Source organism: Nocardia sp. NPDC050717 (genome assembly GCF_040654275.1).
GTDB lineage: Bacteria > Actinomycetota > Actinomycetes > Mycobacteriales > Mycobacteriaceae > Nocardia.
Window position 1 is genome coordinate 1 of record NZ_JBFAHR010000017.1, and the last position, 56,297, is coordinate 56,297.

57 protein-coding genes and 1 rRNA gene (1 of these 58 running past the window's edge) are annotated in these 56,297 nt (G+C 70.9%); 35 read left to right on the forward strand and 23 right to left on the reverse strand.

Going from position 1 to position 56,297, the window contains the following annotated elements; translation table 11 throughout:
* From rrf to recN, 7 genes are all read left to right on the forward strand, one after another.
* Positions 1-88: ribosomal RNA gene (gene rrf / locus AB0H56_RS27005) — 5S ribosomal RNA — on the forward strand; the annotation flags it as partial.
* Between the two features lie 1,963 nt (positions 89-2,051).
* The gene (locus AB0H56_RS27010) at positions 2,052-2,945 is read left to right on the forward strand and encodes a hypothetical protein (RefSeq protein ID WP_357168502.1); all 894 of its coding nucleotides are present in this window, start codon (positions 2,052-2,054) and stop codon (positions 2,943-2,945) included.
* A 291-nt stretch (positions 2,946-3,236) separates the two neighbouring features.
* Positions 3,237-4,130: an HAD-IIA family hydrolase gene (locus AB0H56_RS27015; RefSeq protein WP_357168313.1), complete on the forward strand. Its 894-nt coding sequence runs from the start codon at positions 3,237-3,239 to the stop codon at positions 4,128-4,130.
* A gap of 13 nt (positions 4,131-4,143) precedes the next feature.
* Positions 4,144-4,428, forward strand: a complete 285-nt coding sequence (locus AB0H56_RS27020) for a hypothetical protein (protein WP_357168315.1) — start codon at positions 4,144-4,146, stop codon at positions 4,426-4,428.
* A gap of 1 nt (position 4,429) precedes the next feature.
* Positions 4,430-5,251 carry a TlyA family RNA methyltransferase gene (locus AB0H56_RS27025; protein ID WP_357168317.1) on the forward strand — a complete coding sequence of 274 codons (822 nt, stop codon included), beginning with the start codon at positions 4,430-4,432 and terminating at the stop codon, positions 5,249-5,251.
* Positions 5,248-6,192, forward strand: a complete 945-nt coding sequence (locus tag AB0H56_RS27030; protein WP_357168319.1) for an NAD kinase — start codon at positions 5,248-5,250, stop codon at positions 6,190-6,192. Before AB0H56_RS27025 ends, AB0H56_RS27030 begins: the two co-directional genes overlap by 4 nt.
* A complete protein-coding gene (recN, locus tag AB0H56_RS27035) occupies positions 6,182-7,951 on the forward strand; it encodes a DNA repair protein RecN (protein ID WP_357168321.1) in 1,770 nt (589 codons plus the stop codon). Before AB0H56_RS27030 ends, recN begins: the two co-directional genes overlap by 11 nt.
* Before the next feature lie 56 nt (positions 7,952-8,007).
* Here recN and AB0H56_RS27040 read toward each other — a convergent pair whose 3' ends face one another.
* Positions 8,008-8,427, reverse strand: a complete 420-nt coding sequence (locus AB0H56_RS27040; protein WP_357168323.1) for an SRPBCC family protein — start codon at positions 8,425-8,427, stop codon at positions 8,008-8,010.
* A gap of 198 nt (positions 8,428-8,625) precedes the next feature.
* On the opposite strand from AB0H56_RS27040, the gene AB0H56_RS27045 reads away from it, so the two are divergent.
* The 14 genes from AB0H56_RS27045 to AB0H56_RS27110 all read left to right on the forward strand — a co-directional run bounded on the left by AB0H56_RS27045 (position 8,626) and on the right by AB0H56_RS27110 (position 21,773).
* A complete protein-coding gene (locus tag AB0H56_RS27045; protein WP_357168325.1) occupies positions 8,626-9,102 on the forward strand; it encodes a hypothetical protein in 477 nt (158 codons plus the stop codon).
* 162 nt (positions 9,103-9,264) lie between these two features.
* Positions 9,265-10,464 carry a putative cytokinetic ring protein SteA gene (gene steA, locus AB0H56_RS27050; RefSeq protein WP_357168327.1) on the forward strand — a complete coding sequence of 400 codons (1,200 nt, stop codon included), beginning with the start codon at positions 9,265-9,267 and terminating at the stop codon, positions 10,462-10,464.
* A complete protein-coding gene (locus tag AB0H56_RS27055) occupies positions 10,461-11,402 on the forward strand; it encodes a copper transporter (protein WP_357168329.1) in 942 nt (313 codons plus the stop codon). The genes steA and AB0H56_RS27055 overlap by 4 nt, the downstream gene beginning before the upstream one ends.
* 78 nt (positions 11,403-11,480) lie before the next feature.
* The gene (locus AB0H56_RS27060; protein WP_357168331.1) at positions 11,481-13,202 is read left to right on the forward strand and encodes a CTP synthase; all 1,722 of its coding nucleotides are present in this window, start codon (positions 11,481-11,483) and stop codon (positions 13,200-13,202) included.
* Positions 13,203-13,219: 17 nt separating this feature from the next.
* Positions 13,220-13,873, forward strand: coding sequence for an NUDIX hydrolase (locus AB0H56_RS27065; RefSeq protein WP_357168333.1), 654 nt, complete (start codon positions 13,220-13,222; stop codon positions 13,871-13,873).
* 122 nt (positions 13,874-13,995) lie between these two features.
* On the forward strand, positions 13,996-14,928 hold the full coding sequence (gene xerD / locus AB0H56_RS27070) for a site-specific tyrosine recombinase XerD (RefSeq protein ID WP_357168335.1): 933 nt from the start codon (positions 13,996-13,998) through the stop codon (positions 14,926-14,928).
* A 249-nt stretch (positions 14,929-15,177) separates the two neighbouring features.
* Positions 15,178-16,011 carry a ParA family protein gene (locus AB0H56_RS27075; RefSeq protein WP_280220420.1) on the forward strand — a complete coding sequence of 278 codons (834 nt, stop codon included), beginning with the start codon at positions 15,178-15,180 and terminating at the stop codon, positions 16,009-16,011.
* Between the two features lie 17 nt (positions 16,012-16,028).
* A complete protein-coding gene (locus tag AB0H56_RS27080; protein WP_357168504.1) occupies positions 16,029-16,892 on the forward strand; it encodes a segregation/condensation protein A in 864 nt (287 codons plus the stop codon).
* A 35-nt stretch (positions 16,893-16,927) separates the two neighbouring features.
* Positions 16,928-17,584, forward strand: coding sequence for an SMC-Scp complex subunit ScpB (gene scpB, locus AB0H56_RS27085; RefSeq protein ID WP_357168337.1), 657 nt, complete (start codon positions 16,928-16,930; stop codon positions 17,582-17,584).
* Between the two features lie 8 nt (positions 17,585-17,592).
* Positions 17,593-18,891 carry a pseudouridine synthase gene (locus tag AB0H56_RS27090; protein WP_357168339.1) on the forward strand — a complete coding sequence of 433 codons (1,299 nt, stop codon included), beginning with the start codon at positions 17,593-17,595 and terminating at the stop codon, positions 18,889-18,891.
* A 38-nt stretch (positions 18,892-18,929) separates the two neighbouring features.
* Positions 18,930-19,634: a (d)CMP kinase gene (gene cmk, locus AB0H56_RS27095; protein ID WP_357168506.1), complete on the forward strand. Its 705-nt coding sequence runs from the start codon at positions 18,930-18,932 to the stop codon at positions 19,632-19,634.
* A complete protein-coding gene (gene der, locus AB0H56_RS27100; RefSeq protein WP_357168341.1) occupies positions 19,631-21,049 on the forward strand; it encodes a ribosome biogenesis GTPase Der in 1,419 nt (472 codons plus the stop codon). Before cmk ends, der begins: the two co-directional genes overlap by 4 nt.
* A 202-nt stretch (positions 21,050-21,251) precedes the next feature.
* Positions 21,252-21,527: a YggT family protein gene (locus AB0H56_RS27105; protein WP_357168343.1), complete on the forward strand. Its 276-nt coding sequence runs from the start codon at positions 21,252-21,254 to the stop codon at positions 21,525-21,527.
* Positions 21,528-21,560: 33 nt separating this feature from the next.
* The gene (locus AB0H56_RS27110; RefSeq protein WP_357168345.1) at positions 21,561-21,773 is read left to right on the forward strand and encodes a hypothetical protein; all 213 of its coding nucleotides are present in this window, start codon (positions 21,561-21,563) and stop codon (positions 21,771-21,773) included.
* A gap of 114 nt (positions 21,774-21,887) precedes the next feature.
* Here the strand turns inward: AB0H56_RS27110 and AB0H56_RS27115 are convergent, their stop codons facing one another.
* A complete protein-coding gene (locus tag AB0H56_RS27115; RefSeq protein WP_357168347.1) occupies positions 21,888-22,379 on the reverse strand; it encodes a nuclear transport factor 2 family protein in 492 nt (163 codons plus the stop codon).
* 117 nt (positions 22,380-22,496) lie between these two features.
* Positions 22,497-23,633 (reverse strand): ACT domain-containing protein, encoded by a 1,137-nt coding sequence (locus tag AB0H56_RS27120; protein ID WP_357168349.1) that lies wholly within the window; start codon positions 23,631-23,633, stop codon positions 22,497-22,499.
* A gap of 202 nt (positions 23,634-23,835) precedes the next feature.
* Between AB0H56_RS27120 and AB0H56_RS27125 the strand changes: the two genes are divergently transcribed.
* Entirely contained in the window at positions 23,836-25,092 is a 1,257-nt protein-coding gene (locus AB0H56_RS27125) for an aspartate kinase (protein ID WP_110040924.1), read from the forward strand.
* A gap of 55 nt (positions 25,093-25,147) precedes the next feature.
* A complete protein-coding gene (locus AB0H56_RS27130; protein ID WP_357168352.1) occupies positions 25,148-26,002 on the forward strand; it encodes an alpha/beta fold hydrolase in 855 nt (284 codons plus the stop codon).
* Here the strand turns inward: AB0H56_RS27130 and AB0H56_RS27135 are convergent.
* Positions 25,995-26,705, reverse strand: coding sequence for a GNAT family protein (locus tag AB0H56_RS27135; protein ID WP_357168354.1), 711 nt, complete (start codon positions 26,703-26,705; stop codon positions 25,995-25,997). The two genes, AB0H56_RS27130 and AB0H56_RS27135, sit on opposite strands and share 8 nt — an antisense overlap.
* 184 nt (positions 26,706-26,889) lie before the next feature.
* Positions 26,890-27,711, reverse strand: coding sequence for an SAM-dependent methyltransferase (locus AB0H56_RS27140; RefSeq protein ID WP_357168356.1), 822 nt, complete (start codon positions 27,709-27,711; stop codon positions 26,890-26,892).
* Between the two features lie 585 nt (positions 27,712-28,296).
* Here AB0H56_RS27140 and AB0H56_RS27145 point away from each other — a divergent pair.
* On the forward strand, positions 28,297-28,587 hold the full coding sequence (locus AB0H56_RS27145) for a hypothetical protein (protein WP_357168358.1): 291 nt from the start codon (positions 28,297-28,299) through the stop codon (positions 28,585-28,587).
* A gap of 59 nt (positions 28,588-28,646) precedes the next feature.
* On the opposite strand, the gene AB0H56_RS27150 is transcribed toward AB0H56_RS27145, so the two are convergent.
* Positions 28,647-29,486 (reverse strand): NAD(P)-dependent oxidoreductase, encoded by an 840-nt coding sequence (locus AB0H56_RS27150; RefSeq protein WP_357168360.1) that lies wholly within the window; start codon positions 29,484-29,486, stop codon positions 28,647-28,649.
* A gap of 104 nt (positions 29,487-29,590) precedes the next feature.
* Here AB0H56_RS27150 and AB0H56_RS27155 point away from each other — a divergent pair, with 104 nt between their 5' ends.
* A complete protein-coding gene (locus AB0H56_RS27155; protein ID WP_357168362.1) occupies positions 29,591-30,328 on the forward strand; it encodes a PaaX domain-containing protein, C- domain protein in 738 nt (245 codons plus the stop codon).
* Between the two features lie 224 nt (positions 30,329-30,552).
* Here AB0H56_RS27155 and AB0H56_RS27160 read toward each other — a convergent pair whose 3' ends face one another.
* Positions 30,553-31,818 carry an NADH:flavin oxidoreductase/NADH oxidase family protein gene (locus AB0H56_RS27160; protein ID WP_357168364.1) on the reverse strand — a complete coding sequence of 422 codons (1,266 nt, stop codon included), beginning with the start codon at positions 31,816-31,818 and terminating at the stop codon, positions 30,553-30,555.
* 102 nt (positions 31,819-31,920) lie between these two features.
* Positions 31,921-32,772, reverse strand: coding sequence for a TetR family transcriptional regulator (locus AB0H56_RS27165; protein WP_357168366.1), 852 nt, complete (start codon positions 32,770-32,772; stop codon positions 31,921-31,923).
* 124 nt (positions 32,773-32,896) lie between these two features.
* Here AB0H56_RS27165 and AB0H56_RS27170 point away from each other — a divergent pair, with 124 nt between their 5' ends.
* From AB0H56_RS27170 to AB0H56_RS27180, 3 genes are read left to right on the forward strand one after another with little or no spacing between them, the layout of a single operon-like run.
* The gene (locus AB0H56_RS27170; RefSeq protein ID WP_357168368.1) at positions 32,897-34,105 is read left to right on the forward strand and encodes an acyl-CoA dehydrogenase family protein; all 1,209 of its coding nucleotides are present in this window, start codon (positions 32,897-32,899) and stop codon (positions 34,103-34,105) included.
* A gap of 11 nt (positions 34,106-34,116) precedes the next feature.
* Complete coding sequence (locus tag AB0H56_RS27175; RefSeq protein ID WP_357168370.1) at positions 34,117-35,118, forward strand: phosphotransferase family protein; 1,002 nt, start codon at positions 34,117-34,119, stop codon at positions 35,116-35,118.
* Positions 35,115-35,858 (forward strand): SDR family oxidoreductase, encoded by a 744-nt coding sequence (locus AB0H56_RS27180; protein ID WP_357168372.1) that lies wholly within the window; start codon positions 35,115-35,117, stop codon positions 35,856-35,858. The genes AB0H56_RS27175 and AB0H56_RS27180 overlap by 4 nt, the downstream gene beginning before the upstream one ends.
* A gap of 7 nt (positions 35,859-35,865) precedes the next feature.
* On the opposite strand, the gene AB0H56_RS27185 is transcribed toward AB0H56_RS27180, so the two are convergent.
* Positions 35,866-36,846: a diiron oxygenase gene (locus AB0H56_RS27185; RefSeq protein WP_357168374.1), complete on the reverse strand. Its 981-nt coding sequence runs from the start codon at positions 36,844-36,846 to the stop codon at positions 35,866-35,868.
* A 110-nt stretch (positions 36,847-36,956) separates the two neighbouring features.
* Complete coding sequence (locus tag AB0H56_RS27190) at positions 36,957-37,805, reverse strand: SDR family NAD(P)-dependent oxidoreductase (protein WP_357168376.1); 849 nt, start codon at positions 37,803-37,805, stop codon at positions 36,957-36,959.
* A 55-nt stretch (positions 37,806-37,860) separates the two neighbouring features.
* Here AB0H56_RS27190 and AB0H56_RS27195 point away from each other — a divergent pair, with 55 nt between their 5' ends.
* Positions 37,861-38,844 carry an alpha/beta hydrolase gene (locus AB0H56_RS27195; protein WP_357168378.1) on the forward strand — a complete coding sequence of 328 codons (984 nt, stop codon included), beginning with the start codon at positions 37,861-37,863 and terminating at the stop codon, positions 38,842-38,844.
* Here AB0H56_RS27195 and AB0H56_RS27200 read toward each other — a convergent pair.
* Positions 38,826-39,416 carry a dihydrofolate reductase family protein gene (locus AB0H56_RS27200; protein WP_357168380.1) on the reverse strand — a complete coding sequence of 197 codons (591 nt, stop codon included), beginning with the start codon at positions 39,414-39,416 and terminating at the stop codon, positions 38,826-38,828. The two genes, AB0H56_RS27195 and AB0H56_RS27200, sit on opposite strands and share 19 nt — an antisense overlap.
* Positions 39,413-40,231 carry a metalloregulator ArsR/SmtB family transcription factor gene (locus tag AB0H56_RS27205; protein WP_357168382.1) on the reverse strand — a complete coding sequence of 273 codons (819 nt, stop codon included), beginning with the start codon at positions 40,229-40,231 and terminating at the stop codon, positions 39,413-39,415. The genes AB0H56_RS27200 and AB0H56_RS27205 overlap by 4 nt, the downstream gene beginning before the upstream one ends.
* A 117-nt stretch (positions 40,232-40,348) precedes the next feature.
* On the opposite strand from AB0H56_RS27205, the gene AB0H56_RS27210 reads away from it, so the two are divergent.
* The gene (locus AB0H56_RS27210; RefSeq protein ID WP_357168384.1) at positions 40,349-41,089 is read left to right on the forward strand and encodes an HAD family hydrolase; all 741 of its coding nucleotides are present in this window, start codon (positions 40,349-40,351) and stop codon (positions 41,087-41,089) included.
* Here the strand turns inward: AB0H56_RS27210 and AB0H56_RS27215 are convergent.
* The 6 genes from AB0H56_RS27215 to AB0H56_RS27240 all read right to left on the reverse strand — a co-directional run bounded on the left by AB0H56_RS27215 (position 41,036) and on the right by AB0H56_RS27240 (position 48,348).
* Complete coding sequence (locus AB0H56_RS27215) at positions 41,036-42,259, reverse strand: peptide synthetase (protein WP_357168386.1); 1,224 nt, start codon at positions 42,257-42,259, stop codon at positions 41,036-41,038. The two genes, AB0H56_RS27210 and AB0H56_RS27215, sit on opposite strands and share 54 nt — an antisense overlap.
* A gap of 28 nt (positions 42,260-42,287) precedes the next feature.
* On the reverse strand, positions 42,288-43,331 hold the full coding sequence (locus AB0H56_RS27220) for an NAD-dependent epimerase/dehydratase family protein (RefSeq protein WP_357168388.1): 1,044 nt from the start codon (positions 43,329-43,331) through the stop codon (positions 42,288-42,290).
* The gene (locus AB0H56_RS27225) at positions 43,328-44,989 is read right to left on the reverse strand and encodes a fatty acid CoA ligase family protein (protein ID WP_357168390.1); all 1,662 of its coding nucleotides are present in this window, start codon (positions 44,987-44,989) and stop codon (positions 43,328-43,330) included. The genes AB0H56_RS27220 and AB0H56_RS27225 overlap by 4 nt, the downstream gene beginning before the upstream one ends.
* On the reverse strand, positions 44,986-45,891 hold the full coding sequence (locus AB0H56_RS27230) for a hypothetical protein (RefSeq protein ID WP_357168392.1): 906 nt from the start codon (positions 45,889-45,891) through the stop codon (positions 44,986-44,988). Before AB0H56_RS27230 ends, AB0H56_RS27225 begins: the two co-directional genes overlap by 4 nt.
* A 9-nt stretch (positions 45,892-45,900) precedes the next feature.
* Positions 45,901-46,950, reverse strand: a complete 1,050-nt coding sequence (locus AB0H56_RS27235) for a 3-oxoacyl-[acyl-carrier-protein] synthase III C-terminal domain-containing protein (protein ID WP_357168394.1) — start codon at positions 46,948-46,950, stop codon at positions 45,901-45,903.
* A 393-nt stretch (positions 46,951-47,343) separates the two neighbouring features.
* A complete protein-coding gene (locus tag AB0H56_RS27240; RefSeq protein ID WP_357168396.1) occupies positions 47,344-48,348 on the reverse strand; it encodes an LLM class flavin-dependent oxidoreductase in 1,005 nt (334 codons plus the stop codon).
* A 123-nt stretch (positions 48,349-48,471) separates the two neighbouring features.
* Here AB0H56_RS27240 and AB0H56_RS27245 point away from each other — a divergent pair, with 123 nt between their 5' ends.
* Positions 48,472-48,903: a DUF779 domain-containing protein gene (locus tag AB0H56_RS27245; protein WP_357168398.1), complete on the forward strand. Its 432-nt coding sequence runs from the start codon at positions 48,472-48,474 to the stop codon at positions 48,901-48,903.
* A 168-nt stretch (positions 48,904-49,071) separates the two neighbouring features.
* Positions 49,072-50,307 (forward strand): cytochrome P450, encoded by a 1,236-nt coding sequence (locus AB0H56_RS27250; protein ID WP_357168400.1) that lies wholly within the window; start codon positions 49,072-49,074, stop codon positions 50,305-50,307.
* A gap of 43 nt (positions 50,308-50,350) precedes the next feature.
* On the opposite strand, the gene AB0H56_RS27255 is transcribed toward AB0H56_RS27250, so the two are convergent.
* From AB0H56_RS27255 to AB0H56_RS27270, 4 genes are all read right to left on the reverse strand, one after another.
* On the reverse strand, positions 50,351-51,607 hold the full coding sequence (locus AB0H56_RS27255; protein WP_357168508.1) for a cytochrome P450: 1,257 nt from the start codon (positions 51,605-51,607) through the stop codon (positions 50,351-50,353).
* A 49-nt stretch (positions 51,608-51,656) separates the two neighbouring features.
* Positions 51,657-52,079, reverse strand: a complete 423-nt coding sequence (locus AB0H56_RS27260) for a roadblock/LC7 domain-containing protein (RefSeq protein ID WP_280303048.1) — start codon at positions 52,077-52,079, stop codon at positions 51,657-51,659.
* The gene (locus AB0H56_RS27265; protein WP_357168402.1) at positions 52,076-53,539 is read right to left on the reverse strand and encodes an ATP-binding protein; all 1,464 of its coding nucleotides are present in this window, start codon (positions 53,537-53,539) and stop codon (positions 52,076-52,078) included. Before AB0H56_RS27265 ends, AB0H56_RS27260 begins: the two co-directional genes overlap by 4 nt.
* A 350-nt stretch (positions 53,540-53,889) precedes the next feature.
* Positions 53,890-54,300 carry a hypothetical protein gene (locus AB0H56_RS27270; RefSeq protein ID WP_357168404.1) on the reverse strand — a complete coding sequence of 137 codons (411 nt, stop codon included), beginning with the start codon at positions 54,298-54,300 and terminating at the stop codon, positions 53,890-53,892.
* 167 nt (positions 54,301-54,467) lie between these two features.
* Between AB0H56_RS27270 and AB0H56_RS27275 the strand changes: the two genes are divergently transcribed.
* Both AB0H56_RS27275 and AB0H56_RS27280 read left to right on the forward strand, forming a co-directional pair.
* Positions 54,468-55,301, forward strand: a complete 834-nt coding sequence (locus AB0H56_RS27275; protein WP_357168406.1) for an alpha/beta fold hydrolase — start codon at positions 54,468-54,470, stop codon at positions 55,299-55,301.
* On the forward strand, positions 55,298-55,759 hold the full coding sequence (locus tag AB0H56_RS27280; protein ID WP_357168407.1) for a VOC family protein: 462 nt from the start codon (positions 55,298-55,300) through the stop codon (positions 55,757-55,759). The genes AB0H56_RS27275 and AB0H56_RS27280 overlap by 4 nt, the downstream gene beginning before the upstream one ends.
* Positions 55,760-55,769: 10 nt before the next feature.
* Here AB0H56_RS27280 and AB0H56_RS27285 read toward each other — a convergent pair whose 3' ends face one another.
* The gene (locus tag AB0H56_RS27285; RefSeq protein WP_357168409.1) at positions 55,770-56,165 is read right to left on the reverse strand and encodes a nuclear transport factor 2 family protein; all 396 of its coding nucleotides are present in this window, start codon (positions 56,163-56,165) and stop codon (positions 55,770-55,772) included.
* Positions 56,166-56,262: 97 nt separating this feature from the next.
* On the opposite strand from AB0H56_RS27285, the gene AB0H56_RS27290 reads away from it, so the two are divergent.
* A protein-coding gene (locus AB0H56_RS27290; protein WP_357168411.1) for a TetR/AcrR family transcriptional regulator crosses the window boundary here: on the forward strand, positions 56,263-56,297 show its 5' portion. Its footprint extends 586 nt past the window's final position; the window shows 35 of its 621 coding nt (coding positions 1-35); the start codon lies at positions 56,263-56,265; the stop codon falls past the right edge of the window.

A 56,297-nucleotide genomic window follows, 5' to 3' on the forward strand; every position in this document is an offset into this window, starting at 1 on the left:
CGGTCCCATTCCGAACCCGGAAGCTAAGGCCACCTGCGCCGATGGTACTGCACTCGACAGGGTGTGGGAGAGTAGGACACCGCCGGACATACCTTCGCGATAGGGGACCCAGATCTGGGTCCCCTATCGTCGTTTGTGGGGCCGAACGCGGCCGCACCATGCCGGGCGGACGGTGCCCCGTCCTCCGCCCGTGGTTGAATTCTTGTAGGCGGGGCCACGACAACACTCCCCGAGGACGGGGAATCTAGAAAGGGATCGCCGTGTCGGAACACAACGACGGACGGAAGCCTTTCCGCCGGGACGGAGACGCCCGCGGTTTCGGCCGGCGCGGCGAACCGACCGACCGCCCCCGCGGCGGATACGGCGAGAACAAGGGCTCGGGCGGCGGATTCCGCCGCAACGACGACAATCGCGGTGAGCGTGGCGGTTCCGACCGCTCCGAGGGCCAGCGTGGCGGCTACCGCCGCGACGATCGCGACCGTGGCGGCGACCGCGGCGGTTTCCGCCGTAGCGACAGCGGCGACCGCGGTGGTTACCAGCGGCGCGACGACAATGATCGTGGCGGATTCCGGCGCGGCGAGGGCGACGACCGTTCGCGTGGCGGATCGGACCGCGGTGGCTATCAGCGCCGGGACGACGCCGGGCGCGGCGGCTATCAGCGCCGCGACGACAACGATCGTGGTGGCTTCCGACGGGGCGACAGCGGTGACCGTGGCGGTTACCAGAAGCGTGACGACGCGGCCCGCGGCAGCTCCGGCGACCGCGGTGGTTACCGTCGTCGCGATGAATCAGACCGTCCCGCAGGTGGTTTCGATCGCGGTGGGGACCGCGGTGGCTACCGTCGCAACGATGACGATCGCCCCCGCGGTGGTGCGGATCGTGGTGGTTTCCGTCGCAACGAGGGCGATGACCGTTCGCGGGGCGGTTACGACCGCGGTGATCGCGGCGGGTTCCGTCGCGACAACGAAGACCGTCCCCGTGGTGGCTCCGGCTTCCGCAGGAACGAAGGCGACGACCGCTCGCGGGGCGAGGATCGCGGCGGCTTCCGCCGTGGCGACAGCGGCGACCGCGGTGGTTACCAGCGGCGCGACGACGCGGGCCGTGGTGGCTCCGGCGACCGCGGCGGCTTCCGTCGCGACGACGACCGTTCGCGGGGTGGCTCCGATCGCGGTGGTTTCCGTCGCAACGAGGGTGACGATCGTTCGCGGGGTGGCTCCGATCGTGGCGGGTTCCGCCGGAACGAGGGTGACGACCGTTCGCGCGGTGGTGCGGATCGTGGTGGTTTCCGTCGCAACGAGGGCGATGACCGTTCGCGGGGCGGTTACGACCGCGGTGATCGCGGCGGGTTCCGTCGTGACAGCGAGGACCGTCCCCGTGGTGGCTCCGGCTTCCGCAGGAACGAAGGCGACGACCGCTCGCGGGGCGGCGATCGTGGCGGCTTCCGTCGTGGCGAAGGTGATGACCGTTCGCGCGGTGGTTCGGATCGTGGTGGGTTCCGGCGCGGCGACAACGCCGATCGGGGCGGATACCAGCGGCGCGACGACGACCGTGGGCGCGGTGGCTTCAAGCGCAAGAGTGATTCCGGTGCCGCGCGTGGCTATGTCGGTGAAGACGGCAAGCCGCTGGACGGTACCTATCGAGAGAAGCGTCGCGAGCGGGAAGGCGACGTGCTCGGTGTCGTCTCGGCCGCGGCCGATTCCGAGGACGCCGTGCTCCCCTCGGAGACCGCCGACGAGACTTCGGCGACAGCGTCCACTGTGCAGTCCGGCGACTCGTCGTCGAGCGACCGGGTCGAGGTCGCGGACGACGTAGCCGGCGACACCGACGACCGCGCCGCGGCGGATGACGAGAATTCCGGCGGCGAGCAGGCGGACCCCGTCGGCGAGCAGCCGGATACTGTTGCCGCGCGCGAGAACCGGGCAGCGGCCGAAGACGCGGACGACCTGGCCGGTGACCGCGGCGCCGACGATCGCGCGGAGGCCGACGAGGTCGCGGGTGACCGCGCCGACGACGGCCGCGACGAGTCTCGTGGCGAGGCGGATGCCGGACGCATCAGCGCGGATTCGCGGTCCGACGATGACCGTCGCCGTGGGGAAGACGCCTACGCGGGCGATCGCTCCGGTGACGACCGCACCCGTGGCGAGGACGACGCGGCGCGTGGTCGCGACGACGCGGGCTACGGTGCCCGCGACGAGCGCGAGGATCGTCGCCGCGGTGGCGAAGGCGCCCGCGCGGTGGGTGGCAGGCCCACCGACCGGCGCGGAGCGCGTCCGGACGAGCCCGATCTGCCCGAGGACGTGCAGGCCTCCGATCTGGATCCGGCCGTGCGCCGAGATCTGCTGAGCCTGGACAAGAACAACGCCGAGACCGTCGCCCGGCACATGGTGATGGCCGTCGAGCTGCTCGAGGACGACCCGCGCCTGGCGCTGGCGCACGCCAGGGCCGCCCGGCAGCGGGCCGGTCGCATCGCGGTGGTCCGGGAGACCGCCGGTGTGGTGGCCTATCACGCCGAGGAGTGGGCCGAGGCCCTCTCGGAGTTGCGGACCGCGCGCCGCATGTCGGGTGGCTCCGGGCTGCTGGCCGTGATGGCGGACTGCGAGCGTGGTCTCGGCAGGCCGGAGCGGGCCATCGAGCTCGGCCGCAGCGAGGAAGCGCAGCGGCTCAGCGGCGACGAGGCGAGTGAGCTGCGGATCGTGGTCGCGGGCGCCCGGATGGACCTCGGTCAGTTCGACCAGGCCGTCGTCACCCTGCAGACCCCGGATCTGGACCCGGCACGCACCGGCTCGGCCGCCGCGCGCCTGTTCTACGCCTACGCCGACGCGCTGGTCGCGGCGGGCCGCACGGACGAGGGCCTGCAGTGGTTCCTCAACGCCGCCGCGGCCGACGTCGACGGCGAGACCGACGCCGAGGACCGCGCCGCCGAACTGACCGGCGACGCGCAGTAGCACCACCCACGATCGACCAGCACGGGCTGGGAGCCGACCTCGGCTCCCAGCCCGTTGTCGTCTTCTGGTCGTCTGGTGTGGGCTCGACCACCTGAACCCGGCGGAGTTTCGACCCGCCGCGCGCGGCTGCGGGCGCGGAAACCGGCGACACCGTGCACAGATCGGGTGCCCATGCTCGATCATGAAGGGTGCGAGCACGATTCGGCGGCTCCGGCGCGAGTCGGGAGTTGTCGGTGGGTTCGCCTAGGGTCGAGAGGATTCGGCCCGGCAGCGACGACGGAGTGAGGGTGTGTGAACCAGCTACGCGATCAATACGACGCTTTGCTGCTCGACCTGGACGGCACGCTGTACCGCGGGCCCGAGGTGATCGAGGGTGGGCCGAAAGCGCTGGCGCCGAACGGTGATTCGGCGCAGCGGCTGGTCTATGTGACCAACAACGCGGCACGCGGACCCGGCACGGTCGCCGGCCACCTCGCGGAGCTGGGCTACCCGGCGAGCTCCGACGATGTGGTGACCAGCGCGCAAGCCGCCGCCAGAATGATCGCCGAGCAGCTGGCTCCGGGCGACCACGTGCTCGTCGTCGGCACCGACGATCTGGCCGCCGAGATCGCCGCCCGCGGTCTGGTGCCGATCCGCCGATTCGGCGACATACCGCCCGTGGCCGTCGTGCAGGGCCATTCGCCGACCACCGCGTGGCCGGATCTCGCCGAGGCGGCCTACGCCCTGCGCGCGGGCGCGCTGTGGGTGGCCGCCAACACCGACCGCACGCTGCCGAACGAACGCGGCCTGGCCCCGGGCAACGGGTCCATGGTCGCGGCGCTGCGCACCGCCTCGGACCGGGAACCGCTCGTGGCGGGCAAACCGTACGCGCCCCTGATGGAGAACGCGCTCGAACGCGCGGGCACCCGTACCGCGCTGGTCGTGGGTGACCGCCTCGACACCGACATCGAGGGTGCCAACGGTCTCGGGCTCGACTCGCTGCTGGTGCTCACCGGGGTCAGCACGCTGGAGGAGGTGTGCGCCGCACCGCCCGAACGGGTGCCCACCTTCATCGCTGCCGGACTCGAGGCCCTCAACGACGAGATCGTGCCAGGCGCCGTCGCGCCGTCGGAGGTCGCGGAGCTGTTGCGACAGCACCCCGGCCGGGCGGTACGGGTGCGCGCGGCCGATTCCGAAATCCGATAGCGTTGACGGCACGATGAGTACACCGAGTTCACCGCCGACCGGCGCGTCACAGCCACCCCGCCCAGGGATTCCGCTGCCCGGCAGCCACCTGCCCGGTCAGGGCGGGCAGGCTCCGGCCGATCCGCACCGGATCACGGCCGAGGTCGACGCGCTGCTGGCCGAACTCGGCGCGGCGGCGCCGGCGAGCGGCCCCGCGGAGAACACCGAGGCGGGCGCCGACATCACCCGCCGGGCCCGCATCCTCGAACAGGCGCACGACGTGCTGGTCGACGCGCTGGCGACCGTGGACAAGATCTGAGGTGGCCAGGAGAGCGCGGGTGGACGCCGAACTGGTTCGCCGCGGATTGGCGCGATCGCGAGAACACGCGGTCGAACTGATCAGCGCGGGCCGCGTCCTGATCGCCGGAACCGTCGCGGTGAAGCCGGCGACGGCGGTGGAGGCGGCGACACCGCTGATCGTGCGGGCCGAACCCGACGAGGTGTCGTGGGCGTCGCGCGGCGCCCACAAGCTGCTCGGTGCGCTCGAGGCGTTCGAGCCGGCGGGGCTCGACGTCGCGGGCAAGCGCTGCCTCGACGCGGGCGCCTCGACCGGCGGGTTCACCGATGTGTTGCTGTCGCGCGGCGCGCGGGAGGTGGCCGCGGTGGACGTCGGGTACGGCCAGCTGATCTGGCGGTTGCAGAACGACGACCGCGTGCAGGTGTACGACCGCACCAACGTCCGCAACATCACGCCCGAAACCATCGGCGGGACGGTCGATGTCGTCGTCGGTGATCTGTCGTTCATCTCGCTCGGGCTCGTGCTGCCCGCGATCGCGGCCTGCGCCGCCGACGGCGCCGATCTGCTGCCGATGGTGAAGCCGCAGTTCGAGGTCGGGAAGGAACGGGTCGGCTCCGGCGGCGTGGTGCGTGATCCGGCGTTGCGCGCCGAAGTGGTCGGCGAGGTGGCGGCCGCGGCGGGCGCGCTCGGCCTGCGGACCGAGGGCGTGGTGGCCAGTCCGCTGCCCGGCCCGTCGGGCAATGTCGAGTACTTCCTGTGGCTGCGCAAGGTCGGCCCGTTCGAGTACGACGCCGAGCAGGTGGCGGGACTGGTCGCCCGCGCGGTCGAGGAGGGTCCGCAGTGAACACGCACGAGGGCGGCAGGGAGATCCTGCTCGTCGCCCACCCCGGCCGCGCGGAGATCATCGAGACCGCGCACCGGGTCGCGAAGATCTTCGCCGAAGCGGGGATCTGCCTGCGGGTCCTCGCCGACGAGGCCGACAGCACGCGCTTCGAGAACGAGCCGGCCGGCTACCCGGTGCGGGTGGTGCCGCACAGCCCGTCCGCGGCGCTGGGCTGCGAGATGGTCCTTGCCCTCGGTGGTGACGGCACCTTCCTGCGCGCCGCCGAACTCGGCAGGCCCACCGGTGTGCCGGTGCTCGGAATCAACCTGGGGCGCATCGGTTTTCTCACCGAAGCCGAGGCCGAGCATCTCGACGAGGCGCTGGCCCAGGTGGTCGACCGCGACTACCGGTTGGAGGACCGGCTCACCATCGATGTCACGGTGCGTGTCGACGACACGGTGGTGGAACGCGGATGGGCGCTCAACGAGGCCAGCATCGAGAACGCCCAGCGGATGGGCGTGCTGGAAGTGGTGCTCGAGGTCGACGGGCGCCCGGTGTCGGCGTTCGGCTGCGACGGCATCCTCATCGCCACCCCGACTGGCTCGACGGCCTACGCGTTCTCCGCGGGCGGGCCCGTGGTGTGGCCGGAACTCGAGGCGATGCTGGTGATTCCGAGCAACGCGCACGCGCTGTTCGCGCGGCCGCTGGTGACCAGCCCGGAATCGCTGATCGCCGTGGAGACGGTTGCGACCGGGCACGACGCGATCGTGTTCCTCGACGGTCGCCGCACGCTGGCGCTGCCGCGGGGCGGTCGCGCCGAAGTGGTGCGTGGCGAACGACCGGTCCGATGGGTGCGGCTCGATTCCGCGCCCTTCGCCGACCGGATGGTGCGCAAGTTCCGTCTGCCGGTGACCGGCTGGCGGGGGAGACAGCGAACGGAGAACAGCCGCGATGCTGACTGAGATCAGGATTGACGGGCTGGGCGTCATCTCGACGGCGACCGCCCAGTTCCACGCCGGACTCACGGTCCTCACCGGTGAGACCGGTGCGGGCAAGACGATGGTCGTGACCAGCCTGCACCTGCTCAGCGGGGCGCGGGCGGACGCGGGCCGGGTGCGGCTCGGCGCGGCCAAGGCCGTGGTCGAGGGCCGCTTCGTCGTCGACGACGTCAACGACGCGGCCAAGGCCGCCGTCGAGGAGGTGCTGGAGTCGGCCGCCGCCGAGGCCGACGAGGACGGCAGCGTGATCGCGGTCCGCACCGTGAACAGCGACGGGCGGTCCCGCGCGCATCTCGGTGGGCGCGGGGTGCCCGCGGCGGTGCTCGGCGAGTTCACCTCGCGGCTGCTGACGGTGCACGGTCAGAACGACCAGTTGCGCCTGCAGCGCCCGGAACAGCAGCTGGCCGCGCTCGACCAGTTCGCGGGCGACGGTGTCGGCGGGCTGCTGCGCAAGTACCAGGTACATCGGCGGTCGTGGCTCGATGCCCGCGCCGAACTGCTCGAGCGGACCGAGCGCAGCAGGGAACTGGCACTCGAGGCCGACCGGCTCAAGCATTCGCTGGCCGAGATCGACGGCATCGCACCGGAACCGGGCGAGGACACCCGGCTCGTCGCCGAGATCCGCAGGCTCAGCGATCTGGACTCGCTGCGTGAGGCCGCGGCCGCCGCGCACGAGGCGCTGTCGGGTCCCGCCGACGCGCCCGCCGACGGCGGTGGGGTCCTCGATCTGCTGGGCGGGGCACGGGCCAGGCTCGATTCGGCCGACGATCCGGCGCTGAGCGCGCTCTCGCCGCGGCTGGGGGAGGCGATCGCGGTGGTCGTCGACGTCACCACCGAACTCAGCGGCTACCTCTCGGAACTGCCGTCCGATCCCGGCGCGCTCGACTCGATGCTCACCCGGCAGGCGGAGCTGAAGTCGCTGACCCGCAAGTACGCGCCCGACATCGACGGCGTGATCGCCTGGGCGGACGAGTCACGCGCGCGGCTGGACTCCCTCGACGTCTCCGAGGACGCGCTGGCCAAGCTCGCCGGTGAGGTCAAGACGGCGGCGGGCAAGGTGCGTGAGGCGGCGCGCAAACTCAGCGCGGCGCGGGCCAAGGCCGCGGGCAAGCTGGCGGCGGCGGTGAGCACCGAGCTCGGTGGCCTGGCGATGGGGAAGGCCAAGCTGGAGGTGCGGGTGCGACCGATGCCCGCCGGCGCCCAGGACTCCGCGCCGCTCGACCTCGACGGGGTGCGGCTGCACGCCGGTTCGAACGGTGTCGACGAGGTGGAGTTCCGGCTCTCGGCGCACTCGGGCGCCCAATCGCTGCCGTTGAGCAAGAGCGCCTCCGGCGGTGAGCTCTCGCGCGTCATGCTGGCGCTGGAGGTGGTGCTCGCCGGTTCGGATCACGGCGCGACCATGGTCTTCGACGAGGTCGACGCCGGCGTCGGTGGCCGCGCGGCCGTCGAGATCGGCAAGCGGCTCGCCCGGTTGGCCCGCACCCATCAGGTGATCGTGGTGACCCACCTGCCCCAGGTGGCGGCCTTCGCCGACACGCACCTGGTGGTGAACAAGTCCGACGACGGAAAAGGCAAGGTGGACAGCGGAGTTCGCACGCTGACCGACGAGGAGCGGGTGGTGGAACTGGCCCGCATGCTGGCAGGCCTCGACGACACCGAGACCGGCCGCGCGCACGCGGAGGAACTGCTGGAAACCGCACGCGCGGAGCGCACGCCGGCCTAGCCGGGGGCGGTGCGCCGCGACCCGACGGCGGGGCCGGGCCGCGGCGTCGCGGACGACTAGCGCAGCGCCTTGCGGACGCCGCCGATGAGCTGGTTGGTCAGCTGACGCAGGCCGAACTCGAGGACCGGGGCGGGCACCGGCAGCGAGGGCTCGGATTCCATCGTGTAGACCACGCGGGTGCCGCCCGAGCTGGTGTCGGCGAAGGTGATGATGCCGACGTGGCGCTTGACCGGCGCGCCCTTGACGATCTTGTACTCCATCCGCTCACCGGGGACCAGCGCGGTGATCTCCTCGGTGACGCCCGCCTTGCCGAAGCCGAGCAGGTGCTGCGCGCCGACACCGGTGGCCGGGTCGCCCTGCTTGATCAGCTTGACCTGGATGGGCAGGTGCGGGCTGACGGCCTCACGCTCGGCGAAAAGGCGGTAGACGATGTCGCGAGGGGCGTCGAAGACCGTCTCAACGGTACTGCGGGGCATGGCTGTCTCCTGTCCGAGATATCTGTGACCCGCAGCATACGGGTAGTCGCCCGGTTCGTTCCGGTCCGACCGCTCGGAGCGGGGGGATGTAACCGCCCGACCGGCGTCTCCGACATACTGGCGGAGATCGTTTGTGAGCCGAACTTGTGGACTGTCGCCGGCATCGGCCGGCGAACACGACCGAAGGAGTGCGAGACGATGCGAGGGATCGGGATGATCGGCGCCGCGACCGCGGTGGCCGCGACCGCGGTGCTCGGGACGGCGGGAACCGCCGCCGCGGCACCGGTGACCACGAATTTCGCCGGCGCCGCGGCCCTGTGGGGCTGGAGCATGAACGGGCCGGGCACCGACTACGTCACCATCACCGCGACGACCGGTGTCGAACCGGGGCAGGTGTCCTTCGGGGTCACGAATGTCGTGCCCTACAAGGGGGACGGTTCGCCCTGGCTGCGCGCGCGGGTGCAATGGCTCAACGTGAACACCGGCGCGACCGGGATCACCGATGTGCCCTACATCTTCCCGTGCACCGATCCGGCCCAGTGCCCGGTGGGTCCGGTCGTGGCGAACACCGGGCAGGGTCAGATCGTCGCCGGTGTCTATTCGGTCGCCGTCGGCGGCAACATCGGCCCGAGCGTCACCGTGCTGCCGGGGTACGGCACCGTCGCCGTGTCCTGATCCGGGCCGTGACCACCGAAAAGGCGATGACGGCGGGCAATGCTCGTGCCATCGGGCCCCGGGCGTCCGGGGGTGCTGACCGGTAGCTCGCGGTGACGAATGTGATCGGCGATTCGGCGCGCCTCCACCAAAGGTTGAGGGTTTGCGCTCATCATCGGCCACATGAGGATGCCGGCGCTGTTGTCGAGAAACACCGAAACGCTGCCCGGTGTCACCGGGATCGCCAGGGTCGACCGTGACACCCGGCGACTGCTGCGGCGCGTCAGCCCCGGGGACGTGGTGGTGCTCGACGAGACCGACCTGGACCGGCACACCGCCGACCGGCTCGTGGAGGCGGGCGTGGTCGCGGTGATCAACACCTCGCCCTCGATCTCGGGCCGCTACCCCAACCTCGGCCCGGAAGTGCTGGTGGCCAACGGGATCGTGCTCATGGACACGGTGTCCTCCGATGCCTTCGGCAAGATCAAGGACGGCGCCAAGATCCGGATCGACGAGGGCATCGTCTACGCGGACAAGCTCACCAAGAAGGAACCCGAGGTCCTCGTCGAGGGCATCGAGTTCGACGAATCGGCCATCGCCGACCGGATGATCGAGGCGCGCAACGGCCTCGCCGACCACCTCGACGCGTTCGCCGGCAACACCACCGAATTCGTCCGCACCGAGAGCGGCCTGCTGATCGACGGCATCGGCGTGCCCGACATCGAGCTGGACCTGCGCAACCGGCACGTCGTTGTCATCGCCGACGGGCCGGGGCATCTCGAGGAACTGCGGCGCCTCAAGCCGTTCATCAAGGAATACGCGCCGATCCTGATCGGGGTCGGGTCCGGCGCCGACACGCTGCGCAAGCTCAAGTACACGCCGGACCTGATCGTCGGCGATCCCGACGAGATCAGCACCGAGACTCTGCGATCCGGCGCCGAGATGATCCTGCCCGCCGACACCGACGGCCACGCCAAGGGCCTGGAACGCATCCAGGATCTCGGTATCGGCGCCACCACGTTCCCGTCGTCGGGCTCGCCCGCCGACCTGGCGCTCATGCTCGCCGATCACCACGGCGCGTCGCTGATCGTGCTCGCGGGCGCGCCCGCCTCGCTGGAGGACTTCTTCGACCGCGGCCGTCGCGACAGCACCCCGGCGACGTTCCTGACCAGGCTGAAGGTCGGCGCGAAACTGGTCGACGCGAAGGCGGTGTCCACCCTGTACCGGCACCGGTCCTCCGGCGCCGCGCTGGCGCTGGTGGTGCTCGCGGCGCTGGTCGCGATCGTGGTGGTGATCCTGGCCTCGCACAACGGATCCGAGCTGCTGGACTGGGCGATCGAGTACTGGAACCGCTTCGTGCTGTGGGTGCGTGGTCTGCTGTGATCTCCCTGCGTCAGCACGCCATCTCGATCGCGGCGATCTTCCTCGCCCTCGCCGTCGGGGTGGTGCTCGGCTCCCAGACCCTCGCCGCGGACATGCTCTCCGGGCTGCGCTCGGACAAGGGCGAGCTGAGCGGCCAGGTCGAGGCGCTCACCGCGCGCAACGAACAGCTCACCGGACAGCTCGACGCCGCCGACCGCTTCCTCGCCGGGTCGGCGGGCCGGATCCTGGGCGGCACGCTGGCCGACCGCAGCGTCGTCGTGTTCAGCACGCCCGACGCCGACCCCGGCGACATCGACGGGGTCAGCCGCGCGCTCGAGACCGCGGGCGCCGCGGTGACCGGCCGGATCGCGCTCACCGAGTCCTTCGTCGACGCGGGCGAGGGCGACCGGATGCGCTCGGCGCTGACCAACATCGTGCCCGCGGGCGCGCAGTTGCGGACCGGCGCGGTCGACCAGGGCTCGATGGCGGGGGACCTGCTCGGGCTCACGCTGCTGCTCGACCCGGCGAGCAATCAGCCGCGCAGCACCGAACCCGAACTCGCGCTGGTGCTCGAGACCCTGCGCGGCGGCGGTTTCCTGGCCTACGGCGAGGGGCCGGTGCGGCCCGCGCAACTGGCGGTCGTGGTCACCGGCAACGGTGTCGCATCCGACACCGGCCAGGGCGCGACTATCGCCCGCTTCGCCGGTGCCGTGCGCGCGCGGGCCACGGGCGCGGTGCTGGCGGGCCGGGCCGGTGCCGCCGAGGGCAACGGTGCGATCGCCCACGTGCGCGCGCAGGCGCCACTGGCGACCACGGTGACCACGGTGGACAACGTCGACCGTGAGATCGGCCGGGTGACAACCGCTCTCGCCTTCCCCGAGCAGCTCTCCGGCGGCGCGGGCCGGTACGGGACGGGGCCGACGGCGACCTCGCTCACGATGGTCGCCATGCCCCGCTGAGTTCGCCGCCCGACACGCCTCCGCGTTAACGACCCGCAAATAGCTCACCGGCCTGGGTCCCTGTTATTGTGGAGTTCCGTGGGTCAAACACGGAATCAGGCTCGAAATGCCACCAAGCACATCTTCGTGAGCGGTGGCGTCGCCTCCTCTTTGGGTAAGGGTCTCACCGCCTCCAGCCTCGGTCAGTTGCTGACCGCGCGCGGCATGCGGGTGACGATGCAGAAGCTCGATCCGTATCTGAACGTCGATCCGGGCACCATGAACCCGTTCCAGCACGGCGAGGTGTTCGTCACCGAGGACGGCGCGGAGACCGACCTCGATGTCGGCCACTACGAGCGCTTCCTCGACCGCGACCTGTCCAAGGACGCGAATGTGACCACGGGACAGATCTATTCGACCGTGATCGCCAAGGAGCGGCGTGGCGAGTACCTGGGCGACACGGTGCAGGTCATCCCGCACATCACCGACGAGATCAAGAACCGCATCATGGCGATGCAGGGTCCCGATCTGCAGGGGCATGTGCCGGACGTGGTGATCACCGAGATCGGTGGCACCGTCGGCGACATCGAGTCGCAGCCGTTCCTCGAGGCGGCGCGCCAGATCCGCCACGACGTGGGCCGCGACAACGTGTTCTTCCTGCACGTGTCGCTGGTGCCGTACCTGGCGCCCTCGGGGGAGCTCAAGACCAAGCCGACGCAGCACTCGGTGGCCGCGCTGCGCAACATCGGCATCCAGCCCGACGCGCTGATCCTGCGCTGCGACCGCGAGGTGCCGCAGGGCCTCAAGAACAAGATCGCGCTGATGTGCGACGTCGACGTGGAGGCGTGCATCTCCACCCCCGACGCGCCGTCGATCTACGACATCCCGAAGGTGCTGCACAGCGAGGGGCTCGACGCCTACGTGGTGCGCAAGCTGGGGCTGCCGTTCCGCGATGTCGACTGGACCGTGTGGGGCGACCTGCTCGACCGCGTGCACTCGCCGCGAGAGACCGTCGAGGTGGCGCTGGTCGGCAAGTACGTCGACCTGCCCGACGCCTACCTGTCGGTCACCGAGGCGCTGCGCGCCGGTGGCTTCGCGCACCGGTCCAAGGTGAACATCCGCTGGGTGCCCTCGGACGAGTGTGAGACCGAGGCGGGCGCCCAGGCTGCGCTGCGCGACGTGGACGCGGTGCTGATCCCCGGCGGCTTCGGCATCCGCGGCATCGAGGGCAAGCTCGGCGCCATCGGCTACGCCCGGCGCCGCGGCATCCCGCTGCTCGGCCTGTGCCTCGGCCTGCAGTGCGTGGTCATCGAGGCGGCGCGTTCGGTCGGTATCTCCGACGCCAACTCCGCGGAGTTCGAGCCCGAGACGAAAAACCCGGTCATCTCCACCATGGCCGACCAGGAGGACGTGGTCGCCGGCGCCGCCGATCTCGGTGGCACCATGCGGCTCGGCGCCTACCCTGCCACGTTGCAGAAGGGCTCGGTCGTCGCGCAGGCGTACGGCACCGAGAACGTCTCCGAGCGGCACCGGCACCGGTTCGAGGTGAACAACGCCTACCGCGACGCGATCGCGAAGAGCGGGCTGGTGTTCTCGGGTACCTCGCCCGACGGGCACCTGGTGGAGTTCGTCGAGTACCCGGCCTCGGTGCATCCGTTCTTCGTCGCCACCCAGGCGCATCCGGAGCTCAAGAGCCGCCCGACCCGGCCGCATCCGCTGTTCGCCGCGCTGATCAACGCGGCGTTGAAATACAAACTGGCCGAACGCCTTCCCGTAGACTTCCTCGAGGAAGAGCTCGCGGAGCAGGCCGCGGACCTCTGAGCGGGAGCGATCGAGAAGTGAGCAAGCCCGGTAGTCACGAGTTCGAGACGGTGTCGAGCCGGGTGCTCTACAGCGGCGCGATCCTGGCCCTGCGCCAGGATCAGGTCGCGATGCCGGACGGGCGGGTCGCCGAGCGCGAGGTCATCGAGCATCACGCCGCCGTCGCGGTGCTCGCCCTCGACGACGACGGCAACGTCGTCCTGATCCGGCAGTACCGGCACCCGCTCGGCACCCGGCTGCTCGAACTGCCCGCCGGCCTGCTCGACATCGTCGGCGAGGACCCGCTCACCGCGGCCAAGCGCGAGCTGGCCGAGGAGACTGGCCTGGCCGCCGCCGAATGGTCGGTGCTGGTGGACGTGGCGTTGTCGCCCGGGTTCACCGACGAGGCGCTGCGGGTGTATTTCGCCACCGGGCTCACCGAGACCGACCGGCCGGACCCCGAACACGAGGAAGCCGATCTGGAGCTGGTGCGGATGCCGGTCGCCGAGGCGATCCGGGCCGCGCTGGCCGGGGAGATCGTGAACGCGACCGCGGTGGCGGGTGTGCTCGCCTACGCGGCGGCGTCGGCGAACGAGGTGCCGATGCGGCCCGCCGACGCGCCGTGGCCGGGTCAGCCGACGGCGTTCCTGCGGCGCAAGGCCGCCCAGGCGGCACCGGGTAGCGGCGCGTGAGCGCGGCTCGCGGCGGTGCGACCGCCCGGGCCGCGGCGGTCGTCGCGGGCCCGGCGCGTGGTCTGCCTGTCGGTGACGCCGGAGCCGCGCCGCACGTCGGCGGAGATTAGACGGGCTCGGGCGTGCTCGCGCGCGAGATCGACGCCTACCTCGACCATCTGGCGGTCGAGCGAGGCGCCGCGCGCAACACCCTCGGCGCCTATCGCCGTGATCTCGGCCGCTACCGGACCTTTCTGGACGGCCGTGGCATCGACAGCCTGCGCGCGGTCACCCAGGGCGATGTCGCCGAGTTCACCATGGCGCTGCGCTCCGGCGGCACCGATCACCCCCCGCTCGCGGCGGGCTCGGTGGCCAGGGCGCTGATCGCGGTCCGTGGCCTGCACAAGTTCGCCGCCGCGGAGGGCCTCACCGACACCGATGTGGCGCACGCGGTGAAACCGCCCGCCCCGGGGCGCCGGCTGCCCAAGGCCTTGCCGTACGACCAGGTGTTGCGCCTGCTCGAGGCCGCGGGCGGGGAGGGCGACGCGGCCGACGGCGGTCCGCGCGGCCTGCGCGATCGCGCGCTGCTGGAACTGCTGTACTCCACCGGCGCGCGCATCTCCGAGATGGTCGGCCTCGACGTCGACGACATCGACGCCGAGCAGCGGTGCGTGGTGCTGCGCGGCAAGGGCGGCAAGCAGCGGCTGGTCCCCATCGGCCGTCCCGCGCTGGCGGCCGTCGACGCCTATCTCGTGCGGGGCAGGCCGAGCCTGGCGGCGCGCGGAAAGGGCTCCGGCGGCGCGCTCTTCCTCAACGCGCGCGGCGGCAGGCTCTCGCGGCAGAGTGCCTGGCAGGTGTTGCAGACCGCCGCCGAGCGGGCCGGGATCGCGGCCGCGGTCTCGCCGCACACCCTGCGGCATTCCTTCGCGACCCACCTGCTCGACGGTGGCGCGGACGTGCGTGTCGTGCAGGAGCTGCTGGGCCACGCCTCGGTGACGACCACCCAGATCTACACGCTGGTCACGGTGAGCACGCTGCGCGAAGTCTGGGCGACCGCGCACCCGAGGGCCAGATGAACCGCCACCGCGGACTCATGTCCGGCGGGTATCGTGCGAACACGCCCGGCGTTGCCATGCTGTACCTCACCGGTCCGAGCGGTAGCGTCTACCCAGAGCTGGACCGTACGAAAGCGAGTCCCGGCCGAATCGGGCTCGCTACCCTCGACAGGGGATACCGGCAGGAAAACGTATAAGGAGCAGCGGATCGTGACGACAGCGGAAACACCGTGGGACGGTGGACCGGATCAGGTCGCCGAGGCCGTCGAGATGGGCCCGACCGGGCGCCCGCTGCGACTGGTACCCGAACCGCCGCAGGTGCAGCGTCACGGTGACGCGCTGGTGGTGGCCATGTGCAACCAGAAGGGCGGGGTCGGCAAGACCACCTCGACCATCAATCTCGGTGCGGCCCTGGCCGAATACGGCCGCCGCGTGCTGCTCGTCGACCTCGATCCGCAGGGTGCGCTCTCGGCCGGCCTCGGCGTGGCCCACCACGATCTCGACCTGACCGTGCACAACCTGCTGATCGGCGGGAAGGCCACCGTCGACGACGTCCTGCAGACCACCAAGGTCGACGGGATGGACCTGCTACCCAGCAACATCGACCTCTCCGCGGCCGAGATCCAGCTGGTCAACGAGGTGGGCAGGGAGCAGTCGCTGGGCCGGGCGCTGGCCGGGGTCCGCGACCGCTACGACTACATCCTCATCGACTGCCAGCCCTCGCTGGGCCTGCTCACCGTCAACGCGCTGGCCTGCTCCGACGGTGTGATCATCCCGATGGAGTGCGAGTACTTCTCGCTGCGTGGCCTGGCGCTGCTCAACGACACCGTCGAGAAGGTGCGCGACCGCCTCAACCCGCGGTTGAGCCTGTACGGCATCGTGGTCACCATGTTCGACGCGCGGCTGCTGCACTCACGCCAGGTGATGTCGCGCGTGGTCGAGGTGTTCGGCGACCTCGTCTACGACACCGCCATCTCGCGCACCGTGCGGTTCCCCGACGCCAGCGTCGCCGGGGAACCCATCACCACGTGGGCGCCGAAATCCGGCGGCGCCGAGGCGTATCGGGCGATGGCACGCGAGGTCATCCACCGGTCGGGCCGGTGATCGACGCTCGACCCGCGGTGCCCGAAGTCTCCGAAGAAGCGGCTCCTCCCGCCGAGAACACCGGTTTCCATCTGCGGCTGAAGAATTTCGAAGGGCCGTTCGATCTGCTGCTGACGCTGATCAGTTCGCGCAAACTCGATGTCACCGAGGTCGCGCTGCATCAGGTCACCGACGAATTCATCGCCTACACGAAGGCGTTGACCGCCGAGCTCGTCGAGAACACCAAGCTGCGCGCCGACAAGATCCTCGATCAGACCACCGAGTTCCTCGTCGTCGCCGCGACCCTGCTCGATCTCAAGGCGGCCCGGCTGCTGCCCTCGGGCGAGATGACCGACGCCGACGACCTGGAACTGCTCGACGCCCGCGACCTGCTGTTCGCCCGGCTGCTGCAGTACCGGGCGTTCAAACAGGTCGCCGAGCTGTTCGGGGAACTGGAATCGGCCGCGCTGCGCCGGTACCCGCGGTCGGTGGCGCTCGAGGAACAGTTCGAGGGTCTGCTGCCCGAGGTGACGCTCGGCGTCGACATCGCCGCGTTCGCCGAGATCGCCGCCGCCGCGTTCCGGCCACGCCCGATCGCCCAGGTGGGCCTCGGGCACCTGCACATGCACACCATCTCGGTCGCCGAGCAGGCCGAACTGGTGCTGGCCCGGTTGAAGGAACGCGGGCCCGGCGGCTGGACCACCTTCGCCGAGCTGGTCGAGGACTGCACCGTCCCGGTGGAAATCGTGGCGCGCTTCCTGGCGTTGCTCGAGCTGTATCGCGGCAAGACCATCGCGTTCGACCAGCCCGATCCGCTCGGCCCGCTGGCCGTGAGCTGGCTCGGCGAACTGGATCCGGACGCCGAGGCGGCGGCCCTGACCTTCGAGGAGGATTACGGATGATCGGGTCGAGCTCGGAGGCGGCGGGAGGGAACAGCATGACCGAGGCAGTGGTGGAGTTCACTTCCGAGCCGCTCGACGACCCCGAACTGCGGTCGGCGCTCGAGGCCATGCTGCTCGTCGTCGACGCTCCCGCGCCGGTAGAACAGCTGGCCGCGGCCGTGGACGACACCGCCGAACGGGTCGAGGCCACCCTGCGAGCGATGTCGGCCGAGCTCACCGCCCGGGGCAGCGGCATCGACCTGCGTTTCGTCGGGGACGGCTGGCGCTTCTATACTCGACAGGAGTACGCGCCCTATGTCGAGCGTGTACTGCTCGACGGGGCCCGGACGAAGCTCACCCGGGCCGCCTTGGAGACCTTGGCGGTGATCGCTTACCGCCAGCCGGTGACCCGCACCAGGGTCAGCGCGGTGCGCGGGGTGAACGTCGACGGAGTGATGCGCACACTGCTCGCCAGGGGCCTGATCGCGGAAGCGGGTCAGGACCCGGAGACCAACGGCACGCTGTACCGCACCACCGAGTTGTTCCTCGAACGGATCGGGCTCGCCTCCCTCGGCGACCTGCCACCGCTGGCGCCGCTGCTTCCCGGCGTCGACCTGATCGATGAGATCAGCGAGAGCCTGGAGACCGACCCCCGGTTCACCAGGCTGAAGAAACCCGCCGAGTCCGACATGGACCTCGGCACCGACGATTGACAGGACAGATGAATAATTCCGCTCGCCGAGATGGCACACCGGATCGAAGAAGACGCACCGACCAGCCCCGTAGCGGCGCGAACCGGACCGCGGGAACCCGCGGCGGCACCGCGCGCACCGGGCAGGGCGGCGCCCGCGGCGAGGCCACCGGCCGCCGCGGCACCGGCGCGGGGGGCTACTCCCGCGGCACGTCCGCGGGCGGCTACCAGCGCGACACCGAGTACGGCGGCCGCCGTGGCGGCTCGGCGGGCGGCTACCAGCGTGACGGCGAATCCGGCGGCCGCCGTGGCGCGTCGGCCGGAGGTTTCCAGCGTGACGGCGGTCGCCGTGGCACCGGCGGCTACCAGCGCGACGACGCCGAACGCGGTGGACGTCCCGGGGCTCAGCCGCGTGGCGCCGCGCCGCGCGCGGGCGGCAACGCCCGGCCTGCCACCGCGCAGGCGCCCGCCGCGCGGAAGAAGGCGGCCAAGCCGCAGCGCAAGGTGGTCGCGCCGACCATCCTGAACAACGCCAAGCCCGCGCGGCACCAGCACGCCGACACCGCCGAGGGTCCGAAGAAGCTGCCCTGGGGCGAGGGCGAACGCCTGCAGAAGGTGCTCGCCAAGGCGGGCGTGGCCTCGCGCCGCGCCGCCGAGGACATGATCGCGGCCGGTCGCGTCGAGGTCGACGGCAGGATCGTGCGCGAGCAGGGTCTGCGTGTGGACCCGGAGAACGCGGTCGTGCGTGTCGACGGCACCCGGGTCGTCGTGCGCGACGAGCTCGTGCACCTGGTGCTGAACAAGCCGCGTGGCTGGCAGTCGACCATGTCCGACGATCTGGGCCGTCCCTGCGTCGGCGACATCGTCGCCGAGCGGATCGCCGCCGGTCAGCGCCTGTTCCACGTCGGCCGTCTCGACGCCGACACCGAGGGCCTGCTGCTGCTGACCAACGACGGCGAGATGGCGCATCGGCTGATGCACCCCTCCTTCGAGGTGCCCAAGACCTACCTGGCCACCGTGCAGGGCGAGGTGAACTACCGCCTGATCAGCAAGCGCCTGCGCGACGGCGTCGAGCTCGAGGACGGTCCGGCCAAGGTCGACCGGTTCGCGCTGCTCGAGGCCCACGAGGGTCGTTCGCTGGTCAAGCTCGTGTTGCACGAGGGCCGCAAGCACATCGTGCGTAGGCTGCTCGACGAGGTCGGCCACCCGGTGATCCGGCTGGTCCGCACCCATCTGGGTCCGGTGGCGCTGGGCGACCAGCGGCCGGGCACGCTGCGAGTGCTCGGCCGGGACGAGATCGGCAAACTCTACGAGGCGGTGCAGTTGTGAACGGAGTGGATTCCCCGGTGGAGATCATGGGCGACCGCATGACCGGCGACGGCACCCTGGTCGTCGCGATGGACGGTCCCTCCGGCACCGGCAAGTCCAGTGTGTCGCGCCGGCTGGCCACCCGGCTCGGAGCCCGCTATCTCGACACCGGCGCCATGTACCGGGTCGCTACGCTGCGCGTGCTGCGCGCCGGGGTCGACCTGACCGATCCGGTGGCGATCGCCGACACCGTCGCGGCGCTGCCGTTGTCGATCGGCACCGACCCGAGCCACGAGGTGATCGAGCTCGACGGCGAGGACGTCTCGGCCGAGATCCGCGGCGACGCCGTCACCAAGGCCGTCTCCGCGGTGTCGGCGGTGGCGCAGGTGCGTGAGCAGCTCGTCGCCTCGCAGCGCGAGATCGCCGCCGTCGCAGGCCGGATCGTGGTCGAGGGCCGCGACATCGGCACCGTGGTGCTCACCGGCGCCGACGCCAAGATCTACCTGACCGCCTCCGCGGAGGCGCGCGCCCAGCGGCGCAACGCCCAGAACATCCGCGAGGGACGCGGCGACGACTACGCGGCCGTGCTGGCCGACGTGCAGCGCCGCGACACCCTCGACTCCACCCGCACGGTGTCGCCGCTGCGCCCCGCAGCCGACGCGGTGCTCGTCGACACCAGCGAACTGACGATGGATCAGACCATCGACGAGCTCTACCGCGTGGTGGCCCAGCAGCTTTCGGCCACGACAGGAGGGTCGCGATGATCGACGAAGAGGTACTGGTCGGGGACGGCACCTGGTCCGACGAAACCGACTGGGAGATCGCCGATCTCGAAGGCGAGCACGAGGACGGCGAGCACCTCGCGATGCCGACCGTCGCCGTGGTCGGCCGCCCGAACGTGGGCAAGTCGACCCTGGTGAACCGCATTCTCGGGCGCCGCGAAGCCGTCGTCGAGGACATCCCCGGCGTCACCCGCGACCGCATCTCCTACGAGGCCAGCTGGACCGGGCGCCGATTCCTGGTGCAGGACACCGGCGGCTGGGAGCCCGACGCCAAGGGCCTGCAGCAGCATGTCGCCCGGCAGGCCGAGGTGGCGATGGAGACCGCCGACGCGATCCTGCTCGTCGTCGACGCGACCGTCGGCGCCACCGCGACCGACGAGGCCGCGGTGCGCAAGCTGCGCCGCTCCAAGATCCCGGTGATCCTGGTGGCCAACAAGGTCGACGACCAGAAGGCCGAACTCGAGGCGGCCAGCCTGTGGTCGCTCGGTCTCGGTGAGCCGCGGATGGTGTCGGCCGCGCACGGTCGCGGGACCGGCGACCTGCTCGACGACGTGCTCGCCGCGCTGCCCGAGACCCCGCGCGAGGGCACCGGGGCGGCAGGGCCGCGCCGGGTCGCGCTGGTCGGCAAGCCGAACGTCGGCAAGTCGAGCCTGCTCAACAAGCTCTCCGGCGACGAGCGTTCGGTGGTCCACGATGTCGCGGGCACCACGGTCGACCCGGTCGACTCGCTGGTCGAACTCGGCGGCAAGATCTGGAAGTTCGTCGACACCGCCGGGCTGCGGCGCAAGGTGTCCAACGCCTCGGGCACCGAGTTCTACGCCTCGCTGCGCACCAAGTCGGCGCTGGAGGCCTCCGAGGTCGCGATCATGCTGATCGACGCCTCGGTGCCGATCACCGAGCAAGACCTGCGCGTGATCAGCCTGGTCGCCGATTCCGGTCGCGCGCTTGTCCTGGCGTTCAACAAGTGGGACCTGGTCGACGAGGACCGCCGCTACATGCTCGAGCGCGAGATCGACCGCGATCTGGTGCGGGTGCCGTGGGCCCAGCGGGTCAACATCTCCGCCCACACCGGTCGCGCCGTGCAGAAGCTGGTGCCGCAGATGGAGACCGCGCTCGAGTCCTGGGACAAGCGCATCTCCACCGGCCGCCTGAACACCTGGCTCAAGGAAGTCATCGCGGCCACCCCGCCGCCGATGCGCGGCGGGCGCCAGCCCCGCGTCCTGTTCGCCACCCAGGCGGGCACCCGCCCGCCGACCTTCGTGCTGTTCACCACCGGCTTCCTCGAGGCGGGCTACCGCCGCTTCCTGGAGCGCCGCCTGCGTGAGGAATTCGGCTTCGACGGCTCGCCGGTGCGCATCTCGGTGCGCGTGCGCGAGAAGAAGGACCGTAAGAAGTAGATCGACGATCCACGACGAGCCCCGGACCCCGAGTCCGGGGCTCGCCGCGTTGGGTGGCCGGAATCGCCTCGGTGGCCGGATCTGCGTGGCGCCGGGTCACCGAGGGCTGATAATCGGCTGAGAACCACCGGAATCGGACACCTCGGCGCGATCCGGCGCGTTGACAGGACACAGGGTCCACGCGGCTGGCAAGGAGTGCGGCATGAGTCTCATCGGAACCGTGGTCGGCTATCTGCTGACGGTGTTCATCGTGTTGCTGCTCGTCCGGATGGTGCTGGACTGGGCCGATCTGCTCGGCAAGCTGCCGCCGTGGGCGGGCAAGGCGCGGGCGGTGGTATACGCCGCGACGGAGCCGGTGCTGGCCCCCGTGCGCCGGGTGCTGCCGCCGGTGCGGCTCGGCGGAACCGCCCTCGACCTGGCCTTCACCGTGGTGTTCATCGTCGCGCTGATCCTGCGCTCGGTGGCCTTCAGCCTGTAACCGGGATCAGGCGCTCAGCACACGATCGAGCAGATGGTCGACGAGTTGTGCTGCGCGCGCGGCGAAGTCGTCATTGGTGAGCATGCCCTGCGCCAGCCCGGCCACCGCCAACAGGATCCTGCCGAGATCGAGGTGTTCGCCGGCGCCGGTCACGGCATCTTCCATCAGGTCCCGGATCGGGTCACTGAGCGGGTCCTCGACTTCACCCGTCGCTACGAACCCACCGACGCGCGCCGCGGCGAGTGAACGACATCGGCCCCGCACCGGTGATCGTCTGAAATTGGCGGCGCCGCGTCATCCGGTTGACGGTGCACCTGGGGGCTAGCGCGCCGCAGCCGGTGGCCGATGCGGCCCTGAGTCCTACTCGGCGATCCTGGTGGCGTCGTCGAGCGGGCGGGTAATCGCCCAGAGCTGGGTGAACGTGCAGGTCGCGATCTTCCATTCGCCGTTCTCGAGGCGGTACTCGTCGGCGTATTCGCCGGTGGCGACCGTCTCGGTGCGTTCGATCAGGTTGACCTGGCGGAAGCGCAGGGTCCAGCTGCCGGTCGCCGTGCCGTCCTCGCCCACGGTGATGTCGGGGTGGACGCCGTGGTGCATGTCGAGGATCGCGTGCTTGCCGTCGACCTTCCGCAGGGCGATGGAGGCGAAGACGGCGGCCATGCCGTCGGCGTCCATCGCGCCCAGCTCGCCGTAGTCCAGTGCCGAGCCGACCGCGACGAAGCAGTCGCGGAACGCCGCGGGATCCTTGGCATCGCAGGCGCGGAAGTAGCGGTGCTTGAGCGCGATGATCGACTCGATCGCCGCCAGCCGGGCGAGGTGGCGGGTGGCTTCGTCGGTGGAGGGTGCCGTCATGCGACTCACGGTACGACCGGCCGTGGCCTCGCGCTCGCGTATTCTCCCGCTGATCGGGAACGCAGGCAGGGCGGGCGGCACACCGTCGCGGCGAATCCGCGCGCCCGAGCGGCGGGCCTACCGCTCATCGGTCCCCTCGACCCGCCACCGGGTGAGAACCGCGCGGACGCAGGACATTTCGGTGAGGGCGTCGACGGTGTCGGCGAAGGCACTGTCGGGGGCCGGGTGGGTGAGGACGATCAGATGGGCGTCGGTCCCGTGGTGTTCCTGGCGCACGCGGGCGATGCTCACCCCGTGTTCGGCGAAGGTGGCGGCGACGGCCGCCAGGGCGCCCGCGTGGTCGGTGACCGCGAGGTTCAGGTAGTAGCGGGTGGGGGTGTCCCCGAGTGGGGCGAGGGGGAGTTCGGCGTAGTAGGAGGCGCGCGGGGCCCGGCCGCCGTGCACCCGGTTGCGTGCCGCCGTGATGAGGTCACCGAGCAGGGCCGAGGCGGTGGCCGCGGGGGTGCCGGTGCCGTAGAACATCAGTCTGCCCGCGGCGGCCGCGTCGACGGCCACCGCGCCGAACGGCGCCGCCACCCCGGCCAGCGGGTCGGTGGCGGGCAGCAGCGCCGGATGCACCCGCACCGAGATCTGTTCCTTGCCACCGGCTTCGGGATGCTCGACGACCCGCGAGCACACGACGAGGGTGCGCAGGCTCAGGCCGAGCGTCGCGGCGATGTCGAGGTCGTAGCTGGGCGCGGGCCCGGGATTCTCGACGTACACCTCGCCCACCTCGACCCTGGTGTGGAAGGCCAGCGTCGCCAGGATCGCCGCCTGTTCGGCGGTGCGGCGGCCGGGTTCGCCGGGGAACACACCGAGCACCTGGTGCACCCGATCACCGGCGAGTGACTGGGTCAGCGGTCGCACGACCGGGACTCCGCCTGCCACCGCCGCTTCGAAACACAGGTCGGCACCGTGCTGTTCGGCCGCGGCGGCCAGCCGGGGACCGTGCTCGGCGATCAGCGCGGTGTTCGCGGTGATCACCGACCGCCCGTGCCGCAGCGCGTCGAGCACCGCGGTGACCGTGCCCGCGTCCTCGGTCGCGTCGACCACCAGCTCCGGTTCCCCGTCGAGCGTGAGTTCCGCTCCGGCGCGTTCGCGCAGGTCGCCGCCGGTCGCCCGGAGAATGCGCACGACCTCCTCGGCCAGCGGGCCCGAACCGAGAACGGCGACACCGAGCGTGGGTCGAGGGGAACGAAAGAGCTGATGGGTCATGGGGATTCGCCTAACCGCCGAGAGATGCCGAGCCGGGAACGAACGCCGCTCGCGTCACCCCCGTGCCGCCCAGTATCGCGGCCGAACCGATTCGGCGGCAGTCGTTTTCACCACGAATCTGCACAGCCGTGCCAGAAATCCCTGGATACTCGGAAGGGTCACGCGCGGAACACGCGTGGACGAGCAGGGGAGAGGACACGGTATGGCCCTGGTTGTGCAGAAATTCGGCGGATCATCGGTGGCGAGCGCGGAGCGGATCCGGCGGGTCGCCGAGCGGATCGTGGAGACGAAGAAGCAGGGTCACGATGTGGTGGTGGTCTGCTCGGCCATGGGCGACACCACCGATGAACTGCTCGACCTGGCGGGACAGGTGGCGCCCGCGCCACCGCCACGGGAGATGGACATGCTGCTCACCTCCGGGGAGCGCATCTCGAATGCCCTGGTGGCCATGGCGATCCACTCGCTCGGCGCCGAGGCCAGGTCGCTGACCGGTTCGCAGGCCGGGGTGATCACCACCGGTGCGCACGGCAACGCCAAGATCATCCAGGTGGATCCCGACCGGGTCCGGCGCGCCCTCGACGACGGGGAGATCGTGCTGGTCGCGGGGTTCCAGGGCGTCAGCCAGGACAGTCGCGACGTCACCACCCTGGGGCGCGGCGGCTCCGACACGACCGCCGTCGCGCTTGCCGCGGCACTGCGCGCCGACGTCTGCGAGATCTACACCGATGTCGACGGGGTGTTCACCGCCGACCCGCGCATCGTCTCCGACGCGCAGAAGCTCGACCAGGTCTCCTACGAGGAGATGCTGGAGATGGCGGCCTGCGGATCGAAGGTCCTGATGCTGCGCTGTGTGGAGTACGCGCGGCGCTATCACGTTCCGGTGCACGTGCGTTCGTCCTACACCGACACCATCGGCACCACGGTGTTCGGTTCCATGGCCGACATCCCCGCCGACCAGGCGGTGCTGACCGGCGTCGCGCACGACCGCGGCGAAGCCAAGATCACCGTCGTCGGGCTGCCCGACGAACCCGGCTACGCGGCACAGGTCTTCCGGGCGGTCGCCGACGCCGAGATCGGCATCGACATGGTCGTGCAGAACACCGGCACCGGCCGCACCGACATCACCTTCACCCTGCCCGCCGCCGACGGCGCCAGGGCGCTGGCCCTGCTGCGGGAACGCCGGGCCGACATCGGGTTCACCGATGTGCGCTACGACGACCGCGTCGGCAAGGTGTCGCTGATCGGCGCGGGCATGAAGAACCATCCCGGCGTCACCGCGACGTTCTGCGAGGCGCTGGCGGAGGCGGGCATCAACCTCGACCTCATCGCCACCTCCGAGATCCGTATCTCGGTGCTGGTACGCGACACCGAGCTCGACGACGCGGTGCGCGTGCTGCACCGCGCGTTCGATCTGGGCGGCGCCGAGGTCGCGGTGGTGCACGGCGGAACGGGACGTTGACCCTCGACTGATCGAACGGTAACTTACCGTTTAGTCAATCGAGACGGAGGTTCCTGTGAGCGCACGGCTGAACTCGTACACCCGGGCCGGATTCCGGTTCGACGTCGTCGACACCGGTCCGGTGGACGGCCCCGTCGTCGTCGCGCTGCACGGGTTTCCGCAGACCGCGACGTCGTTCGCCGAGTTCGGCGCCCTGCTCGCGGACCGCGGCTACCGCACCGTCGCGCCGAACCAGCGCGGCTACTCGCCGGGCGCCAGGCCACGCGGCCGGGCGGCCTACCGGATGCCGGAACTCGTCGCCGATGTGGTCGAGCTGATCCGCGAGATCGACCGGGGGCCGGTGCATCTGGTCGGCCACGACTGGGGCGCGATGGTGGCCTGGTCGCTCGCGGCGGCCCGGCCCGACCTGGTCCGGACGCTGGTGACGGTGTCGGTGCCGCACCCGGGCGCGTTCCTGCGCTCGATGGTGAGCAGCGATCAGCTGTTCCGCTCGTTCTACATGGGGCTGTTCCAGATCCCGGTGCTGCCGGAACGCCTGCTGACCGCCCGGCCGGACGTGCTGGACCGGGCGCTGACCGGCACCGGGATGTCGGCGGAGGTGCTGGCGCGCGTGCACAGCGAGATCGTCGACACGGGTGCGCTGCCCACGGCGCTGAACTGGTACCGCGCGTTGGTGGTGCCCGGCAATCGGACCCTGTCGACGGTGCCGGTGCGTGTGCCGGTGACGCACGTGTGGAGCACCGGGGACACGGCGCTGACCCGCCGCGGAGCCGAGCTGACCGAGCGTTTCGTCCTCGGTGACTACCGCCTGGCGGTGGTCGACGACGCGTCGCACTGGGTGCCCGACGAGCGCCCGCTCGCGCTCGCCGATCTGGTCACCCAGCGGATCGAGTCGGTCCCGGTCAGCTGATCGGCGCCGCCAGCGGCCGCAGGGCCTCGGCGGTGGCCGGGATCAGCGGCGCGCGCCGCACCCGTGCGGCGAGCTGCTCGGTGATGCGCAGCCGCACCCCCGGCCACTCGTCGGTCAGGATCGAATAGAACGCGGTGTCGCGGACCGCGCCGTCGAGTCCGCGCGAATGCGCCCGGCGCACACCGTCGCTCACCGCGCCGAGGCGCTCGATCGCGGCCCGCGAGCGCAGGTTGCGGGCGTCGGCGCGCAGGGTCACCCGGCGTACACCCCACCCGTCGAAGGCGTGGGTGAGCATGAGCAGTTTGGCCTCGAGGTTGACCACGCCGCCGCGCACGGCGGGCGTGAGCCAGGTGTTGCCGATCTCGACGGCGTCCGGAATCGACCCGCCGGGCAGCGCGGTGGTTGGTTCGGCCGACAACGGCCAGGTCAGCGGGCCCTGCCAGTAGTCGAGCCGGGTGAATCTGGTCGCCCCGACCACGCATTCGTCCTCGACGGTGACGATCGCGAAGGCCAGCGTGGTGCCCGCCAGTTGCGCGGCCTCGGCCTGGAAGACGTAGGTGCGCGCCTCCTGCTCACCGTGCGGGACGATGGTGAACCCGGCCGGGCCGAGCGCGGCGGCCGCCGCGGCCAGGCCGGGAACGTGGTGCGGTGCGAGGGGTTCCAGCCGTGCGATGCGGCCGTGGAGGATAACGGGTGCGGGCATGGTGACCGGCGTCCTTCGTCTGAGAGGGTCGCCGAAAGCACGAGGCGTGGATCTCACGCGGCACGTGATTGCGGCGAAGCGACACGAACGATCCAGCAGCATCGAAAAATAACTGGATGGACGATAGCGGACGTGACGCGTTCACCAGCACGAACCGACGAGATGTCGGGCCCGAAAATTTCGCCTACCGCTTGTCGGCGATCGCCGCGACGATGAGCTCCTCCCAGATGGTCAGCTCGCGCTCGGCCGAACCGATCCGCGGGGCGTCGGCGGCGGGTTCCTCGGGGTGCCAGAGCGCGGCCGCGACCACGCCGGGCTCCTGCAGGCGCAGGTCGCCGAAGAGCGCCGCGATCTCCTCGTCGGTGCGCCACCGGCCGCGCCCGAACGTGGACTGCAGCTTGCCCTCGGCCTCCCTCGTCTCGGCGTTGTGACCCGAGCGGAAGTGCGAGATGAACACGCTGCTGCCCTCGGCGATCTGCCCGGTCCAGTAGTCCACGACCGCGCGCGGGTCCTCGTCGTCGTTGAGGTGGTGCAGGATCGCGCTGAAGATCACGCCGACCGGCTTGTCGAAATCGATGAGCCGGTTCACCTCGGGATGGGCGCGGATGCCCGCCGAATCGCGGACGTCGGCCTGCACGACCGTGGTGTTGTCGTTGGTCGCCAGCAGCGCGCGCCCGTGCGCGAGCACGATCGGGTCGTTGTCGATGTAGGCGACGCGGGCCTCGGGGTTCACCCGCTGGGCGACCTGGTGCACGTTGTCGGCGGTGGGCAGGCCGCTGCCGAAATCGAGGAACTGCGTCAGCCCCGCCTCGGCCATCTCGCGCACCGCGCGGATGAGAGCCTGGCGGTTGGTGAACGCGATCGACACCGAGCCCGGCAGGTTCAGCTTGAAGTGGTCGCCGACGGCGCGGTCGACCTCGTAGTTGTCCTTGCCGCCCAGTAGGTAGTCGTAGACCCGGGCGATGCTCGGACTCGACTGGTCGATCACATTCGCGTTGTCGCTCATTGCCGACGCCCTTCTCACGCGCTGTCCTGGTGGGTGCCGCGGCCCATCGTGGGGAACGACGCGGTCTCGGCACGGTGTCGCCTACTGTGATACCCGAAAACCGTTCCGGGCGTATGGGTTCCATCGGGCATCGGCCCAACTCGCCGGGTCGGTTGGTTACGGTGCCGTGAAGAACGCCGGTGTCGATCGCGGTCGAGTCGCAGTGGCCGGGGACACGTTTTCGCACGTCAGAGCCGTAACGGTTGGATAAATCACACAGTTGTGCCCATTCTGGGCAAACGTCCGATTGGTGGGGTGTTTCGCCAGTTCCGAGCCCTGTTCGCCGGAGATGTAACGCGCGTTATCGCATCGTGTCGAACTGGTGTTCTATGTGATGCAGATCACATCGTCTGTCAATCGTTTCTGAGAGGTGGCACGCTCGTAATTGCTGAACGTTAACCGTTCGTGATCGAACGGCAGGGTCGACGCGGACCCTCCGTCGCGAACGATCCGCCCGTCCGCTCCGGCGCGAAGGGCCACGCAAGATCCATTGCGGATCACCTACCGGCCGCGTCGGGACGGCCGCCCGGAAGGGACCTCATGGTTATGAGCAGCCTCTACTTCGACTCGAACAGCAAACTATCGGTTACCGGTCGCGAGCGCCGCGACGCCGCGACATCGGACGCCGATGCCAGCATGGCGCCGCTGGCGATGCCGGGCCTCATCATCGGCCTGCTCCTGGTCGGCCTCGGCCTCGCCGCCCTGGTACGACTGGGGGATTGGGTGGGCGACTACGGACCCGTGCTCGTCGGCCTGGCCTACCTCATGTATCTGGGCGCCGCGGGCTGGCTCCTGTGCTGGGGTGCGATCACCGTTCGATCGCTGCATCGCCACTGATCACAAGACACCGCGGAGCCGTCGTGCCCAGGCGCACGACGGCTCCGGCGTCTGTCCGGTCAGGCCTGCGGCGGGTCGACGAAGATGTCGTACTCGAGTTCGCCGGCCCCGCCGTACCCGGACAGGTCGGTGACGCCGTGCTCGCGCAGCACGTCGACGTCGAGGAAGGTGTTGCCGGTGGTCGTGCGCGCGTCGCTGCCCAGGATCGCGACCGCGGCGTCCGCCACGATCTCCGGGGTCCTGGCCTTGGCGATGGCCTCGTCGCCGCCGAGCAGATTCTGCACCGCCGCGGTCGCGATGAGCGTCTCGGGCCACAGGCAGTTCGCGGCGACGCCGCGCTCGGCGTACTCGGCGGCCCAGCCCAGCGTGAGCAGCGACATCCCGTACTTGGCCACCATGTAGGCGGGGTGCGAGCCGAGCCAGCGCGGCGCCAGGTTCAGCGGCGGGGACAGGCTCAGGATGTGCGCGTTCGGGCTGCGCCGCAGGTGCGGCAGGCACGTGCTGGAGAGCAGGTAGGTGCCCCGGATCTGGATCTGCTGCATCAGGTCGAAACGCTTGATCGGCAGCTCCTCGGTGGCGGCGAGGGCGATCGCCGAGGCGTTGTTGACGCAGTAGTCGATGCCGCCGAAGCGCTCGACCGTCCGGGTGACGGCCTCCTGCACCGACGCCTCGTCCCTGACGTCGCCGACCACGGCCAGCGCCTGACCGCCGGCGGCCTCGATCTCGGCGGCCGCGGTGTGGATGGTGCCCGGCAGGCGGGGGTCGGGGACATCGGTCTTGGCGAGCAGGGCGATGTTGGCGCCCTGGCGGGCGGCGGCGACGGCGATCGCCAGGCCGATGCCGCGGCTGCCGCCGGACATGATCATCGTGCGCCCGGCCAGGGGGAAGGCGGCGGTCATGGGGGAGCTCCTTGTCGTCGGCGGTGCCGCGCGGCGGCTGATGCCACGAAACGTTACATATTCAAAACGGTCGTGGCAATGGTGAAATATGTAGACTCGACCTCGTGCGACCCCTCGTGACCGGCCCCGATACCGGTATCCGTCCGGTCTCGGCCCGCTCGGCACTGGTCCGGATACTCATCGCGGCCGACTCGCCGACGATGACCTCCCGGCAGATCTGCGCGTCCACCACCGCCGTCGGCTATCCGGAGTCGACCGTGCGGGTGGCGGTCTCGCGGATGGTCGCCGCGGGCGAACTGCGCCGCGAGAATCGCGCGTACACCCTCGCCCCCGGCCTGCGCGCACGGCGGGTGGAGCTCGCCGCGCCGCCGGAGCGACCGTGGGACGGGGAATGGGAGCAGGTCGTCGTCACGGCCGGCGGGCGTCCCGCCGCCGAGCGCGCCGCGCTCCGCGCGACCCTGCTGGGGCTGCGGCTGTCGGAGCTCAGGGAAGGCGTCTGGATGCGTCCGGCCAATCTCGAGCGGTCCTGGCCCGCCGCGCTGGACGACGTCGCGATCCGCCTGCGCACCCGCCCCGTCGACGAACCGGCGCGCCTGGCCGCGCGCCTGTGGTCGCTGGCCGACTGGTCCGCGCGCGCTCACGCGCTGCTGGCCGCCATCGAAACGCCCGACCCCACAGCGAAATTCGCGGCCGTATGCGCCGGTCTCGACCATCTCACCACCGACCCCGTGCTGCCCGCGGCGCTGCGCCCCGCCGACTGGCCGTCGGCCGACCTGCGCGCCGTGACCGCCGGCTATCTCGCCTGGTTCGCCACGTTGAGCAGGGAATCCGTCACGCCGTAGCCGTTCCGGTTTCGGCTGTGCGCCAGGGCATTCGACCCGGCGTGGTTCGCCGGTCGGCCGGTGCCGCGGGAACAGGACACGGTGTCCGCCGCGAGTTGTCCGGTGTGTGGTTACCGGACGAAGGCGGCTCTCGCGTCTAGCATGGACCCTGCCGTGCGACGTGGCGGCGCCGCATGGTGCATGGGGAAGGACCCGCCCCGAGAACGTGGGGGCGGGTCGCACCATCATCGGCGGGATCGGCTCGCGCTCCGTTTCGGTTGCAGCGCACCGGGTCCCATCCGCAGCGTCGCCGAGGCGACGGTCCGCCACCAGCGCCGCGCCGGATCGGGTTCCTTGCCGGCGCCGAGGCGATGCAGCTGGTCGGTGTGCCACTGCAGATCGATCACGCTGTCGAGGCTGCGCAGATCGCCGAACCGGCCGACCAGCCCGCGTGCTCCGCCCCAGCGCACCCTCGACGACGGCAATCGCTCCATTCCGCGCACCAGTAGTGCCGTCCCCGCGTCGGGGGTCAGGCAGGCGGGCCGTCCGAGCCCGATCACCGCGCAATCGCCGTCCGCCACCGCGCCCGCCATGGCTGCCCTGGTCCGGAAGCCGCCGGTGACCGCGATCGGCACCGAGCCCGCGAGCGCGCGCACGGTCCGCGCGTAGGCCAGGAAGTAGGCCTCGCGGGCCGCGGTGGACGCGGCGACCGTGCCCATCATCGCGGGCGACTCGTAGGAGCCGCCGCTGATCTCGATGAGGTCGACTCCCTCCGCGACCAGCGCCCGCACGACGTCGCGCGACTCGTCCTCGGTGAATCCCCCGCGCTGGAAGTCGGCCGAGTTCAGCTTCACCGCGACCGCGAATCCAGGGCGCACGGCGGCGCGCATCGCCCGCACGATCGCCAGGATGAAGCGTCGCCGCCGCGGCGCGTCGCCGCCCCAGTCGTCCTCGCGCCGATTGGCCAGCGGGGAGAGGAACTGGCTCACCAGGTAGCCGTGCGCCGCGTGCAGTTGCACACCATCGAAGCCGGCCGCCTCGGCGATGCCCGCCGCCGCGCCGAAGCGGGCGACGAGGGCCAGGATCTCGGCGTGGGTGAGCGCGCGTGGCCGCACCGCGCCGGGCACGGCGGCCTTGATCGCGCTCGGAGCGACCGGGCGGGACCGGCCTGCCAGCGAATGTGCCTGCCTGCCAGGGTGATTGATCTGCATGAACAGGGGAGTCGTGGACGGGCGGAAGGTCTGCGCCCAGCGGGTGAGCTCGGGCAGATGCCGGTCGTCGGCGATCGCGACATTGCCCGGCTCGCTGAGGTGCTGGTGGTCGACGGTCACATTGCCGGTGACCACCAGTCCGAAGCCGCCGTGACGCCAGCGCGTGTAGAGCGTTTCCAGCCGCCGCGACGGTGCGCCGTCGGCGCGGCCGAGGGTTTCGCTCAGCGCCGATTTCATCAGCCGGTTGGGCAGGGTGATCCCGCAGGGCAGGGTCAACGGATCGTCGAGCCGAGCAGTCACGGCGACACCTCCACTGTGCCGGTCGCGGTACGGCGACCGGGGCGCTGTCTGCGCGACCCTAGCAGCCGCGGCGGTGACCCGACAGGCTCGAATCGGCCGTCCTCACCGGTCGATGCCGAGCAGTCCGAGCGCGAATCCGGCGTAGTCGGTGGCGATCTGCTCCGGCGTGGCCGGACCGTCGAGGCGGAACCACTGGGGCAGCGAGGTGCACATGGTCGCGATGGCGCGGCCCGCGGCCTTGGCGTGCGCGGTCGGCAGGTGCGCCTCGGTGAGCGCGGCGTCGATGTCGGCGTCGAGCAGGTATTGCAGTTCGTTGCGGGCGGCCGCGATGCGTCGCCGGTTGCCGGGGGTGAGGCTGCGCATCTCGCTGGCGCCGATGAAGGCCAGTTCGCGGCGGTGGGTGTGGAACAGCGCCAGCGCCTCGACCACGGCGACGACTCGGTCGCGCCCGCCGCCCGCCGACCCGCGGGCCGCGCCGACGCGCCAGTGCAGTTCGTCCATGGTCAGGTCGAGCGCCCGGACGAGCAGGGCCTGCTTGTCGCGGTAGTGGTGGTAGACGCCGGGCACGCTCATCCCCGCGCGCTGCGCGATCTCGCGCATGGTCGCGCCGTGATAGCCCGTCTCGACGAAGGAGTCGATAGCCGCGGCGAGCACGGGATCGATCGCGAGCGGCGGGAACTCCCGCCATGCCCGCTCGGATTCGGGGCCGACCCGCCGGGGCGTGGCCTGGCGCCGCGTGACCGATTCGCCGAGCAGGTCGGCCGTGGTGGTGCCGAGCGCGCCGGCCAGCTCGCGCAGCCGGGTGACGGAGACGCCGGTCCTGCCGTTCTCGATCGCGCTGAGCGTGGCCGCGCTGACCCCGACGCGCCGCGCGGTCTCCCGCAACGACAGTCCCGTCGCGAGCCTGGCCCGCCGTATCCGCGCGCCGAGTTCGGCGCCGTCCGCTGTCTCCACAATGTTCAGAATAGCTGAACATATGTCGCTAATGAAAGCGGACAGTTGACAGCTCACCGCGATACATGCGACTGTTCCCCTGTTCGGTACCGAGCGAACGTTCGGCAGTGAGGAGTGAAGTTCCGTGGCGGTAGACCTGTCCCATTCCGACGAGGTGCGCGAGCTCGTCGAGCGCACGAGGGACTTCATTCGCGGGGTGGTCGTCCCGCTCGATGACGCCCATGACGGCGATATCGCCGCGGCGGGCGGCGACACGCTGCGCCGCGACCTGCAGCAGCAGGCCAAGGCCGCCGGGGTCTTCGCCCCGCACGGCCCGGTCGAGTTCGGCGGTCTCGGACTGGGGATGTCGGATCGGGCTCCGGTCTTCGAGGAAGCCGGATACTCCCTCTTCGGCCCCACCGCGCTGAACATCGCCGCGCCCGACGAGGGCAATGTGCACATGCTCGCCCACATCGCCGATCCCGAACAGCGCGAGCGGTTCCTGGCGCCGCTGGCGCGCGGTGACGTGCGCTCGGCGTTCGCGATGACCGAGCCCGCTCCGGGCGCCGGGTCCGACCCCACGGCACTGCGCACCCGCGCGGTGCGTGCCGAGGGCGGCTGGCGGATCAACGGCCACAAGTGGTTCATCACCGGCGCCGACGGCGCCGCGTTCTTCATCATCATGGCCCGCACCTCCGGCGAACCCGGGGAGCGCGGCGGCGCCACCATGTTCCTCGCCCCCGCCGACACGCCGGGCCTGCGGGTGGGCAGGCACATCGACACGATGGACAAGTCGATGCTCGGCGGCCACTGCGAGGTCTTCTTCGACGACCTGCTCGTCCCCGATTCCGCGGTCCTCGGTGAGGTCGACCTCGGCTTCGACTACGCCCAGGTGCGGCTCGGGCCCGCGCGGATGACGCACGTCATGCGCTGGCTCGGCGCCGCCCGCCGCGGCCACGACATGGCGGTGGCGCGCGTGGTCGAACGCGAGGGATTCGGCGCGCGGCTCGGCGATCTCGGCATGATCCAGCAGATGATCGCCGACAACGAGATCGATATCGCCGCCACCAGGGCGCTGCTGACCCGCGCCTGCTGGGAACTCGACCGCGGCGAGAACGCGGCCGACGCCACCTCGATCGCGAAGACCTTCGCCGCCGAGGCGATCGTCCGGATCGTGGACCGCAGCATGCAGATGTGCGGCGGCATCGGTGTCGCCGCCGACCTGCCGCTGGCGCGCCTCTACCGCGAGGTGCGGCCGTTCCGCATCTACGACGGCCCCTCCGAGGTGCACCGGTGGGCCATCGCCAAGCGCGTGGTGAGCGCGGCCAAGCGGGCGCGGAGGAACGCCGAATGACGCTGCCCGGCATGGACGTTCCCGCACTCGAACGCTTCCTGCGCGATCGCGGTGTCGAGGTGCGCGGCGCGCTGCGGGTGGAGCTGATCAGCGGCGGCCGGTCCAACCTCACCTTCGTCGCCACCGACGGGGTCTCGCGGTGGGTCGTGCGCAGGCCACCGGTGGCCGGTCTCACCCCGTCCGCGCACGACATGGCGCGCGAGTTCACCGTGACCTCCGCGCTGCGCGATTCGGCGGTGCCGGTCGCGCGGCCGATCGCGTTCGACGCGGACGGCGAGGCGCTGGGCGCGCCGATGACCGTCGTCGACTACGTCGACGGCCGGGTGGTCCGCGATCAGGACGATCTCGCCGCCCTGACCGACGACGAGGTCGCCGCGAGCGCCACCGAACTGGTGGGTGTGCTCGCCCGGTTGCACGCGATCGACCCGGCGGCCGTTGGCCTCGAGCGGTTCGGCAGGCCGGTCGGCTTCGTCGAACGGCAGGTGAATCTGTGGGCGTCGCAATGGGATCGGGTCAAGACGCGCGAGCTGCCCGATGTCGCGACCCTGCACGCGGCGCTGGTCGAGTCGATTCCGCGCCGGTCGGCGGCCGCGATCGTGCACGGCGACTTCCGCATCGACAACACGATTCTCGACGCGGCCGATCCGCGCCGGGTGCTGGCCGTGGTCGACTGGGAGATGTCGACCCTCGGTGACCCGCTCACCGATGTCGCGCTGATGTGCGTCTACCGCTCGCCGGTGTTCGACCTGGTGCTCGGCTCGTCGGCCGCGTGGACCAGCGACCGGATGCCGTCCGCGGACACGCTGGCGCAGACCTACGCGCTTGCGGCGGGCCGCGATCTCGACGACTGGGGCTTCTACCTGGCCCTGGCGAACTTCAAACTCGGCGTGATCGGTGAGGGCATCACCCATCGCGCGCTGCAGGGCTCGGACTCGGGCGCGGCGGCCGAACGCGTCGCCGAGGCGACACCGGAATTCATGGCGGCGGGACTGCGCGCACTGGAGGAACGATGACCACGACCAAGACCGCGCTGATCACCGGGGCATCCCGCGGCATCGGCCTCGGCATCGCGCGGCGCCTCGCCGAGCAGGGCCACGCGCTCACCATCACCGCCCGCGACGCCGCCCGGCTGGACGCGGTCGCCGCCGAGCTGCGTGCCTGCGGCGCACCCGACGTGCGCGCCGTCGCCGCCGACATGGCCGACGCCGACGGCCTCGACCGTGTCCTGGCCGGGCACGCCGACCGATTCGGCACGCTGTCGGCGCTGATCCTCAACGCGGGTGTCGGCACGGCGTCACCGATCGGGGAGGTGACGACGCGTCGGTTCGACAAGACCGTCGAGGTGAATCTGCGGGCGCCGCTGCACCTGATCCAGGGTGCGCTGCCGATGCTGCGCGCCGCGGCCACCGCCGACCCGGCGCGCGGGGCGAAGGTCGTCGCGCTGTCCTCCATCACCGGGGTGTACGCCGAGTCGGGGCTGGCCGTCTACGGCGCGACCAAAGCCGCCCTCATCTCCCTGCTCACCACCCTGAACGCCGAGGAATCCGGCAACGGCGTCGCGGCCACCACCATCGCGCCCGGCTACGTCGACACCGACATGAGCGCGTGGATCCACGACCGGATCCCGCCCGAGCGGATGCTCGCCGTGGACGACGTCGTCGAGCTGGTCGACGCCGTCCTGCGGCTGTCGGCGCGCGCGGTGGTGCCGACCATCGTGCTCTCGCGCGCGGGGGCCGACGGCTACCGGGCCTGAATCGGGATCAGGCCATCCGGCGCAGGGGTTCGCTGCGGTAGCGGGCGTTGTCGCCGTCGATCTTCAGCAGCTTCCACAGCGGCCTGGTCACGGGGTTCATCAGCCCGAGTTCGTCGGCCAGCGCGCGCATGTCGCCGAAGAAGCCGCTGAGGATCTTGCGGCTGGTGGGGCTGCGCCAGAACGCGTCGGCGAACACCTCGTCGGGAATGTCGAACCTGCGCGCGAAGGATTTCGGCGGCTTCACCAGTTCGTCGGCGAGCCAGCGCATCGCGATCGGGAACGCGACCGCGCAGACCGCCGTGCTCACCGGGTTCATCCGCGCCAGGTGGGTGCGCAGGAACTCGTTGGCGAAGCTGATGTGGCGCGCCTCCTCGGCGATGTGGATCTCCATGATCCGCAGCAGCGTCGGCTGGGTGGCGCTGCCCGAGCGGATCAGCGCCTTCTGATAGTGGTCGATCGGTTCCTCGCCGCCGAGGATGCCGATGAACAGGATCACCCAGAAGTAGCCGCCCGCGACGCCGATGAACGGGGAGGCGATCCGGAACAGGGGCCGCATGCCGGGAACGTCGTCACCGATGCGGTTCACCAGCTCCTGGAACATCTGGATGTGGTTGCACTCCTCGGTCATCTCGTGCAGGCAGTAGCGGAATTCGGGCGAGCCGTTGGGCAGCGCCATCGCGTACTGCATCATGCCGCGGATGAGGATGGATTCGAAGGCCAGCCCGACCTTGGCGGCGTTGGCCTGTCGCCATCGGCCGATCTCGATCTGCCGTTCGAGCGGCAGCTCCTGGTACCAGCGCGTGGCGCCGAGCGGGTCGAGTTCGGGCGAGAGCACCCAGCGCGGATCGTCGCGATCGACGGCGAACTCGGGGGAGTCCCAGTCGATGTCGAGGAAGGGGTCGAACCGGCGGTGCACCGATCCCTCCGACAGTGTCGCGAGGGTGTCGGCGTAGGCGGGATTGCTGGTCGCGGTCTTCGAGAACGTCATTGTTTCTCTCCATCGTCACAAGGATCGCCGGTGTATGGGCGGGTCCCTGATCTAAATGTAACGCACTGTCTCATGTATTTCCAGGGGAGAAACGGCTGGTTCCGACCGTCTCAGTCGGCGCGTGGCACGCGCCCGTCGACATCGGTGAATCCGTAGTCCACGGCCAGGTCGGCGACCTTCCACGCCTTCCCGGCACGGGCGCCGCGCGCGGGATCGGCGGCCAGGGCGACGACGGCGCGACCGGGGAAACGGGGCGACTCGGCGGCGTCGAGGTCGAAGGTGCCCTCGCCGGGCAGGGTGACCTCGCGGCGGCCGTTGGCGTCGGCCGGGATCAGTTGCAGCAGTTCGGTGTTCACGATGCCGGGCCAGATCGAGACCGCCGTGGCGCCGGTGCCGTCGAGGTCGCGGGCCAGATCGGCGGTGAGCCGGTCCAGGGCCGTCTTGGCCACGCCGTACACGGCATTGTGCATGTAGCGCTCGGCGCCGGGTGAGGAGACGTTGACGATCAGGCCCGCCGAGTCGATCAGCAGCGGCGCCGCGAACACGCTGGCGACATAGTGTGAGCGCACGCCGATGTCGAAGGTCTCGTCCCAGGCCTTCGCCGGCACGTCCCAGAACTTGCGGCCGAGCCAGCGCGCGGCGGCGGGGGAGTTGTAGACGTTGTTCACCAGCACGTCCAGGCGGCCCTGCTCCTCGCGGACCTGGCTGAACAGCTTCTCGACCGCCGCGTCGTCGCTGTGGTCGCAGACCACCGCCACGCCGCGCCCGCCCAGTGCGGTGACCTCCGCCGCGGTGTCGTGCACCGTGCCGGGCAGTCTGCCCGCGGCGGTGGTGCGGCCGGTCACGTACACCGTCGCCCCGGCCGCGCCCAGTTCCAGCGCGATGCCTTTGCCGATGCCGCGACTGGCGCCGGTGACGACCGCGACCCGGCCGCCGAGAATCTCGGGTGTTCCGCTCATGACCTCCAGACACTACCGTCAAAATAGGAACACGTTCTAGAAATGGGAGACGGTAGTGGAGCTGACCCAACGATTCCTCGACACCGGCGGTGTCCGGATGCACGTCACCGAACAGGGACAGGGCTTTCCGGTGGTGTTCTGCCACGGCTTCCCGCACACCTCGTTCCTCTGGCACCGCCAGCTCGCCGCCGTCGCCGCGGCGGGCTACCGGGCCGTCGCGCCCGATCTGCGCGGGTACGGCCGCACCGACGCGCCCGCCGACATCGCGGCCTATACCAACGCGGCGGTCATCGGTGACCTGCTGGCACTGCTCGACGATCTCGGCGCCGAGCAGGCGGTCTTCGTCGGCCTCGACTTCGGCGCCCAGCTGGTGTGGGAGCTGGCGCTGCGCGAGCCGGGGCGGGTGGCGGCGGCCGCGGTGCTGAACAATCCGTTCTCGCCACGTCCGCCGCGCGCGCCCTCGGAATTCTGGACCAAGGCGGCGCAGCGGCACTTCCTGCACCTGGCCTACTTCCAGGAGCCCGGCGTGGCCGACGCCGAGCTGGCCGCCCGGCCGCGCGAATTCCTCGCCCGCGTCTACTATTCGCTCTCCGGCGACTACCACTACCTCGACACCTGGCAGAACCCGCCGGGGCTCGGCTATCTCGACGTGCTGCCGAAGGCGCCGGACCTGCCGTGGCCCTGGCTCAGCGAGGCCGAATTCGACACCGTGGCCACGGAATTCGAACGCACCGGCTTCACCGGCGGCCTGAACTGGTACCGCAACCTCGACCGCAACTGGGCACTCACCGAGGCCTTCGCCGGAGCGAAGATCGAGGTGCCCACCTACTTCCTGTACGGCGAGAACGACCCCGACATGGAGGGTTTCAGCGGCCGCGATCCGCTCGCCACGCTGCGCGCGAACGTCACGGATCTGCGTGCGGTGGTCCGTGTCCCGAAGGCGGGACACCTGGTACAGCTCGAGCGGACCGACCTCGTCGACGCGTTCCTGCTCGACGCGCTGCGCGATCTGGGGGTGCCTCAGCGCACCCGGTCGTAGCGCACGGCGACCTCGCCGAGGTCGCCGACGTCGTGGCGGGCCACCCGCCACGACGACCCCGGCAGGCCGTCGTCGAACAGCCGCGCACCGCCGCCGGCGATCTCGGGGGTGATCAGCAGATGCAGCCGGTCGACGAGGTCGGCGGCCAGCAGATCCTTGATGACGGTGGGGCTGCTGTTGACGAGGATCTCCCCGTCACCCTCGGCCCGGAGCGCGGCGATCACCTCGGCGGCGGGCGCGTTCACCACGCGGGCATGCTCCCACGGCGCGGCGGCCAGAGTGGTCGACAGGACCACCTTCTCCGTCTCGATCAGCCACTTCGCGTAGGCGCGGTCGCGTGGGTCGGCGGTGTCGTCGGCGGCGACCGTCGGCCAGTATGCGAGGAACCCCTCGGCGTTGCGGCGGCCGAGGACGGCCGTCGTGGCGTTCTCCCAGACCCGGGTCAGGTGGTCGCGGGCGACCTCGGTCGTGGCGTAGCGGACGATCGCGCCGGCGTCGGTGGGGCCGCCGGGGCCGTGGTAGCGGCCGTCGAGGGTGAGGCCGAGGTTGGCGGTGACGAGTCGGGTGGTCATGAGCTGCGGTCCTTCCGCTGGTCGAGATCGAGGGTGTCGGTGAGGTTGTCGAGCACCTGGCCCCAGCCGGTCGCGATGCCGGCGATGTGGGGCGCGGCGGCGACGGCGGTGTCGGTGATGGTCAGGTCGACGCGCAGGTGTGTGCCGTCGGCACGCTGGTCGAGGGTGAGGTCGTAGTGGCCGGTGAACGAGATCGCGCCGGTGTCGTCCAGAACCGAGAGGTCGAACACGAGGTGCCCAGGATCGTCGGCGCGCCGGACCTGTCCGGTCGAGGCGTAGACGTGACCGTCGGCGTCGCGATAGTCGAGGATCGCGCGGCCGCCGGGGACCGGCTCGAGGACGCAGGCGGTGACGGTCATCGACGGCGGGGCCCACCACGCACCGAGCAGATCGGCGTCGACCCAGTACCGCCACACCGTCGCGGCCGGTGCGGCCAGCACGCGCTCGAAGGTGAACGTGCGCCCGTCGGCCCACCGATCCTGTTCGGCGGCACGGGTTTCGGCCTCGATGGCCGCGCGGTAGCGCTCGACCACGTCGCGTTCGTCGGCGTGCGCGGCGACGGTGTCCAGCAGTGCGCGCAGCCGGTGGTCGAGCGCGCGCAGCGGCGCCGCCTCCAGGGCGTAGACCCGCCGCTGCCCGAGCGGGAACACCGTGACCAGCTCCGCCTTGGCGAGGGTCTGCAGGTGTTTGGTGGTCTGCGGCTGGCGCAGGCCGGTGAGCTCGGCCAGTTCGCCGACCGAACGCGGGCGCTCGGCAAGGAGTTCCACGATGCGCCACCGCGCGGCGTCTGCGAGTGCTGCTGCTGTCGCTTCCACGCAAGTAAGTATTCCCGATAGTGAATATTCAAGTCAAGGAATATTTCGGCGGCCGGCATCGCCAGGGATTTCGGGCCTGTGCCATGCTCGAAGCGCGCCGAGACGAAGGAGTGTGCCGTGCCGATCCGGGGTGTGCTGTTCGATGTCGACGACACGTTGTTCGACTACTCGGCCTCCGACGCGGCGGGTCTGCTCGCGCAGTTGCGCCACGACGACCTGCTCGACCGGTTCCCCGACCCCGCCGCCGCGGTGGCGCTGTGGCACGGGATCACCGAGACCGAGTACCCCCGGTTCGTCCGGGGCGAGGTGGATTTCACCGGCCAGCGGCTGGCCCGGGCGCGCGCGTTCCTGGCGCACCTGTGGCGCACCGCGCCCGCCGACATTCCCGAGGCCGACGCGCTCGCCTGGTTCGACGCCTACACCGCGCACCGCCGCGCGGCCTGGGCGGCTTTCCCCGACGCCGCGCCGCTGCTGGAAACCCTGGCGCCCGCGTTCCGGCTCGGCGTCGTCTCGAACGCGGCAGTGCCGCCGCAGCGTCGCAAGCTCGAAGCCGTCGGCCTGCTGTCCTATTTCGGGGACCGGATGGTGTGCAGCGAGGAACACGGCGCGGGGAAGCCCGACGCGAGCATCTTCCACGCCGGCTGCGCGCTGCTCGAGCTCGATCCGGGCGAGGTCGCCTACGTCGGTGACCGGTACGCCGTCGACGCGGTCGGCGCGCACGACGCCGGTCTGCACGCCTGCTGGCTGGATCGCGGGAACCTTCGTGGCCGCACCGACATCCGGCCCGGCATCCATGTCATCGGGTCACTGACCGAGCTGCCCGGCACATTCCCCGGTCACCGGATTCCCGTCGCGTAGTTCGGATTCCAGCATCGCGACGATCCGGTCGAGGAGAGCCTCCAGCCGCGTCTCGATGCCCGCGCCGTTGCGGGCCGACACCGTGAGTTCGGTGTGCCCGTCGAATTCGGTGAGCCCGAACAGCAGGGGCATCGCGACGCTGTGCTGCGGCAGCACGAACAACCCGGTGGGCCGGAAGCCGGGCACCGCGAGTTCGTCGGCGCCGCTGCGGCCCATGTGTGACACAGTGGCCGAGGCCAGATTCCGGCCGGCCCGCGCGCCCAGCCAGTTGGTCGTGTGCAGGATGCCCCGGTTCACCGCGTCGGGGACCAGCGTGATCCGGGTGTTCGCCAGCTGATTCAGTTCGCGATCGGCCCCGAGTCCGGACTTGATGTGGTTCTTGACCTCGGTCCAGCCCTGGCCCGGCGTCAGATCGAGGAACAGCGGCAGCGCGAGATTGGCCGTCGAGCGCAGCGCGGGATCGTGCCTGCGCAGGTCGACCGGCATCATGATCCGCGACGGACCCCGGGTCTCGGCGGCCAGCAGCGCGCAGACCCGCGCGAGCGCGCCCGGCCCCGCCGCCTCGATCCGCCGGTGCCGCAACAGATGCCGGGGCGCGCCCCGCCGCTGCCTGCCCGCGCCGACCGCGCTGCGGTACCGGGGCACCATCGGTGTCGGCTTGCCGGGAGCGCCGAGCCGCCCCACGAGTTCCTGGTCGGCGATCGGGTCACGCTGGGGGACCGGGTCCTCCCCGCGCAGGGCGCGCAGGACGTTGGTCGCCCACAGCATCATGCCCATGCCGTCCATCACGCCGTGGAAGACCCGGAAGATCAGGGTCACCGGTGCGCCCGTGAGCAGCAGCACCTCCACGGTGGACTCGGGGGTGGGGCCGATCGGGCTGGTGAGCACGGGATCGGTCTCGAGTTCCGGCGCCCACAGCACGTGTCCCGGCACCACCCGCACAGCGGGCGCGATGCCGCTGTCGACCCAGTCGGTGCCGCGCCGCACCAGGCGGGCGCCGGGCGTGACGGCCGCCGCGGTGGCCACCGCCCGGCGCAAGCGCTCCGGGTCGATCTCGCCGTCCCCGGGGATGACCAGCTGCATGAGAAACGGTGGCGCGAGTTCCCGCATGGGGAAGTACATGCGCTCGGTGGTCGAGATCGGTCGACGGAAGACGCTGCCGCCGTTCATGTTTGCCTCCGGAAGGATCGGGCGGTGACTATCGCAGGTCGGCGGTGAGCGACTCGATGCCGCCGCTCGTCTCGAGCCAGCTCAGGAATGCGGCGAGCCCGGTGTCACGATCGGTCACCGGTGCGTAGCCGAGATCGCGGCGCGCGGCGGCGGTGTCGTAGGTGGCGCTGCGGGTCATCAGCGCGACGGCGTAGCGCGACAGCGGCGGTGACCAGCGCGTCGCCACCGCCGGAATCCGCCACACCGTCTCGATCGCGGCGACAACGGCGGCGAGCACGCGCGGATTCGGGCGCCGCGTGGGTGGCTGGTAGCCGAGCCGGGTGGCGACCTCGCCGAGGAATCCCCAGACGTCGGTCCGCTCGGCGTCGGCGATGAAGTACGGCTTCCCGCCGACGGCCGTCGCGGTGAGCGCCAGCTCGCACGCGCGCACGATGTTGTCGACATGGCACAGCGAGGCCAGCACCGTCCGCCCGGCGGACAGGTCGGGCAGCCGGCCCGCCGCCGTCCGGCCGAGCAGCCGCACGATGGGACCCGACCGGTCACCCGCGCCCCAGATGGCGCGCGGGCGCAGCGCGAGCGTGGTGAACTCCGGGGTGTTCGCCGCGAGGACCGCGCGTTCGGCGGCCGCCTTGGTCTCGGAGTAGTGATTGAGATACCGGCTCGGATACGGCAGCGACTCGTCGACGTCGAGCTGGTCGCCACCGTCGCGATCCATCAGGGCGCTGGGGCTGGAGATGAACACGAAACGGCTCGCCCCGCCGCGCCGGGCGGCGGCCAGCAATTCCTCGGTGGCGCGCACGTTCTCGAGCCAGAAGCGGGACCTGGTGCCCCGTTCGTCGACCCGCGCCGCGCTGTGGATCACCACGTCGACGCCCACGGCGGCATCGCGCAGCGAGGCCGGGTCGGCGAGATCGCCGTACACCAGCCGCACCCGCTCGCGCGCGGCGCCGAGATCGTCGAGCACGCTGGTGGGCCGCACCAGGATCGACACCTCGTGAGTCCCGTCGGCGACCAGGGCGCGCGTGATCGCGCCGCCGAGGAAACCGGACGCGCCGGTGACCAGCACCCTCATCGCTTCGCCTCCACCTGTTTCGTCGCCCAGCGGGCGAGCTGCTCGCGCCCGATCTTGGCGTTGTGCCGGATGTCCACCGGGAAGCGCGGATGCACCAGGAACTCCGTGATCGGCTCGACGGTCTCGAATTCGGTGGCGCGGGTGCGCAATCGGGTCAGCGTGGCGGTGCGGTCGGCGCCCGGCTCCAGTTCGACACACAGCACGGGGCGCTGCGCACCGGGCGATCCGACGCCGACCAGCGCGCTGCGCGCGACCCCGTCCACCGCGTTGAACACCTGCTCCACCTGCACGGTGAACATCGGCCCGCGCGCGGTCCGCACGCGCTGACTCTTGCGGCCGCAGAACCAGATCCGGCCCTGCTCGTCGATCCAGCCCAGATCGCCGGTGCGGTGCCAGATCCGGTCACCGTCGGCGATCTTGCCCGCCGCGTTCGCCGCCGCGGGCCAGTAGTACCGGGTGCTGACATTCGGTCCGGCGACGACGATCTCACCGACCGCGCCGGGACCGCGCGGGCTCTCGACACCGTCCCAGGTGGGCACCGGATCGTCGGTGACGGGGAGCAGCCGCACCTCGACCCGGTCGGCCGGGCGGCCGATACAGGTCCCCTCACCCCGCCTGGCCCGCTCGACCAGACCGTCGAGGAGTTCGCGGGATTCGATGGTCGACATGGGCAGCGCCTCGGTGGAGCCGTAGCCCGCGTAGATCTCGGCGTCGGGTCCGAGCACCTCACGCAGTCCCGCCACACACCAGTCGGGGACGGGCGCGCCGCCGGAGAAGACGCTGGCGACCGTACTCAGCTCGACCGGGTGCGCGCGCAGATGCGCCAGCAGCGGAATGAGCACCGCGGGGGAGGCGAACAGCGTCCGCACCCCGAAGGTCCGGATGGCGTCGACGACCTGCGCGGGATCGGTGGACCCGACCTTGCTCGGGATCAGCGGTGGCAGCACACAGCGCGATCCGAGCAGCAGGTCGAGCACACCCACGAGCGGCAGGGTGATCAGCGAGGTGTCCGGCGGTGTGTTCCCGCGGGCCGCGTGCACCTGCTCCACCATGGCGGCGAGGTTGCCGTGGGTCAGCTCGACCGCCTTGGCGGGCCCGGTGCTGCCGGTGGTGAAACCGATGATCAGCAGATCCTCCGGTGCGGCGGGCACCCGCTCGGGCAGCGGTCCGGCGGGGTTCCGGCCCCAGTCCCGCAGGGCCGGGCCGCCCCAGAACCAGCGCCGCCCGACCGTGAGGGTGGTGCGCACCTGACGGAAGCTGCGCGCGAACAGCACCCGCACGGCGTGGGCCTGCGGGATGCCGATGAACGCCTCGGCCTCGACGGCGCGCAGGCAGTGCACCATCCGGCGCACCCCCATGCCCGGGTCGATCACCACCGGCACCGCGCCGATCTTCAACAGCCCGAACAGGATCGCGTACAGCTCCGGGCTCGGCAGCACCAGCACGATCGTGCGGGTCCCGCTGCCGACGCCGGCCGCGGTGAGCTGCTCGGCGATGGTGTCCGACCAGCGATCCAGCTCGCGGTAGGTGATCCGCCGGTAGTCCGGCGTCCCCGCGGCGGTCGTGCCGTCCGGGTAGATCACCGCGGCGCGGTCGGGTTCCGCGGCGGCGAAGCGGCGGAAGCCGTCGATGGGCTGCCAGTACGTCGCGGTGCTCACGCGCGCGGCTCCGCGGGGAGGCGATACAGCGCGGCCGCGGCCGACGGTCCGGCGCCCGCCGCGACGAACAGCACATGGGTGCGGCCCGCGAGCGAGCCTTCGGCGAGCGCGCGGTCGTAGGCCAGGGGCAGCGCGGCGGTGTGCGGGTCGCCGTCGGTCAGATCGGGGACGCGCACCGCGTGCTGGTCGATGCCGAGGGCGTCGGCGAGCCGTTTCGGGAAGTGCGGGGTCGGCGTCGAGGCGATCAGCGCGAGATCGGCGACCTCGACGGGAGTCTCGGCGAGCGCCGTGCGGGCGACCTCGGTGGCGACCCCCAGGATCCGGTCCTCGAAATCGTCGTCGCGCTCGACGGTCATCAGGCCGCGGCCGACGGTGCCCATGGTCGCGACGTCGACGTAGGCCAGCTCCGCGGGACTGCCCGACGAGCGGGTGAGGTGCACCGGCCCGAATCCTTCGGGCCCGTCGACCTGTTCGAGCAGCAGCGCGGCACCGGTCGCGGCGTAGGGGAATTCGGCATCCGCCGCCGACCGGGTGAGCGAGGGATGGGTGTCGCCCGCGACGATCAGCACGTGCTCGGTGCCGCCGGTGCGCAGCACCGAGGAGGCGACCTGGACGGCGTTGAGCACCCCCACGGCGCCGTTCATGAGATCGAAGGAGAAGGTGCGCCGATCGTTCCGGGTGTAGTCGAGCCCGATGCCTGCCGCCTTCTGGATCAGCGCCGCGACGGCGGGTTCCATGGTGTTGGCGTCGCGGAAGACGCCGGTGTTGATCAGCACGCCCACCTGGTCGGGACGAATCTCGGCCCGCCGCACCGCTTCTCGTGCGGCACGGCCGCTCAGCTCGACGATGCTGTGGCTCGCGGCGCCCGCGCCGGTGCCGGTTGCTCGGATACACACGCCCATGACGAAACCTCAGACCTTCAGCGAAGAAATGGTGGTGGACAGGAATCCCGCGACGACGCCCGAGGCGGCGGGAACCATCAGCAGTTTCGAACCCGCCGCGATGTTCTCCGCGGCGAGCTGATCGTGCAGCACGATGAAATGCGAGGTGGTCGAGGTGTTTCCGTACTTCTCGATCACGTTCAGGTCCGGCGGCATCGGCGTACCGAACTCGCGGGCGGCGACCGCGTTGAGGTACGGCACGGCCGCGGCGCCGAACTGGTGGTGGATGATGTAGTCGAAGCTCTCATGGGCGAAGCCGGCCCCGCGCTCGTCGAGGAAGTCGCGCTGGGCGTCCGGCCACAGCAGGAACCTGGCCTCGTTGTGCATCTTGCGGTTGTCGGTGTACAGGGCGATCCCGGCGGACTTGTCGCTCGGCATGCCGAGGCACAGGTGCGAATGCTCGGCGGCGGTGAACAATTCGACGTAGTGGATCATGTCGGATTCGTCGGTGGCCTGGTCCAGCACCACCGCGCAGCCCGAGTCGCCCACCGACAGCGACGCGAACTGCAGGTCGTACTTCTCCGAGATCTCCTCGACGGCGGTCTCGGCGATCGGCGTGATCGCCTCACCGCTGACCACCATGCCGTTGCGGACCACGCCGTCCCTGATCAGCCGGTCGAGCAGGTAGGTGCCGGTGAGCATGCCGGCGCAGGCGTTGGACACGTCGAAGGTGATCGCCTGCTCGGCGCCGAGGGCGCCCGCGATCGTCGAGGCGAAGGAGGGCTCCAGGTACATGCGGGTGCCCTGATTGCTGCGGGTGATCGAACAGGAGATGATCACGTCCAGTTCCGCGGCCCCGTACCGCGACCGCGACAGGCAGTCCCGCGCCGCGGCCATGGCGAGTGCGAAGGAGTCCTCGACGCTGCCGGGGCGGGTGTCGCGGAACCGGCGCTCCTTGATCCCGGTGATCTTCTCCAGATCGAACGAGGGCGGAACTTTCAATCGCGAAATCAATTCCGCGGTGGAGACGATATTCGACGGAAGATATGCGCCGAGCGACTCGAAACGTGAATGCGACACGGGAACTCCTGAATACATCGGGCGGACGCGGCGACGTCACTGGCGACCGGTGATGCCGGTGGACGTTACCGGACAGTAGGAGTGTCGCGGTTGTGGTGAAAGTCGCTCGCGCACCGCGACTTCTGTGCGTCTTCACAACTGTGCGCCGCGATTCGGGTGACAGAGCAAATCATGGGATGGTGGCATGGACGAGCGTGAGGGTGAATGACATGGCGGTATGGCAAGCGTGCAGTTAACCGCGGTGTCGCGGTCCGCCGCCGACGCGGGATACCCGGAATGGCGGTTTCGGCGTGAGGGACGTCACGGGACCGGGATCGCGCGAATTTCTGTCGAATTCGGCACGGGTTGTTTTGCGAGACAAACGATCCGGGGGAATTTCGTCGCGGCGAATGATCACCCGGCGGCGAGGCCGACCAGCCGGGCCAGCCGCTCGTGCGATTCCCGGCGGGCCGCGCGGTCGAAAGTGCTCGTGTGGACCAGGATCTCGTCGGCGCCGGTGCGGGTGATCAGGTCCTCCAGCGCCTCGGCCACGTCGTCCTCGGTGCCGTGGATCTGGTCGCCGAGCGCCTGGGTGAACAGGTCCCGCTCGCGCGCGGTCATCGCCATCGTCCCGACGTCCTCCGGTGGAATCAATGCGGGGAACTCGCCGCGCGTGCGCGAGTAGGCGCTCGCCCAGGCCTCGGGGAGCAGCAGCCGGTGCGCCTGTTCGGCCGAATCGGCGATCATGACCGTCGCCGACACCACGACGTAGGGCGCCTCGGCTCGCGCGGACGGCCGGAACCCGGCCCGGTAGCGCTCGATCGCCCGCGCCATCGCGTCCGGGCCGCCGACCGGGGCGATCACCAGCGGCAGCCCGAACCGCGCCGCCCGCTCGGCGCCCGCGCCGGTCGCCAGCAGAAAGGCCGGGATCCGGGCGCCCTCGGCGGCTTCGGCGTGCACCCCGGCGCGGCCGTGGTCGAAATAGTCGAGCAGCTCGGCCAGGTCGGCGTCGAAATCCTCGGCGTCCGCGAGATCGTGGCCCAGTGCCCGCCGGACGCCGTCGGTGAAGCCCACCGAGCGGCCGAGGCCCATGTCGACGCGGCCGGGAAACAGCGCGCCCAGCACGCCGAACTGCTCGGCCACGACCAGCGGCCGGTGATTGGGCAGCATCACCCCGCCGGTGCCGACCCTGATCCGGGTGGTCGCCGCCGCCACCGCGGCCGCCAGCACGGTGGGACTCGTCCCGGCGACCCCGGGCACGCTATGGTGCTCGGCGACCCAGAATCGGTGAAATCCCCACCGCTGCGCGAGAATCGCGAAATCGACGGTCTCGCGCAGTGCGTCGGCAGCGGACTGCCCACGCCGTACGCGCGAGCGATCCAGGATCGAGAAGCGGACCGAAGCCGGTGTCGGGGTCATACCCGTGACAACACCGCGGACGCCGCAGGATTCCGCACCGACCCTGGACCAACCTTGGACCAACCTTGGCCACCCATAGTGTCTGGCGAACACGACCAGTCGACGATCTGCAAGGAGCGCACCATGCCGAACCACGCCGGGTCCGCACACCGCGAACGCCCGCCGCACATCCGCAACCCGGCCCACCGTCACCGGGCGGTGGCCACCACCGAGGACGCCGGCAGGCTGCTGCGGTTGCTGACCGAGATGCACGGTCCCGTCGTGCTCTACCTGCCGCCCGACTCCGACGGCCACACCCCGATCTGTGTGCGCCACAGCGACTTCCAGCCCGAATCCGATGATGTCCTGGCCGGACGCACCGCGGCGCACGCCGAGTTCTGGATGGCGGAGAGCTTCCACGCGGGCCTCGACGACCTCGACGTCAGCATCGACGTCCGTACCGTCCCCGCCGCCGACCGGAGCACCGCCTCGCTCGACACCGCCTGCGGCTTCCGGTTCGCCCTGCGCATCCAATCCGCCGAGGGTGCGAACGCCCTCGTCGAGGAGGCCTCCTAGGTCCGTCGAGGTCCGACTGGTCGGTCTCGGAGTTCGGCCCGACTCGCTGCGACGGCGCAGGGTGACCGGTAGCATCGCTAACCGAATCGGAAGATTCGGTATTGCAAGATGTTTCGATGCGATCGCCTGCACTGGGATCGGTGGGAACACCGGTGATCGAGAGGTTTCATGGTGGAATCGGTAGCGAATCGGTTGGTAATCGATCCGACGGGGGAAGACATCCAGGGCGAGATCACGCGCATCCGTGCGCAGGGCCCTGCCACCAGGGTGGAGTTGCCCGGTGGGGTGGAGGCGTGGTCGATCACCGACGCCGCGCTGCTGGAGAAGCTGCTCATCGACCCCCGCGTGTCCAAGGACGCCTCCCAGCACTGGCCCGCGTTCGTCGCCGGGGAGATCCCGCCGGACTGGCCGCTGTACCTGTGGGTCGCGGTGTCGAACATGTTCACCGCCTACGGTTCCGAGCACCGGCGCCTGCGCCGGCTGGTGGCGCCCGCGTTCACCGCGCGCCGCACCGAGGCCATGCGCGCCCAGGTCGAGCGGATCACCACCGAGCTGCTGGACGCGCTGGCCGCCACGCCGGCGGGCGAAACCGTCGATCTGCGTGAGGGTTTCGCGTACCCGCTGCCGATCCAGGTGATCTCGGAACTGATGGGCGTGCCGGAATCGCTCGGCCCCGGCCTGCGCACCTGTGTCGACGGCATCTTCGACACCACGCTCACGCCGGAACAGTCGCAGGCCAACTACATGGAGATGTACCGGATCCTCGGCGAACTCGTCGCGCTGCGCCGCGAGCAGCCCGGTGACGACATGACCAGCCTGCTCGTCTCCCAGCGCGACGAGGACGAGGACGGCAAGCTCACCGAGGAGGAGCTGATCGGCACCCTGCTGCTGGTCATCTCGGCGGGCCACGAGACCACGGTCAACCTGCTCGACCAGGCCATCACCGCTCTGCTGACCCGGCCCGAGGTGCTGGCGAAGGTGCGCGGCGGCGAGATCACCTGGGCGGATCTGGTGGAGGAGACCCTGCGGTACGAGTCGCCGGTAGCGCACCTGCCGCTGCGTTTCGCGGTGTCCGACATCGAGATCGACGGTGTGCGCATCGCGCAGGGCGAGGCCATTCTGGCCAGCTACGCCGGAACCGGGCGCGATCCCGCCCGGCACGGCGCGACCGCCGACGAGTTCGACCCGACGCGGGCGGACAAGTCGCACCAGGCGTTCGGCCACGGCGCCCACCACTGCCTCGGCGCGCCGCTGGCCCGGCTCGAGGCGCTGGTCTCGCTGCCCGCGCTGTTCGAGCGGTTCCCCGACATGCGCTTCGCGGCGCCGGTCGCCGAGCTGGGCACCGTGCCCAGCTTCATCTCCAACGGGCACGCCCGCCTGCCGGTGCACCTGCACGGCGCATAGCGCGAACGGTCCCGCTCGGCCGGGTGGCCGAGCGGGACCGCGGTCAGCTCGCGGGCATCGCCAGGGGCGGCGTCTTCGGGAACCGCACCGGCAGCCCGGCCAGCGCGCGGTGGAACGGCCCTGGGCGCCACACCAATTCGCTCTCGGGCACCGCCAGCTCCAGCTCGGGCAGCGCGTCGAGCAGCTGGTCGATCGCCTCCTGGGCGATCAGATAGGCGGGCGACTTCGCCGGGCAGCCGTGCGGGCCGGTGCTCCAGGCCAGATGGGCGCGGTTGTCCAGGAAGTCGCCGGTGCCGATCGAGGGATCGTTGTTGCAGGCGGCCATGCTGATCACCACCGGTTGGTGGGCGGGCAGCCACACGTCGTCGACCAGGATCGGCTGCCGCGGGTAGGTGGTGCAGAAGTTGGCCATCGGCGGGTCGGTGTAGAGCACCTCGTCGAGCGCGTCGCGGGTCGACAGGCTGCCACCGAGCAGGCTGCCAGCGAAGCGGTGGTCGGTGAGCATCAGCCGGATGGTGTTGAGGATCAGGTTGAGCATCGGCTCGATCCCGGCGCCGTACATGGTGAGCAGCTGGTTCATCAGCTCCTCGTCGTTGAGCTGCTGGGGGTGCTGCACCAGGCGGGTGGCGATGTCGTCGCCCGGCTCGCGTTGCTTGAGCCGGATCACGTCGTAGAGCGCGTTCTCCATCATCTGCGCGCCGCGCACCGCGGTCTCGCCGCCCTCGAACATCTGCCCCATGCCGGTGGCGATGTCGCCGCCGAGGTCGTCGGGCACACCGAGCATCGCGTTGATCGTCGCGAAGATCACCGGATAGGCGTACTGGCCCAACAGGTCCGCCGAACCGTCGGTGCAGAACCCGTTGATCACGGGCATGGCGATCTGTTCCACCGTGCGGTGCAGGCGGTACAGGTCGACGCCCGCCAGCCCGGCGACCGTGGCCTGGCGGTAGCGCACGTGTTCGGCGCCGCTGGTCCGGATCGCGTTGGGGCGGTAGCGCATCATCGGGTAAACGGGGCAGTCCACCGGGATGCCGCGCTGCCACATCCGCGGGTCGGCGGGGAAGTGGTCGGGGTCGTTGAGGATCTGTACCGCGGTGCGGTATCCGATCACCAGGGTGGCGGGGACACCGGGTACCAGGTCGACGGGCACCAGCGAACCCCAGCGGTCGCGCATCGCCCGGTAGGCGCTCTGCGGGTCGGCGGCGAACTCCGGTGAGTACAGCGGGACCCGGTCCTGGCCGTCGCGCGAATCCGGGGTGACCGGGAAACGGGTGGGATCGGGGTGCGGCGCGGCTTCCAGCGGCACGGCGTGTTCTCCTCTCGAGGGAACCAGGGTGGGGGCTGCGTGATCAGGAGTCATGGCGCGCGCCTTCGTGCCGCGGCGCCACGCCCAGTTCCCGCCCGACCCGGGTGGCCAGTTCGTTCATCCGGTGCGCGACCAGCGCGAGGTCGACCTCGCTGGTGGTGGCGACGCCGAGCTGCGCGCCCGCGCCCGCCGAGGTGATCAGGATCATGCCGTTGTCGTACTCGGTCATGTTCTGGCGCACGGGGTTTCCCGCCGGACCGCAGAACTCGCCGAGCGCCTTGCCCAGCGAGCGCAGGCCAGAGGCGGCGGCGGCGAAGCGCTCGGCCTCGTCGCGGGTGATGCCGGGGGAGTGGGCCATGCGTAACCCGTCGTCGGACAGCAGGACCGAGAAGCGGACCCCGTCGAGCTCTAGACCGTCGAGTAACCAGGCGAGGCGGTTGGTGCTGTCGGCGATCGGGGTGCTCATCGGATGTCCTGTCCTTCCGTCGATTGCTCGGCCGCGGCGCGGCCGAGCCGGGAACCGCTGTGCCAGGCGGCGGCCAGTTCCGGCCTGCCGGGGTTCTCCGCGGTGTCGGTGCGTTCGTCGAGCGGGGTGACGCCGCGGCGCCGCCGCTTCGGCAGCCCGCCGGTGGTCCTGGCGTAGTCGCCGATCGAGGTCTCGGCGGCGGGTGCCTCGGCCGGTGGCCGGTGCCGTCCGGTGGTCTCCGGTTCGGGCAGCGCCACGGCGACGGGTTCCGGCGCGGGCTCGGGTGCTGCCACCGGCGCGGCGGGTTCCGGTGTCGCGGGCTCGGGCTCCGGTTCGGGCTGCTCGAGTTCGGGGCGGCGCAGTTCGGCCGCGCTCACCAGCAGCGCCGCCGGGATGAAGACCATCGCGCGGGTGCCGCCGTAGATGTTGGGGCCGTCGACGTAGGCGGCGAAGCCGTAGCGGCGGGCCAGCGCGGCCACGCCGGGGAAGCCGACGCGGGGGGAGGGGCCGAGGGAGTTGATGTCGACGACCCGCTCACCCGACAGCACCTGGCGCGCTTCCTCCATCTGCTCCTGACTCATCCGCACGCCCGCGTCGTCGATGATCAGGGTGACGCCGTGATGGCCCTCCTGGAAGCTGATGTCGACGAACGACGAGGGCGGCGAATACCGCAGCGCGTTGTCGAGCAGGGTGGCCACGGTGTGCACGAGGGGTTCCACGGCTCGGCTGACGATGACCTGGTCGCAGCTGCCCGTCCGCACCCGCAGGTAGTCGCGCACGCGGCTGGTCGCGCCGCCGATCACCTCGGTGACGGTCTGCTGCGGCCAGCGCCTGCCCGGCAGGCCGCCGGAGACGATCACGTAGGACTGGGCCTGCCGGATCATCTGCTGCACTGTGTGATCGATGCGGCTCAGCACCGCGTAGACCTCGTCGTTGCGATTCTCCCGCAGCGCGTTGCTGACCACCTGGCCGACATCGGCGCCGAGGCTGACGACGGTGGTGCCGAACGCGCGCACCGCGCTGCTGGTGGCTGCGCGGGCGTCGGCGGCGACCTGGGCGCGCGCCGCGGTCTCAGCGGACTCGACCAGCGCCACGGTGCGCTCCTCGGCGGCCCGCTCGACCTCGGCGGCGGTGTCGTGGCGCAGCCGGTACAGGTCCTCGGCGTGCGCGGCGGCGATCCTGGCGAGTTTCTGCGCGAACGGCGAACCCTGCAGCGGGGCGGGCACTTCCGCGGTCACCACCGGCTCCACGTCGCGGCGTACCGCGTCGGAGATGCGCGGCAGGGTGAGCTCGACGAGCCGGGTCATCGCCTCCTCGTGGGCGAAGAGTTCGCGTTCGGCCACGTCGAGCCGGGCGCGGACCCGGCGTTCGTTGCGCAGCGCCAGCACCGCGACGCTCACCGCGCCGAGCAGAACCAGGGTGGCGATACCGAACAGGAGGACCGCGAGTGTCGGAGTCATCGGTTCCTTTGCCGTCACCGACCGAAGATCCAGGTGGCCGGTACCCCGCCGGTCCTTCCGGCGAGCCGTCTCGCCGCTGTTGTCCGGCCGAAGTGGTTGTACCGCTGCACCATTCGACGCGAACGTGTACGAGCCCGGTCCTGTCCGTGCTCGCCTACCTGCGCTTGTCGGCGATCCCGGACACCGTACCAGTGCTTCGTTACCGTCTCGAAATGTGTCGGGAGCTGGCGATATTCGCGCTACACGCGAATTATGGTGCGGGGCAACATTATTGGTAGTGTTCGTGGCGGTGGTGCGGCGGATGGGCCCCGCAGACTTGTTCGCCGCACCACCTCCGCCCGATCCGCGCCTCAGTAGCCGAGCAGGCCGGTGGCGAGATCGGGGGTGTCGAGTGCGGCGATCACCTGATCGCGCACGTCGGGGCACTGCTCGCTGGTCACGGTGTCGAGGACGGCCCGGTTCCTGGTGAGCGCGACATTGACCGCGCCGTGGCGCAGTGCCCAGTTGTGCACGGTGCCGTTGTAGGACACCCGGGCGACGGTCGGTCCCTGCTGCTGCCAGTTGCCGATCTCCGCGCGCAGCATGTCACACAGGTCGGTCGCGGCCGCCGGGCTGACCTCGGGCTTGTCGCTGGGCGTCGGCGCGGCGGGGTCCACCGGTTCGGTACTGGTGCCGCACGCGGTGAGTCCGAGAGCGACGGCGGCGAGGGCGAGAGCGAGGCGATGGCGCCGGAACGGGCCGCCCGCTGCGTGGTTGGTCATGCGACCTCCCTGATCGTGGTGCTCGGGTCTGCAACGTCCGGATGCCCGGCCCGCCCGTGTCGAAACAGCGATGATCAGGCGAATCGGCCGGAAATCGGCGCCCTGTTCGGCTAGCGTCGAGGTGGACGCGCACGACGGCGTGCGTGCCCTGGAAGGGGGCATCGGCGATGCCATTTCTCGACGTGGACGGCACCTCCATCGCCTATGACGAGGAGGGCTTCGGGCCACCGATCGTCTTCCTGCACAATCTCGGTGGCGATCGCACCATCTGGCGTGCGCAGATCGACGATCTGCGCTACGCGCACCAGGTGATCGCGATCGACCTGCTCGGCTACGGCGAGTCCGACGCCCCCGACACCGGCTACACCCTGGCGAAGCACCTGGCTGTCCTCGACGCCTTGGTCGCGGCGAAGGGACTGCGCGACATCACCCTGGTGGGGCACTGTTTCGGCAGCGCGCTGGCCCTGCTGTTCGCCCGCCGCCACCCGGAACTGGTGCGCTCGCTGGTGCTCAGCAGCCCGCTCACCCCGGCGACCCTGAGCCCCACCCATACCGGATGGGCGGCCGTGCTCGGCAGGCACGTCCAGCTGGACCGGCTCCTCGCGAGGGTGCGCGTGCCCGGCCCGCTCGCCGGCTTGATCGTGGCCGAGCAACTCGGCGCGGGCGGCGCGCACACGCGGGAGACCGTCGCGCATCTGCGCCGGCGGTGGACCGAGCCGCGGCGCCTGATGGTCACCGCCGCGATCTCCCGGGAGATCCCCCGCCTGGCCGAACTCGACTCCTTCGTCCCACCCGCCGATTTCCCGCCCGTCACCACCATCTGGGGACTGCGCAACAAGGTGCTCTCCGCGCGGGCGGGCGCGGCGCTGAACGCGACCTTGCGCCCGGTGCGCGACGTCGAGGTCGCCGACGCGGGCCACCTCGTGATGGTCGAGGCACCCGAAACCGTCACCACCGCCATAGTTTCCGCGATCGACTACGCGAACGGAGGAATACGATGAGCCGCACCGTGCAGATCACCGTCGACGCCGCCGACCCCCGCGCCCTGTCGAGCTTCTGGCGCGACGTGCTGGGGTACGAGCACCCGGCCCCGCCCGGGATGGAGCTGCCCGCCGGCGCCGATCCGCTGGCGGCCTGGGACGAGTTCCTCGCGCGCGCCGGGGTGCCCGAGGAGCAGCGCAATACACGCTCGGCCATCGAGGACCCCGCTGGCGCGGGTCCGCGGGTGTTCTTCCAGCGGGTGCCCGAGGGCAAGACCGCCAAGAATCGCCTCCACCTCGACGTGCGCGTCGCGCCGGGACTGCACGGCGAGGAGCGGATGGCGGCGCTGGAAGCCGAGAGCGCGCGGCTGCTCGCCCTCGGGGCCACCCGGCTCGCGCGATTCGAGCCGGAGCCGCCGCTCGGGTTCGGTCACATCGTCATGGCCGACCCCGAGGGCAACGAGTTCTGCCTGGACTAGCCGGTGCGGCTCAGGCGGTTTCGGCGGGCACGGCCAGCGCGGCCTGCATCGCGACGCCGTCGACGTAGGTGTGCTTCTCGCGCACCGCGCCGTTGTCCACGAACACCACGTCGGCGATGTCGACGTCGACCGCGCCGCCGGTCACCGACGTGCCCGACAGTGTCCACTGCACCACCCAGAAATCGTCGCCGACCCGCAGGCTCACCTGGGTGAAGGTCAGGTCGGGGACCAGGGCGAAGGTCTCCGCGGCGGCGGTGCGGATCTCGTCGCGCCCCCGCGCGGGCGTGCCGCCGGAGTGCAGATGGAACACCGAGTCGGGCGTGTGCAATTCGACGATGCGGTCGGGGTCGCGGTCGGCCCAGCAGGCGTGGTAGCGCTCGAAGAGATCTTTGGTGGCATCGGACATGGCCGGAGCCCTTTCCAAGATACAAACAGGATGACTGAATGTTCCCGGACGCGCGGAGGGCGGTCAAGGCGGTCCTGGCCTAGACTTCTACGTCGCCATGACCCCAGACCGCCGCACCCAAGCCGAACGCTC

Coding starts and splice junctions, on each gene's coding strand:
- AB0H56_RS27145 (WP_357168358.1), top strand. CDS start 28,297: ATGAGCAGCCTCTACTTCGACTCGAACAGCAAACTATCGGTTACCGGT.
- steA (WP_357168327.1), top strand. CDS start 9,265: ATGAGGATGCCGGCGCTGTTGTCGAGAAACACCGAAACGCTGCCCGGT.
- AB0H56_RS27275 (WP_357168406.1), top strand. CDS start 54,468: ATGCCATTTCTCGACGTGGACGGCACCTCCATCGCCTATGACGAGGAG.
- AB0H56_RS27260 (WP_280303048.1), bottom strand. CDS start 52,079: ATGAGCACCCCGATCGCCGACAGCACCAACCGCCTCGCCTGGTTACTC.
- scpB (WP_357168337.1), top strand. CDS start 16,928: ATGACCGAGGCAGTGGTGGAGTTCACTTCCGAGCCGCTCGACGACCCC.
- AB0H56_RS27180 (WP_357168372.1), top strand. CDS start 35,115: ATGACCACGACCAAGACCGCGCTGATCACCGGGGCATCCCGCGGCATC.
- AB0H56_RS27090 (WP_357168339.1), top strand. CDS start 17,593: ATGAATAATTCCGCTCGCCGAGATGGCACACCGGATCGAAGAAGACGC.
- AB0H56_RS27120 (WP_357168349.1), bottom strand. CDS start 23,633: ATGACCCATCAGCTCTTTCGTTCCCCTCGACCCACGCTCGGTGTCGCC.
- AB0H56_RS27245 (WP_357168398.1), top strand. CDS start 48,472: ATGCCGAACCACGCCGGGTCCGCACACCGCGAACGCCCGCCGCACATC.
- AB0H56_RS27045 (WP_357168325.1), top strand. CDS start 8,626: ATGCGAGGGATCGGGATGATCGGCGCCGCGACCGCGGTGGCCGCGACC.
- AB0H56_RS27110 (WP_357168345.1), top strand. CDS start 21,561: ATGGTCGACGAGTTGTGCTGCGCGCGCGGCGAAGTCGTCATTGGTGAG.
- AB0H56_RS27040 (WP_357168323.1), bottom strand. CDS start 8,427: ATGCCCCGCAGTACCGTTGAGACGGTCTTCGACGCCCCTCGCGACATC.
- AB0H56_RS27125 (WP_110040924.1), top strand. CDS start 23,836: ATGGCCCTGGTTGTGCAGAAATTCGGCGGATCATCGGTGGCGAGCGCG.
- AB0H56_RS27190 (WP_357168376.1), bottom strand. CDS start 37,805: ATGAGCGGAACACCCGAGATTCTCGGCGGCCGGGTCGCGGTCGTCACC.
- AB0H56_RS27115 (WP_357168347.1), bottom strand. CDS start 22,379: ATGACGGCACCCTCCACCGACGAAGCCACCCGCCACCTCGCCCGGCTG.
- AB0H56_RS27105 (WP_357168343.1), top strand. CDS start 21,252: ATGAGTCTCATCGGAACCGTGGTCGGCTATCTGCTGACGGTGTTCATC.
- AB0H56_RS27230 (WP_357168392.1), bottom strand. CDS start 45,891: ATGGGCGTGTGTATCCGAGCAACCGGCACCGGCGCGGGCGCCGCGAGC.
- AB0H56_RS27175 (WP_357168370.1), top strand. CDS start 34,117: ATGGACGTTCCCGCACTCGAACGCTTCCTGCGCGATCGCGGTGTCGAG.
- AB0H56_RS27265 (WP_357168402.1), bottom strand. CDS start 53,539: ATGACTCCGACACTCGCGGTCCTCCTGTTCGGTATCGCCACCCTGGTT.
- cmk (WP_357168506.1), top strand. CDS start 18,930: ATGACCGGCGACGGCACCCTGGTCGTCGCGATGGACGGTCCCTCCGGC.
- AB0H56_RS27280 (WP_357168407.1), top strand. CDS start 55,298: ATGAGCCGCACCGTGCAGATCACCGTCGACGCCGCCGACCCCCGCGCC.
- AB0H56_RS27200 (WP_357168380.1), bottom strand. CDS start 39,416: ATGACCACCCGACTCGTCACCGCCAACCTCGGCCTCACCCTCGACGGC.
- AB0H56_RS27250 (WP_357168400.1), top strand. CDS start 49,072: ATGGTGGAATCGGTAGCGAATCGGTTGGTAATCGATCCGACGGGGGAA.
- AB0H56_RS27020 (WP_357168315.1), top strand. CDS start 4,144: ATGAGTACACCGAGTTCACCGCCGACCGGCGCGTCACAGCCACCCCGC.
- recN (WP_357168321.1), top strand. CDS start 6,182: ATGCTGACTGAGATCAGGATTGACGGGCTGGGCGTCATCTCGACGGCG.
- AB0H56_RS27240 (WP_357168396.1), bottom strand. CDS start 48,348: ATGACCCCGACACCGGCTTCGGTCCGCTTCTCGATCCTGGATCGCTCG.
- AB0H56_RS27075 (WP_280220420.1), top strand. CDS start 15,178: ATGGGCCCGACCGGGCGCCCGCTGCGACTGGTACCCGAACCGCCGCAG.
- AB0H56_RS27135 (WP_357168354.1), bottom strand. CDS start 26,705: ATGCCCGCACCCGTTATCCTCCACGGCCGCATCGCACGGCTGGAACCC.
- AB0H56_RS27215 (WP_357168386.1), bottom strand. CDS start 42,259: ATGAACGGCGGCAGCGTCTTCCGTCGACCGATCTCGACCACCGAGCGC.
- der (WP_357168341.1), top strand. CDS start 19,631: ATGATCGACGAAGAGGTACTGGTCGGGGACGGCACCTGGTCCGACGAA.
- AB0H56_RS27220 (WP_357168388.1), bottom strand. CDS start 43,331: ATGAGGGTGCTGGTCACCGGCGCGTCCGGTTTCCTCGGCGGCGCGATC.
- AB0H56_RS27185 (WP_357168374.1), bottom strand. CDS start 36,846: ATGACGTTCTCGAAGACCGCGACCAGCAATCCCGCCTACGCCGACACC.
- AB0H56_RS27140 (WP_357168356.1), bottom strand. CDS start 27,711: ATGAGCGACAACGCGAATGTGATCGACCAGTCGAGTCCGAGCATCGCC.
- AB0H56_RS27150 (WP_357168360.1), bottom strand. CDS start 29,486: ATGACCGCCGCCTTCCCCCTGGCCGGGCGCACGATGATCATGTCCGGC.
- AB0H56_RS27270 (WP_357168404.1), bottom strand. CDS start 54,300: ATGACCAACCACGCAGCGGGCGGCCCGTTCCGGCGCCATCGCCTCGCT.
- AB0H56_RS27285 (WP_357168409.1), bottom strand. CDS start 56,165: ATGTCCGATGCCACCAAAGATCTCTTCGAGCGCTACCACGCCTGCTGG.